Origin of the sequence: Serratia sp. Ag1 (genome assembly GCF_000743355.1) — a bacterium.
Taxonomy (GTDB): domain Bacteria; phylum Pseudomonadota; class Gammaproteobacteria; order Enterobacterales; family Enterobacteriaceae; genus Chania.
In genome coordinates, this window is record NZ_JQEI01000011.1 from 1 (window position 1) to 57,671 (window position 57,671).

Consider the following 57,671-nt stretch of genomic DNA (forward strand, 5'->3'; position numbering starts at 1 on the left):
GGGGGTTTTCTGAATACAAACAGAAGAGGCGCCGAACGGCGCCTCTGTGCAGTGCAAAAACGGCTTTAGAAACGGTAACCAGCACCGAACATAAAGACGACCGGATTCAAACGCGTATTGATACTCTGGTGTTGATCGCCAGCATCAAAGCGCACGTCGGTTTCGATATTCATCCACCATACCGACATATTCAACATCCAGTTGTTATCCAAGTTGTAGTCCAGACCTGCCGCCCCAGCCACACCCCAAGAGTTTTTCAGGTCCAGATTGCTCAATCCTGCACTCTTGCCATAATCGTTGAATTTTTCATCAAAGAACATGGTGTAGTTAAGACCCAGGCCCAGGTAAGGACGCAGTTTGTCCTGCTTGTCACCAAAGTAGTATTGTGCCATCAGCGTAGGTGGCAAATGTTTCACGCTGGCGATATCACCACTTACGGCGCTGCCCTGCAATGATACCTTGTGTTTGAAAGGCGTTGCCGCCAGCAGTTCAACACCAATGTTGTCGGTGACCATATAGCCAACGGTCAGCCCCAACTGGGTATTATTGTTAACGCCAAACGATCCCTGACCAAGAACATTATCCGAGCCCGCATTTGGGCGCACGGTTGCGGTGCCGGCACGGAACAGGAAATCACCCTCCTGATGTGCACTTGCAAACAGTGGGGCCATCATAGCCGCCAATACCACCAGAGTTGTCTTTTTCATTATCCATTCCATTTGTGTGGTTTACAGTCTCGACGAATATACCTATTAACGGGTATTTATGATCCAATCGAGATCACATCTTATGTGTAAAAATTTAAATTCATACCAAAAACAAGGAAGTCTAAGCCATTAATAAATCGAGAATTGATCTACATCAAGAAAGCGCTTTTGTTGCAAAAATGCTGCGGATTCAAATTTCAGTTGCCAAATAAATAGCGGCTGCGTAATTTCGTCGTTCATGTTGGTTTTGGTTCCTGCCCGTAACAAGTCAGTGAGCAATCAAGATGAGCGAAATTCAAAATCCCTGTATCAGTTGCGGCGCATGCTGCGGTTATTTTCGAGTGTCATTCTATTGGGCCGAAGCGGAAGATGGCGGCGGCACCGTTCCTTTATCGCTTACCGAGCCATTGAGCCCTTTTCTGCGCTGTATGCAGGGCACCAACTGCCGTTCCCCACACTGTGCAGCGCTGGAAGGTGAGATCGGCAAGACTGTCTCCTGTGCTATTTATACCAATCGCCCAACCCCGTGCCGTGAGTTTGCACAATCCGGCGAGAATGGCGTTCATAACGAGGCCTGCGATCGTGCCCGCGCACGTTATAACCTGCCGCCGCTGCCTGTCCCGTTATCGGTGATCGCTGAAGAAATAGGCGCAGCGTAACGCACGGGGTGCCACCGCAGCCCGGAACAGGGTACAATTACCGACTGATTTGTCTTTGTTCTCGACGCCAAGGAGTCTCCATGCCTATCACGGCCAACACGTTGTACCGTGACAGTTTTAACTTTTTCCGTAATCAACTGGTCAGTATTCTGTTACTGGCGCTGCTGACCGGGCTCATTTCAGTGTTGCTCAATCAGGCTTTCAGCCCTGACCTTGAACAACTGAAACTTTTGAGCACCACGGAAAGTGATTTCACCTCAACCGCCGGTATGGGAATTCAGGAAATCATTCAGCAAATGACGCCAGAGCAACAAATGGTGTTGTTAAAAGTCTCTGCTGCCGCAACGTTTTCCGCTTTAGTCGGTAACGTGCTGCTGGTGGGGGGAATGTTGACGCTGATTCGCCTGATCTCGCAAGGCGAGCGTACTAGTGCTTTGCGCGCTATCGGTACTTCTGCACCGTTGCTGCCACGCTTGCTGTTGCTGTTGTTTGTCTGCACCTTGCTGATCCAGCTTGGCTTGACGCTGTTTATCGTGCCCGGTGTACTCTTGGCAATCTCATTCTCGCTGGCGCCGGTCATTGCGATTGCTGACAAGAAAGGCGTGCTTGCCTCAATGAAACTGAGTTGCAAGCTGGCTTTCGCTAACGCCCGCGTGATTGTGCCTGCCATGATGCTGTGGTTGGCTGCCAAACTGTTGGTGCTGCTTATGGTTAGCCATCTGTCTGTGCTGACACCAAACGTCGCCAGCGTGGTCTTGACCGCACTGAGTAACCTGGTTTCTGCGCTGCTACTGATTTATCTGTCCCGGCTGTATATGTTGCTGCGCGACTGATTGTTCGCTTGATAGGTAAAAAGGGCACGCTTCGGCATGCCCTTTTTTGTCACTGCGTCGTCTGCTCAGCCTGTTCCTTACTTTGGATCAGCTTCAGAGCCAAGTAGAGATCCGGCACCAGAATCAGATCCTGATCGCGGCCCACCTTATTGATGCGGAACCAACGCGTCAGCTCAGTACGTCGCCCCGCCAGCACCAATTTCACGTTACGCTGTAACAAGTCGCGTTTTAATTCATCAATGGCCGCCAACACGCTGATATCTGCGTGCGTAAAACTGGCGACCGCATCGATCACAACCCAACGTGGTTGAAACGGCGTACCGTCAACCAGATTGAGGATCCGGCGTTTAAAATAAGCCACGTTAAAATAGGTCAAAGGTGAATTGAAGCGATACATCATCACCCCGGCAACCGCCTTTACCCCATTGTTATTGCCCATCGAGTGAATCATGCCTTCATCGTTCACCCCCAGCAATTGCTCGGTTGGGCGGAAGACGGTGCGTAAAAATTGCATCAACCCAAGCAACACGGCCAGACCGATGCCACTGATTACCCCCACCAGCAGCACGCTGAGGAAAGTAAATGCTGCCAGACGAAACGCCTGCGCATTGCGGCGACGCAAAACCCAGATCCCACGAATATCAAGCAGCGACCAGGCGGCATACATCAACACCACACCCAACCCCGCCACCGGGATAAACTGCAGCGGTTCGGTCAGAAACAGCAACACAATCGCGATCATCACCGCCGCAATGATCGAAACCAACTGGCTCTTGCCGCCGTTAGCATCATTTACCGCCGTGCGCGAATCAGCACCGCTGATAGCAAAACCTTGCGACAATGCCGAAACAATGTTCACCAGACCGAGCGCGCGGAATTCAGCATCAGCATTCACCTCGTAACCATTTTTGGCTGCAAAACTCCGAGCGGTCAGCATCATGCTGACAAAGCTCACCACCGCCAAGTTCAGCGCCGGGATCACCATATCGCGCAGTAATCCTGGTTGAAAATCTGGCCACTGTACGATCGGCAGCGTGCCGCTGAAACCGCCGACGGTAATAATCCCATGCTGTTGCAGATTCCCGGCCCAGGTGATAAAGGTCGCCAGCATAATGGCGAACAACGGAGCTGGCCAGTTTGGCCGCAGCTTTTTAACGCTAAACAACATGAGCAGCGTCAGCAAAGAAACCCCGATCGTCAACCAATCACTGCGCAAAAGGTTACCGGGTAACGCATACATTCTCTCAATCAACTGCGCTGGCGGTGTGCTAAATCCCATCACTTTGCCGATTTGATCGACAATTATGGTCACTGCCACACCGTTCAACAGCCCACTGAGAATCGGCCTGGATAACAAATCCGCCAGTGCCCCTAGCCGGAAACGGCTGGCAAGCAAACACCACGCCCCCATCATGGCGGTCATCATGATAGTCAACTGCCAATGCAACTCCAGGCTCCCTGCGGCAAGCGGCGTCACCACCGCTGCGATCACCGCACAGGTGGCCGCATCCGGGCCGATAATCAATTGACGCGATGAGCCGAAAATCGCATAGGCAATCATCGGCAAAATACAGGAATACAGCCCCACTATCGCACTGACACCGGCCAACTCGGCATAAGCAATCGCCACCGGTAACGCCACTGCCGCCACCGACAGCCCTGCACGAATATCCGCTTTCAACCAACTGCGTTCATACCCTAACAAATGAGTCAAACCAGGCGTTAACGCCTGGAGAGATTTCCACCGCATAGCTATTTTCCAAGGTAAATTATCTGTTTATATATAACGTTTACTATGCGAAGTACCGCACACGCAAGGCAGTAACCATGACAAGAATCGTAAGGTTATGCAAATTCCCGCCTAACCAGCGGAAATAAGATGACCAAACACCGATAATCAGCCCTTTCCTGCAGTACACAGATCCTGCCGAATCCGGTATAGTCGGCTCATGAACTTTTGATGGATTGATTTATGAAGCAGTTTCTTGATTTCCTGCCACTTATTGTCTTTTTCACGTTTTATAAGCTTTATGATATTTACGTTGCCTCTGGTGCCTTGATCGCGGCTACCGCTTTGGCTTTGGTCTTTACCTGGATCAAATATCGCAAGGTCGAGAAGATGACGCTGATCACCTTCGTGATGGTGGCCGTCTTTGGTACCTTGACGCTGGTATTCCATAACGATTTGTTTATCAAATGGAAAGTCACTGTTATCTACACCCTGTTCGCACTGGCATTACTGATCAGCCAACTGATTCTGAAAAAGCCACTCATCCAGCGCATGTTGGGTAACGAACTGACCCTGCCGGATAAAGTGTGGAGCAACCTCAACCTTGCTTGGGCGGTGTTCTTCCTCGCCTGCGGTCTGGCCAATATCTATGTGGCCTTCTGGTTACCGCAAGACATCTGGGTTAACTTCAAAGTCTTCGGCCTGACCGCGTTGACGCTGATCTTTACTCTGTTGAGCGGTATTTATATTTATCGCCATATGCCAGCAGAACAGAAAAAATAGCCAAAATGCCCACGCTATTTGCCGTGGGCCGGGTTTAATTCCTTTTTGATAAAGCAGACTGTGATGACACAACAACCTTTATCTAGCGGAGAGCTAGTGCTGCGTACGCTGGCGATGCCTGCGGATACCAACGCCAACGGTGATATTTTCGGCGGCTGGCTGATGTCACAGATGGATATTGGTGGAGCGATCCAGGCAAAAGAAATTGCTGAAGGCCGCGTGGTGACCGTGCGCGTTGACGGAATAACCTTCCTGAAACCGGTCGCGGTTGGTGATGTAGTCTGCTGCTATGCCCGTTGCATCCGCACTGGTCACAGCTCGATTACTGTTAATATAGAAGTGTGGGTGAAGAAGGTTTCTTCAGCCCCGATTGGCCAGCGTTATCGCGCCACCGAAGCGGTATTTACCTATGTAGCGGTGGATGCTGCTGGCAGCCCCCGTGCCCTGCCAGAGGGTAAAACGAACTTCCGCGTTGACGCCGAAGAGTAAGCACCGAAAAGGGCTGCCAGGCAACAAGGCAGCCTTTTTTGTATTCAGAAAACCCCCAGCTAGGCTGGGGGTTCCGTAAAGCTTCCAGCTTTGAGTCGGCTCTTTTAATGGCCAGTAACGCTTGTGGTCAGGTAGCAACAAAGCACCTCTGGAGATAGATAAGCCGCTAATAGTTGATGAGAAAGGCTTAGCGCATACCCGATGAATGAGAGAAGTCCCCACACGTTACTTATTCAGTGTCTTGGGGGGTAAGTACAAAGGAAACTGTCATATGCGCTAAGGAAGATATGTGTATAGAAAGATGTGATGGTAACTACAGTCGCCCTTACATTGATGTAGCCCGTTTACGGGCAGTAAGTAACAGAAGTAATGCAAATGTGAGGTAGTCATGCGCCTGTTAGGGCGCGGCAGGTAAGAGAGCCTTACAGGCGCATATGAAAAACCTCCGGCTATGCCGGAGGATATTTATTAACGGTATCAGTTCAGATCGGTTGAACCATCAATTTTGAAGATAAAGCTTTTCGTCAGATTCTGCGCGGCTTTAGGCTCATAACGCCATTTACGCATTGCCTGTTTCGCTTCGCGTTCAAACATGTTGCGTGGCTCGGCAGACAGAATACGGATATTGGTCACGCGCCCATCACTATCAATGTCATACTGCACTTTTACCCTACCTTCAATTTGCAATGCCAAGGCCCGCGCTGGATATATAGGTTTAGTCAGGCTCAAGGCTTTTGGCCCCAACTCGCGTGAATTGCCTGGCGCGGGTGCGCTAGGAGCCTGTTTAACCGGGGCTTTATCGATGGGTTTAGCCTGTGAATCATTCTCAAAAGGCGAAGGCTCACGCGGTTCGGCTTTCTTCACTTCACGTTTCAGCGGTTTTTCAACCTTCGGTTTGGGCTTCGGTTTCGGGATCGCGACCGGCACCGGTATGGGCTCTGGAAGCGGTTCAGGCTCCACCTGGGGCTCCTGTTCTACCTGCGGTTCGGGTTCTGATGCAGGCGGTGGCTCAGCCAACGACGCCATATTGACCACCATGACACTCATGGGCGCATCTTCCTGCTTTGGTATTTTCATCACTTCTTTTACCGAAGCGTAGAGCAAGGCGGCCACCAAGGCGCTGTGCAAACCAACGGAAAGGGCAATAGGTACAGAAAAACGGCGTATAAGGAACATCTTTTTTAGCGGCATAATGATTCTTTTCCTCTTATCCGCTAAGTTTAAATGCAAATGGTTATCATATTCAATAAGAGACGACAAACTATCGCTTTAATCGTGATAAAACCAACAGCTTCTTGAGATATTAACCTTTACGCAGACCTTTCCTGGCATTTTTTGCGTCTATTTTTAATCTTTCCGGCATGTCCGTATGAAATTTTGCGGATTAGCGTTTCCTTGCCACCGGTTTTACGCTAATTTGATGTTGCCGTTCTATAACAATGATTTTAAAGGTGAAATATGCTTTATCTGATCTACTCACAAGACGTGCCCGGCTCACTGGAAAATCGCTTGGCAGCTCGCCCAGCACACTTGGCGCGCCTGCAGGCGCTGCGTGATGAAGGCAGGCTCGTCGTTGCTGGCCCTAACCCGGCGATCGACAGCAACGATCCCGGTAGCGCCGGTTTTACGGGATCTACCGTGATCGCAGAATTCGCGTCTCTGGAAGCCGCAAAAGTCTGGGCTCAACAAGACCCTTACGTCGCCGCTGGCGTGTATGCAGATGTCACAATAAAACCTTTCAAGCAGGTGTTTTAAGCAAAAAAAAGCCAGCACGGAGATGGCTGGCCAATTGGGTTCTTCGAGGGGATACTTGTTAGTAAATAGTTATGTGCTAACCATACTCCCTGAATGATGTGGTCGCCACCTATCGCTACGATAGGTTAATCATGGCGAACAACATCATTGAGAACCCATTTTTGCATATCGGCAAACATGTCTTCCCACTCCTGCTGGCCGATATCCATAAATCCAAAGTAACGCAGCATAAAAGCCCCTTCGGTCGCTAAAAACGCCAGCCGTGCCTTTTTCCCTTGTTCGGTGCTCAAATCCAAATCCTGGATACGGCCACGATACCACTCGCGGGTGCTGCTCAGATGTTCCGGCGTTTGGATTAACGTGGCCATCAACCCAGCCGCCTTGGCACTGGATGCCTGATCGGAACTGCGTGTCGCCTGCATATGCGCCTGCACGATGGTGAGCGGTGCCGGATCGCTGCCCGCAATGCTGTCAAAAACTGTGTCGTAGGCTTTGCCCCAACGTTCGAACATCGCATCAATCAAAGCATCTTTATTGCCAAAGCAGTATTGCACACCCCCTTTGGAAATCCCCATGGCTTTAGCGACTGAATCAATGGTTAACCCAGCGGCTCCCTGAGTCGCCACGATCTCCTCTGCTACATCCAGCACTTTGTCACGATCGATGCTTCGTTGACGGCCCATTAAGAAATTTCCTTTTCAATACGAACGTATGGATTTATATTATAAGCAGTATACCACTGCAGAAACGGGGTGGTTACCACAAGATGGCGCAGCCGCGCTGTCGATTCTTTAGGATACGATTATGCACGCCCAAAACCGTTGGTTGATCCTGGTCATGATCTCCAGCGCATTATTTTTAATCATTACCGATATGACGGTACTTTATACTGCCCTGCCACGGCTGACCGAGGCACTGAACGCTACCGCATCACAAAAACTCTGGATCGTGAATGCCTATCCACTAGTAGTCGCCGGATTGCTGCCAGGCGCTGGCATGCTAAGCGATCGCGTCGGCCACAAAAAAATGTTTATCGCTGGGCTACCCGTTTTTGCTCTGGCTTCGTTATGTGCCGCCTTTTCCCCTAGCGCTCAATGGCTGATTGCGGCACGAGCGTTTCTGGCCATCGGTGCCGCCATGATGATGCCTGCCACACTGTCTATCGTGCGTCATGTGTTTACCGATGAACGCGAGCGGGCACTGGCGATCGGCATCTGGGCAGCGGTTGCCTCTGGTGCTGCAGCACTTGGGCCAGTCGTCGGCGGAGCTTTGCTGGCCTATTTCTGGTGGGGAGCGGTGTTTTTGATTAACGTGCCGGTCGTAATGCTGGTATTACCTTTGGCAGGCTACTTTATCCCACAATGTGGCGGCGACAAAAAACGCCCCTGCGATGTGATGGGCTCGATACAAATCATGCTCGGCCTGGTTGCAGCCATCTATGCGTTGAAAGAATTAAGCAAACCCACCCTTTCATTACGCGATTTTGCGATTGCAGTCACCTTCGGCATCCTGTTTCTGACGCTATTTGTTCGCCGTCAGCGGCAAGCTCTGCACCCCATGATCGACTTCTCTCTGTTTCGCAACCGCATGTTTGCCAGCGGTGTCGGTGTGGCGATCATGTCGATGATCGCGCTGGTCGGGGTCGAACTGGTTCTGAGTCAACGTCTGCAACTGGTACTGGGGATGTCCCCCTTAGTGGCTGCGCTGTTTATTCTCCCGATTCCAGTAGCTTCCGCGCTGGCTGGGCCATTGGCCGGGATGTTGATGCCACGCTATGGTGAACGCAGTATGCTAATTGGTGGTTTTGCTCTCACCGCGCTGGGTATTCTTGGCGTTGTCCTCTGGTATCAAGGCAACGTAGTGATGCAGCTTATTTGTCTGTTTATTATCGGTTTTGGTCTTGGTGGCGCGATTACTGCCGCCTCTACCGCCATCATGCTGAATGCCCCCGAAGAGAAAGCCGGTATGGTGGCTTCTATTGAGGATGTTTCCTGGGAACTGGGCGGCGTATTAGGCATCACGCTGTTGGGTGGTTTAATGACGGCAGTTTATAGCCACAGCCTGGCATTGCCCGACAGCCTGCCGGTTGACGATCTGGCCTATGACAGTATTGATGAGGCACTGCGATTAGCAGCAAATATGGGGGCTGACAGTGCCGCCAGACTGGCCCACCTGGCTCGCGCAGCCTTCGATCAGGCATTTATCGCCGTCCTGGTTGCCGCAGCCATACTGGTTAGCCTGAGTGCTGGCGTATTAAAGTTCGCCCTGCGTCAGTAAAGGCTCTACTCTTTTAGTACTATCGGTTTAAACGATTATATTGATACCTGCTACCGTCTTTAACCTTGGGATTAATCCAGTTACCGTATTGATATTGAACGTTGGAACAGTCAATCAGGAGAAGATTATTATGGCAACGGCAAAGAAAACAGCAAAAACCCATATCGGCCTAGATATTAAACAATCCGTAAAACTCGCTGAAGCATTGAATGCCCTGTTGGCGAACTATCAGGTGCTGTATATGAACGTGCGCGGCTATCATTGGAATATTTCTGGTCCGCACTTCTTTGAACTGCACGTTAAATTTGAAGAAACCTATAACGATCTGCTGCTCAAAGTTGACGAACTGGCTGAACGTATCCTGACCTTGGGTTCCCAACCACGTCACGCTTTTAGTGACTATCTGAAAACGGCAGACATCAAAGAAGATACCAACGTGACTGACGATAAAGGCACGCTGCGCGGTCTGCTGAGCGGTTATGCCATTTTGCTGCAACAGCAGCGCGAATTGCTGGCACTGGCCGCAGACGCTGGCGATGAAGGTACCTCTTCGCTGATGAGTGATTACATTAAAGAGCAGGAAAAACAGGTGTGGATGTTGAACGCCTATCTGGGTAAATAATCCTTAGTACCAAACAAAACAGTCCCATCGGGGACTGTTTTGTTTTACCACTCGTAAGCCACTACGAACAACAATGCACGGCGGTGCTGATCGTCTAACCGGCTGCGCACACGAATAATATGCCGGTTGTTGCATGACTGACGTTCCAGCCAATGGTGCCTGCGCCGCTGGCGTAACCTGAGCATTCTCCAGCGTCCCACTTCGTTTCTACTGCGTCTCATCGTTGTATCACCCATCCAATGCCAGTCGCGCGCATTATAGTCTTTTCGGCCAGCGATCCAAGTTGCTCCTCACTTGTGCTGGCAATCGAACTGACTCATAAATGGTAAATCTGGGCATTTTCGCTCACGGCTTTGCGTCAACCTTTTTTATGTAACTTAAGTACAGGGAAAGGGTTTCACCTTTACCATTCTGTGCGTACACTCACTATTGACAGTTTGTGGATGGGATTTTTCGCCTTTATGACAACATTTTATACTGTAATCAGTTGGCTTCTCTTGTTCGGTTACTGGCTAATTATTGCCGGGGTAACATTGCGGATTCTGATGCGGCGGCGCACTGTTCCTTCCGCCATGGCCTGGCTGCTGGTGATCTATATTCTGCCGTTAGTGGGAATCGTCGCCTATCTCTCTTTTGGTGAATTGCACTTAGGTAAACGCCGTGCCGAACGCGCCAAAGCCATGTGGCCTTCAACCGCCCGTTGGCTGAATGAGCTGAAAGAAAGCCGCCGGATTTTCGCCACAGAATACAGTGAGGTTGCTCGCCCGCTGTTCCAGCTTTGCCATCACCGGCAAGGTATTGATGGTGTCAAAGGTAACCAGTTGCAGTTGCTCACCACCACCGACAATACGCTGAAAGCGTTGACTCGTGATATTGAACTGGCACAGCACAATATTGAGATGGTCTTTTACATCTGGCAACCAGGGGGATTGGTCGATCAGGTGGCTGAAGCGCTGATGGCCGCCGCACGTCGTGGGGTGCATTGCCGTTTGATGCTCGATTCCGCTGGCAGCGTGCAATTCTTCCGCAGCCCCTACCCTGGTATGATGCGCAACGCCGGGATTGAAGTGGTCGAAGCACTCAAAGTAAATCTGTTCCGCGTATTCCTGCGGCGCATGGATTTACGCCAGCACCGTAAGATCGTGCTGATCGATAATTACATCGCTTACACGGGCAGCATGAACATGGTTGACCCACGCTTCTTCAAGCAAGATGCGGGAGTCGGCCAGTGGGTCGATCTGATGGCCCGAACAGAAGGTCCGGTCGCCACCACCATGGGGATTGTTTATGCCTGTGACTGGGAGATCGAGACCGGCAAACGTATTCTGCCACCACCACCTGACGTCAATATCATGCCATTCGAGCAGGAAAGCGGCCACACTATTCAAGTTATTGCATCCGGCCCGGGTTTCCCTGAAGAGATGATCCACCAGGCGTTACTCACTGCGGTTTATTCCGCTCGTGAGCAACTGATTATGACCACGCCTTACTTCGTCCCCAGTGACGATCTGTTGCATGCCATTTGCACGGCAGCACTGCGCGGCGTTGAGGTCAGCATCATCGTTCCGCACGACAATGATTCGATGATGGTCCGTTGGGCCAGCCGCGCTTTCTTCTCCGAACTGTTGGAAGCCGGGGTGAAAATTTACCAGTTTAAAGGCGGGTTGCTGCACACCAAGAGCGTGCTGGTTGACGGCCAGCTCAGCCTGGTGGGCACAGTCAATCTGGACATGCGCAGCCTGTGGCTGAACTTTGAAGTCACCTTGGTGATTGACGATGCCGGTTTCGGCAGCGATTTGGCCTGTGTGCAAGATGATTACATCGCTCGCTCGCAATTACTGGATGGGCAAGAGTGGCTGAAACGCCCATTCTGGCACCGCATCGTTGAGCGTTTGTTCTACTTTTTCAGTCCGTTGCTGTAAAAGCCACGGCGGGCATGGTTTAATAATGCCAACTCATTTGTTATCGGGATTTTTTATGGATTTGAATAATCGCCTTACCGAAGATGAAACGCTGGAGCAGGCTTACGATATCTTCCTGGAATTGGCTGGCGACAACCTGGATCCGGCAGACATCATACTGTTTAACCTGCAATTTGAAGAGCGTGGTGGCGCAGAGCTGTACGATCCGGCTGAAGACTGGCAGGAGCACGTGGATTACGATCTTAACCCGGATTTTTTTGCTGAAGTGGTCATTGGTTTAGCTGACAACGAGGGCGAACCGATTAACGATGTATTTGCCCGCATCCTGATTTGCCGCGAGAAAGACCACAAGCTGTGCCATATCTTGTGGAAAGAGTAAGAGCCTCATTGAGATAAAAAACCTGCCATCGGCAGGTTTTTTATTGCTCACTCGTCAATCACAACGGATCGACTTTCAGGCAAGAGACCGCATGGCGGAAACTGCCTTCCAGCAACGGGCGGGTTTTGCCGCACTCCGGCCCAGCGATCGGGCAGCGCGTGCGGAACACACAGCCAGAAGGTGGGTTGATCGGTGATGGTAATTCCCCTTCCAGCAGTTGGATCTGCTTATCACGCTCTTTATCGGGATCAGGAATCGGTACTGCTGACATCAGCGCCTTGGTATAAGGGTGCTGCGGATTATGGTACACCTCATCATAGGTTCCCAACTCAACCGCATGGCCCAAATACATCACCAGCACACGATCGGAAATATGCTTCACCACCGCCAAATCGTGAGCGATAAAGATCAGCGAAAGCCCCATCTCACGCTGTAATTGCTGTAACAGATTCACGACCTGTGCCTGAATCGAAACATCCAGCGCCGAGACCGGTTCATCACAGATCACCAGTTTTGGCTCCAGGATCAAGGCACGGGCAATGCCGATACGTTGGCATTGCCCGCCAGAAAACTCGTGCGGATAGCGGTTGATCAGGTTTGGTAGCAGGCCAACCTTCATCATCATCGCTTTCACCTTGTCCTTCACTTCCTGGCGCGGCATTTTCGGGTGATAGGTTCGCAGCGGCTCAGCAATAATTTCACCAATGGTCATACGCGGATTAAGCGAAGCCAGTGGATCCTGGAAAATCATTTGAATGTCGCTACGCGTATTGCGCCAATCCGCATCACTCATTCCCAGCAGATCTTTACCCAACCAGGCAACTCGGCCACTGGTGGCTTTCACCAAGCCGATAATCGCGCGGGCGAAAGTGGATTTACCACAGCCAGACTCTCCCACCACACCCAAGGTTTCGCCTTCGAACAGCCGTAAGGTGACCCCATCTACCGCTTTCAGGGTTTTCGGTGCCTGCCAGAACCACTGTTTATCATCGTGAATGTCAAAATGAACTTTTAAATCGGCCACTTCGAGCAACACTTTTTTATCAGTTGCGGTCATACCAAGGCCTCCACAGGGTTGAAACAGGCACGCAGACGCCCTTCAGCAAACGGCTCCAACGGCGGAGCGTTCACGCACTGCTCCATGGCATACGGGCAACGCGGCTGGAACGGGCAACCTTTCGGCAAGCGCAACAGGTTTGGTGGATTCCCTGGAATGGTCAGCAACGCGCCATTCTCTGCATCTAAACGTGGTACCGCATTCAGTAACCCAATGGAGTAAGGGTGGCTTGGACGATAGAACACATCGCGCGCGCTGCCATATTCCATCGTTCGCCCAGCATACATCACCAATACTTTGTTACAGATCCCCGCCACCACGCCCAAATCGTGGGTAATCATAATGATTGCGGTATTAAATTCGCGCTTCAACTCGTTCAGCAGCGTCATGATTTGTGCCTGCACCGTCACATCCAGCGCAGTTGTCGGCTCATCGGCGATCAGCAATTTAGGCCGACATAGCAATGCCATAGCAATCATCACCCGTTGGCGCATACCGCCGGAAAACTCATGTGGATACATGCGCATGCGTTTACGCGCCTCTGGCATTTTGACCGCATCCAACAGTTGTACCGACTCTTCAAACGCTTCACTTTTACTCATCCCCTTATGCAACATCAGCACTTCCATCAGTTGCTCACCCACACGCATATAAGGGTTAAGTGAAGTCATCGGGTCTTGAAAGATCATTGAGATCTCTTCTGCCCGCAGCTTGTTAAGCTCATTTTCCGGCAGATTGAGGATTTCACGGCCATTAAACTTCGCCGATCCACCGATGCGACCATTGCTGGCCAGCAAGCCCATCAGCGCAAAAGCCGTCTGCGATTTGCCGGAACCAGACTCCCCGACGATCCCCAGCGTTTCGCCCGCGCGCAGATCGAAGTTCAGATCGTTAACCGCCGTGACCTCACCGTCCGGCGTAGCAAAGGTGACACGCAGATCGTTGACGTCCAGCAACAACGGATTTTCAATAATGTTCATGATGGCACTCCTTAACGATCTTTCGGATCGAGGGCATCACGCAGGCCATCGCCGATAAAGTTGAAACAAAACAGAGTGACAACCAGGAAACCGGCTGGGAACAGCAGCAACCACGGTGAAACTTCCATCGAGTTGGCACCATCGCTGAGCAATGCGCCCCAACTGCTTAACGGCTCCTGCGTGCCTAACCCCAGGAAACTGAGGAAGGATTCAAACAGGATCATGCTCGGCACCAGCAACGATGCATAAACCACCACCACTCCCAGTACGTTTGGCACAATGTGGCGCAACACGATATTGCGGGTCGAAACACCACACACCAGCGCCGCTTCGATGAACTCTTTACGCTTCAGGCTCAGGGTCTGGCCGCGCACAATACGTGCCATATCCAGCCACGACACCATACCGATCGCCACAAAAATCAATAGGATATTCTGGCCAAAGAACGTGACCAGCAGGATCACGAAGAACATAAACGGGAAAGAATTTAGGATCTCCAGTAGACGCATCATCACCGAGTCAATCTTGCCCCCCAGATAACCGGACGTCGCGCCATACAACGTGCCTACCACCACCGCCACCAGTGCGGCGGCGACACCGACCATCAGCGAAATACGCCCGCCAATCGCCACACGCACCAGCAGATCGCGACCGGAAGAATCCGTGCCAAAATAGTGAGCAGACTCAATGCTTGGTGCCGCCGACATCATTGCCCAGTCGGTATCGTCATAAGCAAATTGCGACAACATCGGGGCAAAGAATACAAATAGGGTGATCAACGCCAAGACAAACAGGCTGGTCACCGCCGCGCGGTTATGCACAAAGCGCCGACGCGCATCCTGCCATAGGCTACGCCCTTCAACCTCGAGCTTTTCGCTGAAGTTTTCCAGAGCTTCGCTGTTCTTTTTCGTCAACATAATGCGTGCTCCAGATTAATAGCGGATTTTCGGATCGATCACGGCGTACAGCACGTCAACGATCGCGTTGAACAGAATCGTCAAAGCACCCACCAGAATGGTCAGGCTCAGAACCAGCGAGTAATCACGGTTCAGCGCGCCGTTGACAAATAGCTGACCAATCCCCGGCAGACCATAGATAGTTTCAATCACCATGGAACCGGTGATAATGCCGACAAACGCAGGCCCCATATAAGACAACACGGGTAACAATGCAGGCTTCAACGCATGGCGGAAGATAATCCGACGCATCGGCAGGCCTTTGGCGCGTGCAGTGCGGATAAAGTTGGAGTGCAGCACTTCAATCATTGAACCACGCGTAATACGGGCGATGCTGGCGATGTAGGCCAGCGACAATGCCACCATCGGCAGGAGCATGAACTTCAGCGCCCCACCGTTCCAGCCGCCACCGGGCAACCATTTCAAGGTGATGGCAAAAATCAGTACCAGCAAGGGGGCGACCACAAAACTGGGGATCACCACCCCGGTCATGGCAAACCCCATTACCGTGTAGTCCCATTTGGTGTTCTGCTTCAGCGCAGCGATCACCCCGGCACTGACACCCAGCACCACCGCCAGCATAAAGGCAGCAAAACCGAGCTTGGCCGAAACCGGAAAGGAAGCCGCCACTAAATCGTTAACCGAATAGTCTTTATATTTAAACGACGGGCCGAAATCGCCTTTCGACAGTTGCACTAAATAATGCCCGTACTGTTTCCAGATCGGATCGTTCAGATGGTATTTGGCTTCAATATTGGCCATGACTTCTGGCGGTAACGCGCGCTCGCCGGTAAATGGGCTACCGGGTGCCAAACGCATCATAAAGAAAGAGATGGTGATAAGAATAAATAGTGTCGGGATCGCCTCTAACAGGCGACGAAAGATAAATTTAAGCATAGCCCTGCTCCAGCCTGATAACGGCTTATCGTCTGAAAATGGGCCTGCGGCTTGTGCCACCGGCCCTTACCGTATCAATGCTTGATAATGTACAGATTTTTGTCGTACACGTTATCAAGCGGGTCGGTCTCGGTGTAGCCACCAACATAAGGCTTCACCAAACGGGCATTCACGTAGTAGTAAACTGGCGCGATAACCGAGTCTTTATCCAACTGGGCCTCGGCTTTCTGATAGAGCGCAGCGCGTTCTTCTTTAGTTTTGGCTTGCAGTGTGTCAGCCACTAACTTATCGAACACCGGGTTTTTATAATGTGAGGTGTTGTTGCTGCTGTCAGACAGCATGGTATTCACAAAAGCACTAGGTTCATTGTAGTCAGCACACCAGGCAGCACGTGCCACGTCATAATTGCCCTGATGGCGGCTATCCAGGAAAGTTTTCCACTCCTGATTCACCAGCTTCACATCCACCCCCAGGTTTTTCTTCCAGATCGAGGCGGCAGCGATCGCCAGTTTTTTATGTAAATCGGAGGTGTTGTACAACAGCGAGAAGGCCAACGGTTTATCGGGGCCATACCCTGCCTCGGTCAACAGCTTTTTAGCTTCTTCGTTACGTTTGTCCTGCGTCCAGCCGAACCACTCTGGCGCGGTCATTTTTGCGCCATCAACGTAAGGAGGGGTATAACTGTAAGCTGGCAAATCACCCTGATTTTTGACTTTATTGACGATGATATCGCGGTCCAGCCCCAGTTTGAGCGCCTCACGCACACGGGCATCGTTAAACGGCGCTTTCTGGTTGTTCATTTCGTAATAGTAGGTACAGACATACGGCGCGATGCGAACTTCGTTCGGGATCTCTTTTTTCAGCTTCTGGAACAGTTCGATCGGCAAGTTATTATAGGTCATGTCGATCTCACCGGTACGATAGCGGTTTACATCGGTCACTTCCGATGAGATCGGCAGGAAGGTCACTTTATTGATCACAGTTTTAGCGTTATCCCAATATTCCGGGTTACGCTCCAGCACGATACGTTCGTTGACTACCCAGTCTTTCAGCTTATAAGCGCCATTACTAACGTAGTTTTGTGGCAGAGTCCATTTCTCGCCAAACTTCTCCACCGCCTCTTTATTGACCGGCTTCATGGCGTAGTGCTGGGTCATTTCCACCAGATAAGGCACCGGCTCGGTCAGCGTGACCTGGAAGGTGTGATCGTCAATCGCTTTCACGCCCAGGGTGGATTTGTCTTTTTTACCGGCAATGATGTCATCGACGTTCTCTACGTGGGCATATTGCAGGTAGCTGGCATAAGGGGATGCGGTTTTCGGATCGACGATACGCTGCCAGCTATAGACGAAATCCTGTGCCGTTACCGGTTGGCCATTCGACCACTTGGCATCTTTGCGCAGATGGAAGGTCCACACTTTAAAGTCTTTATTATCCCAGCTCTCTGCCACGCCCGGCACGATGGCACCTTTCGGGTCCGTGTTGGCTAGCCCTTCAAGCAGATCGCGGGTCACGTTGTTTTCTGGGACCCCTTCAATTTTGTGTGGATCGAGAGACTGCACTTCTGAACCATTGTTTTTAACGATTTCCTGCTTGTCTGCCAGTTGCACACCTGCTGGCACTTCTGCAGCGATAACGTTTCCCACTGCAGCAATACCTAACGCTGCGATAATGCCTGCCGCCAATAGCGATTTACTTGTGATGTTGTTCATTTCATTCACTCCCGTTTTTATTATCGCAGAGCCATCATAGACCCTGCGTTACCCGCTAATCGGGTATGGTTTTAGCCAACTACCGCAGAACGATACGGCACGGCCCTGCTCCCGTATTACCTGTTGCTACCAGTAATACCCCTCATTACTGCTTGATGATGTAAAAGCTTCAGAAGCCACTCGAATTATTTGGGATATATTTCGAAACATTGAGTAAAAATCCAAATAAAACGACAGTCACAAAATTCGCTCCTGACTTACAGGAAAACCTAAGAATTATCGGCAATAAAGTTGCTCGGAAATTAGCAGAAGCCAAAATCCTTAGCCAATAATTTTTGCAAATTTGTTAAGCATTTCGCTTTTATCCCTCAGAGGCTTGCCGAGTGCTGTCTCGATAAAAATCACTCCACCATTTTAATTACATGATTTTATTGAGCAAATGAAAGAGTACTCAGAAAACACTCCAGTTACTCAGAAATACGCCACTCTAAGAAACATTTAGTTAACAAACAAGCAGTTCAAAGAATAAACACCTACTTAGATGCGGTTAGTCACTAATAACATCTGGATGAAACGGAGACAAGCCCTACAGAATGATGTGACTAAATTAACAGCAAACGTGCTCTGGTATGGGGAAACAAGTTTATGAAAAGTCTCGGGAATAAAGTGTATACCCAAAATAATTCGAGTTGCTTGTAGGCGGCAACGGAGCGAAGCCCCAGGAGCTTACTCAGGTAAGTGACTGGGGTGAGTGAAGGCAGCCAACACCCAAGCAACTTGAAGTATGACGGGTATAGTCGCTTTATTAGGCAATAAAACAAAACGTGGCCTGCACTGTAACGAAATAGAATAGAAAGCAAACAGATACTGCCGTTTATTAAAGCAGAATAAGATCTAAGTTGAATGATTAAAAAATAATTTAAGTCAGTAATTAATCTATACCCAAAATAACTCGAGTTGCTTGTAGGCGGCAACTGAGCGAAGCCCCAGGAGCTTACTCAAGATCGTTCCTGGGGTAAGTGACAAATCTGCGAAAGCAGATTTGAACGCTGCTTGCAGCGGCCCCGAAGGGGCGAGGCCCAGTATGGGCCGAGTAACGCAGCCAACACCCAAGCAACTTGAAGTATGACGGGTATATACCCAAGCAACTGGGCATAGATAGCAACCTAATTTCTGAGGCTGCTGTGTAAATGTTGTGAGGGATATTCGCTGGCAGGCTCTAACTACAGCAACCCAGGGAATATCGCTTTGATCCCAGTGACGATAAATTCGATACCCAATGCCATTAGCAGCAGACCCATGATACGCGTTACGACGTTGATCCCGGTTTGCCCCAGCAAACGCACCAACAGTGGTGCGGCTCGGAACAGCAGCCAACAGCAGAAAGCAAACACCGCAACGGCCAGGCTAAAACCCAGCAGATTTTGCCAGCTGTGATAGCGCGAACTCCAGACAATCGTTGAACTGATCGCTCCAGGCCCCGCCATCAGCGGCAATGCCAACGGGACTACGCCAATACTTTCACGGATTGCGCTCTCTGACTTTTCTTGTTTGTTCTGTTTGTCTTCACCTAATTTGCCACTGATCATCGACATCGCAATACTGACTACCAGGATCCCGCCCGCAATGCGGAACGAGTCGATGGAAATGCCAAATATCCGCAGTATAGCCTCGCCTAAAAACAGCGACGTCCACAAAATAATGGCGACCGACAGGTTGGCAGTCAGGTTGGTTTTATTACGCCCGGCCTCCGCCTGATAGCTGGTCATACTGATGAAGACCGGTAAGATACCTACCGGGTTTACCAGTGCAAACAAGCCAACAAAAAACTTGATGTAGACGGAAAAATCCAACAGAGATTGGCCCACGAAAAACTCCGCATTGATAGCTGTAGAAAGAGACACTGCCGATGCGCGCTAATGTAATAGAATTGTGTCCGGTAATCCATCCACCAGGCGCAGCATTTTTCTCTATGGCTCCATCATGTTACAAACCAATTCCCTATTGTTAACCAAGTGTATAGCTATTGATCTTTGCAGTGTGAAAACAGCTCAGACATGCCTATTAATGAGAATAACTATCAACAAAACCATGCTGAAAGGTGTCAGCTTGCGATTTTTATGATGTAAATCACAAAACAACTACTCAAGAATAGTTAAGCTCTTAGCCATAGTCAGAAGGTAGAACAGGTTTCAAGAGTAAAATCGTTGTCTGTACCACCGCCTGAACTGCAAGCTCTTTAAGTTAATCAGCCATACGCAGCGCATAAAGATAGGAAAGCCGTAGTACCTTAACAGACGCCTTCCTTTCACAAGTCTATACTAGTTGCTCGAACGGCTTATTTACTGAAAGAGTTTAACATTATCAGGAGAGCATTATGGCTGTAACGAATGTCGCTGAACTGAACGAGCTTGTAGCACGTGTCAAAAAAGCCCAGCGCGAGTATGCCAACTTCACACAAGAACAAGTTGATAAGATTTTCCGCGCTGCTGCCCTCGCCGCTGCCGATGCCCGAATTCCTTTGGCTAAAATGGCCGTTGAAGAATCAGGCATGGGGATCATTGAAGACAAAGTTATCAAGAACCACTTTGCTTCCGAATATATCTACAACGCTTATAAAGATGAAAAAACCTGCGGTATCCTCTCTGAAGATGATACTTTCGGTACTATCACTATCGCTGAACCCATTGGCCTGATTTGCGGTATCGTACCGACCACCAACCCAACGTCTACTGCCATCTTCAAAGCGCTGATCAGCCTGAAGACCCGTAACGGTATTATTTTCTCTCCGCACCCACGTGCGAAAAATGCCACTAACAAAGCGGCTGATATTGTGTTGCAGGCCGCTATCGCTGCGGGTGCGCCAAAAGATATCGTCGGCTGGATCGATCAACCTACCGTTGACCTCTCTAACCAACTGATGCATCACCCGGACATCAACCTGATTCTGGCTACCGGTGGCCCTGGCATGGTGAAAGCAGCCTACAGCTCCGGCAAACCGGCTATCGGCGTAGGTGCTGGTAACACCCCGGTCGTGGTTGATGAAACCGCCGATATCAAACGCGTTGTTGCTTCTATCCTGATGTCGAAAACTTTCGACAGCGGCGTAATCTGTGCGTCTGAACAGTCGGTTATCGTGGTGGATTCTGTGTACGATGCCGTTCGCGAGCGTTTCGCCTCCCACGGTGGCTACCTACTGCAGGGTAAAGAGCTGAAAGCCGTTCAGGATATCATCCTGAAGAATGGTGGCCTGAATGCCGCCATCGTGGGGCAATCTGCACCGAAGATCGCTGAAATGGCCGGTCTTAAAGTCCCTGCCAATACCAAGATCCTGATCGGTGAAGTGAAACTGGTTGACGAATCCGAGCCGTTTGCCCACGAAAAACTGTCGCCGACTCTGGCGATGTACCGTGCCAAAGACTTCGAAGACGCAGTCAGCAAAGCCGAGAAACTGGTCGCCATGGGCGGTATCGGCCACACCTCTTGCCTGTACACCGATCAAGACAACCAGACTGCGCGCGTTGAATATTTTGGCGACAAGATGAAAACCGCACGTATTCTGATCAATACCCCGGCATCTCAGGGCGGTATCGGTGATCTGTACAACTTTAAACTCGCACCATCGCTGACGCTGGGCTGCGGTTCCTGGGGTGGTAACTCCATCTCTGAAAACGTCGGTCCAAAACACCTGATCAACAAGAAAACTGTAGCGAAGCGAGCAGAAAACATGTTGTGGCACAAACTTCCTAAATCAATCTACTTCCGCCGTGGCTCATTGCCTATCGCGCTGGAAGAAGTGGCTACCGATGGGGCAAAACGCGCCTTTATCGTAACCGACCGCTACCTGTTCAATAACGGCTATGCCGATCAGATCACCAAAGTTCTGAAATCGCACGGTATTGAAACCGAAGTGTTCTTTGAAGTTGAAGCTGACCCAACGTTGAGCATCGTGCGCAAAGGTGCCGAGCAGATGAACTCCTTCAAGCCAGACGTGATCATCGCGCTGGGTGGTGGTTCACCAATGGACGCAGCGAAAATCATGTGGGTGCTGTACGAACATCCTGAAACCCACTTCGAAGACCTGGCCCTACGCTTTATGGATATCCGTAAGCGTATCTATAAGTTCCCGAAAATGGGCGTGAAAGCGAAGATGATCGCTGTCACTACCACTTCAGGTACCGGTTCAGAAGTCACGCCGTTTGCGGTTGTAACCGACGACGCTACCGGCCAGAAATACCCGCTGGCAGACTATGCGCTGACCCCGGATATGGCGATTGTCGATGCCAACCTGGTGATGAACATGCCAAAATCCCTGTGCGCCTTCGGCGGCCTGGATGCGGTCACTCACGCCCTGGAAGCCTATGTTTCTGTACTGGCCAACGAATATTCAGACGGCCAGGCACTGCAAGCGCTGAAGCTGCTGAAGGAATATCTGCCAGTCAGCTATAAAGAAGGTGCGAAAAACCCGGTAGCACGTGAGCGTGTTCACAACGCTGCGACCATCGCCGGTATTGCATTTGCTAACGCCTTCCTGGGAGTATGCCACTCAATGGCCCACAAACTGGGTTCTGAGTTCCATATTCCACATGGTTTGGCCAACGCCATGTTGATCTCGAACGTTATCCGTTATAACGCTAACGATAACCCAACCAAGCAGACTGCATTCAGCCAGTACGACCGCCCACAGGCGCGTCGCCGTTACGCTGAGATCGCCGATCACCTCGGCCTGAGCGCTGCGGGCGACCGCACGGCTCAGAAGATCGAGAAACTGCTGAAATGGCTGGACGAGATCAAAGCGGAACTGGGCATCCCTGCTTCTATCCGGGAAGCTGGTGTGCAGGAAGCGGACTTCCTGGCGAAAGTTGACAAACTGTCTGAAGATGCGTTTGATGACCAATGTACTGGGGCTAACCCACGCTATCCGCTGATTGCCGAACTGAAGCAAATCATGCTGGATACCTTCTATGGCCGTGAATTCAGCGAAGCCACAGAAGAAGTTGCAGCTGCGGCGCCTGTTGCTGCCAAAGCCGAGAGAAAGTCCAAGAAATAAGCCATGTGCTTAACTGACAAAAAACCCGCCTTTTTGGCGGGTTTTTTATATCCATAGAGACAGCATCAAGTGCATTCTGCACGTTTAAATGGCAATCCGGACGTTTCTACCGATATCCTGTTAAAACCGCACAGAGGCCACCATAAGCCACTGTGATATCATTCCCGTGCCTTTATCGCTTCTTTGTAATGCTTGCGACATACGGATACATAGCTTTCATTACCACCGATAACCACCTGCTCGCCCGCATGCAGCGCCTGCCCGTTTTCGTCCAAACGCAACACCATATTGGCTTTGCGACCACAGTGGCAAATGGTTTTCAGCTCTACCAGTTTATCGGCCCAAGCCAATAAATAATGGCTGCCAATAAACAGTTCACCAAGAAAATCCGTTCGCAAACCGTAACACAATACCGGAATATCTAATTGATCAACCACCTCACACAGCTCCTCGACCTGCATTCTGGTCAGGAACTGGCTCTCATCCACCAGAACGCAATGTACGGGTTGTTGCTGATGTTCCTGGTTAATCATGGCATACAGTTGAGTACCGTTATTATAGAGTTGCGCTTGTGACGACAACCCAATTCGGGAACTGACTTTACCCACGCCAAAACGGTGATCTATTTCAGCCGTAAACACCAACGTCCGCATACCACGTTCTTGATAATTATATGAAGATTGTAATAACGCGGTAGATTTTCCCGCATTCATAGCAGAGTAATAGAAATAAAGCTGAGCCATGGCCCGCGACTCCAGTGGTATAAGAAATATTCAGTTAAAATGCACTTTCCAGTGTAGCATATCCGCTCGTCAGACTCAGCCTGACAAAGGGCCATTATCGGGACAAGTAATAGGCCCGTTTGTCAATGAAGCTTTTTGCCGCAAACCTTGCCCGTTTTTACATCTATTTACAGAATGAGCCCCCTAATCCATCACAATTTAATTATTACTAATCATTAACCAAACTCATTAATGATGACTCAATGGCCATGAGAAAGCTTACAAACTCCCTGCCAACAAGTCTGGTCCGATGCTATTAAAAGCCTTGCTACCTATTACTAGGGGGGATAATTACAATCCAGCAGGATATGATGTTGCTGACGTTATCTTTACCTACTACCCACTTTGTTCACGCCGCCTGCATCTTTTGTCAGTGATTAAGCCCACGGGGCTTACGCTCATATTGTCATTAGGTACAATTATAACTGCCCGACGAAATGCTTTTCCGCTTGATGAACATACCTTTCAGGCTAAGAATTTAGCTTAAAATCACGTAGCGTAATAGTTAGATTCTCAGGTGCTATTAGCAAGACAGTTCTCAATATTGGGTTTTTAAAAGATAAATTTAAGATCTCTTTCAATTTGGCTATTGCAGAAAGGAAAAGAGCACTCTATTATTATCCAAAGCCCCCCACCACTAATTTAATTTGAGACTAGAACAATGAGCGAAGCATTAAAGATTTTGAACAACATCCGTACTCTACGTGCACAGGCTAGAGAATGCAGCTTGGAAACACTGGAAGAGATGCTTGAGAAATTGGAAGTTGTTGTTAACGAGCGTCGTGATGAAGACAGCCAAGCTCAAGCAGAAATTGAAGAGCGTACTCGCAAACTGCAACAATATCGTGAAATGCTGATTGCTGATGGTATTGATCCAAACGAATTGCTGCAAACAATGGCTGCTACTAAAGCCGCTGGCAAAGCAAAACGTGCTGCGCGCCCAGCTAAATACCAATATAAAGATGAAAACGGCGAAATGAAAACCTGGACTGGCCAGGGCCGTACCCCAGCTGTGATTAAAAAAGCTCTCGAAGAGCAGGGAAAATCCTTAGACGATTTCCTGCTGTAATAGCTTTTCCAGCTAACTCAAAAAGCTCCCGATGGGGGCTTTTTGCTTTTCACCCCCACCTGTCTTTTTACTTAATGACTTAACATCCATATGAAAAAAGAGGCCATAGCCTCTTTTTTATCCTGTTCACTTACTGAACTTTATAAAACGTTTTATACCACTCAACAAAACGCTTAACGCCTTCTTCAACGCTGATTTCAGGTTTAAATCCAATAGCCTGGTAAAGTTCTTCAGTATCTGCGCTGGTATCCATAACGTCACCAGGCTGCATCGGCAGCATATTTTTGCGTGCAGTGATGCCTAATGCATTCTCCAACGCATGAATATACTCCATCAGCTTCACAGGGCTGCTATTGCCGATATTATAAACATGATATGGCGCAGAGCTGATTGCTGGAGAACCTTGCTCAACCGTCCAATTAGCATTAGGTTGCGGAACAATGGCCTGTAAACGCACCACGGCTTCGGTAATATCATCGATGTACGTGAAGTCACGATGCATCTCACCGTGGTTATATACATCAATGCTTTCACCTGCCAATATCGCTTTGGTGAATTTAAACAATGCCATATCCGGACGCCCCCAAGGGCCATACACGGTGAAAAAACGTAACCCAGTAGTCGGCAACCCATATAAGTGAGAATAACTATGGGACATCAATTCATTAGCTTTCTTGGTCGCTGCATACAGAGAGATTGGGTGATCAACCGAATCCTCAGTCGAAAATGGCAGCTTACGATTAAGGCCATATACCGAGCTGGATGAGGCGTACACTAAATGCCCTACTTTATTATGCCGACACCCCTCAAGAATGTTCAGATGACCAATCAAGTTTGAATCAGCATATGCCAGCGGATTCTCTAACGAATAACGCACCCCAGCCTGAGCACCCAGATGAATCACCCGTTCAAACTGATGCTCAACGAAAAGCCCGGCAATACCGCTGCGATCGGCCAAATCCAGCTTGATAAATTGGAATGCCGGCTTATCAGCCAGCATTCCAAGCCGCGCCAACTTCAGGCCGACATCATAATAATCATTCAGGTTGTCGATACCGACAACCTGATGCCCAGCGGCTAACAAACGCTCTATTACATGATACCCAATAAAACCTGCAGCGCCTGTAACCAGGAATTTCATACTCACCTCTTAAATAACGGGCTTAATCGACGCGCCGCGTCCAATACCATAATAAGTAAAACCGCGTGCCTGCAAACGGTCTGGATCAAACAAGTTACGTCCATCAAAAATCACTGGCTGCTTCAACGCCTTTTTCATAACGTCAAAATCTGGTGCCCGGAAATTCTGCCATTCAGTACAGATAATCAGCGCATCAGCATCCTGTAATGCCGCTTCCTTGGTGCCCATTAGCTTCAGATCGGCACGTTGGCCATAAATACGCTGCGCTTCGCTCATGGCTTCTGGATCATAGGCCTGCACAGACGCCCCTAATTCCCAGAGCGTTTCCATCAGCACGCGGCTGGATGCTTCGCGCATATCATCAGTATTAGGTTTAAAAGCCAAGCCCCACAGCGCAAAAGTTTTTCCTTTGACTTCATGACCGAAGTGACGCTTGATAAATTCCGTCAGTTTATATTTCTGCTGGGAGTTTACCTGCTCTACCGCTTGCAATATCTTTGGCTGATATCCGATCTGCTCTGCCGTGCGAATCAGCGCTTGAACATCTTTCGGGAAACAGGAACCGCCGTAACCACAGCCTGGATAAATGAAGTGATAACCGATACGAGAATCAGAGCCAATACCTTGGCGCACTTTCTCAATATCAGCACCCAACATTTCTGCCAGATTGGAAATTTCGTTCATAAAGCTGATTTTAGTCGCCAGCATACAGTTGGCCGCATACTTGGTCAGTTCCGCACTGCGGATATCCATCAGGATCATACGATCGTGATTGCGGTTGAACGGTTCATACAGTTCACGCAGAGGTTCGATAACCTCTTTGTTGTCAGTACCAAGAACAATACGTTCAGGACGCATGCAGTCAGCAACTGCAGCGCCTTCTTTAAGAAACTCAGGGTTGGAAACAACGTCGAACGTAATCGAGCTGCCGCGCTTGCGTAGCGTTTCGGTCATCACTTCACGCACTTTATCTGCGGTGCCGACCGGCACGGTAGATTTATCAATCACAACCTTAGGTTCAGTCATGTACTCAGCAATAGTGCGTGCTACTGCAGTGACATATTTGAGATCGGCAGAACCGTCTTCATCTGGCGGGGTGCCAACCGCGATAAACTGAATGGTGCCATGGGCCACACCCGCTTTAGCATCAGTGGTAAAATGCAGACGCCCGGCTTCATAATTCTGTTGTACCAATGGTGTCAGGCCCGGCTCAAAAATAGGAATATTCCCTTTCTTGAGGTTCTCGACCTTTTTTTCGTCCACATCAATACACATGACATCATGACCGACTTCAGCCAGTACAGCGGCCTGTACCAAGCCAACATAACCAATACCAAAAACCGTTACTTTCATTGGAAAATCCTAGTTTTTAAAAAATTAAGACAATAAGTTATGAAATTATTGCTGTGCGCCGTTTACTAAATGTTTCAGCCACAGTGAGAATTCTTGTCCTAGCTTGGCATCACGCAGACCATATTCAACGAAAGCCTGCATATAACCCAATTTGTTGCCACAATCGTGGCTCACGCCTTTCAAATGATAGGCTTCAACGCATTCCGTCTGCATCAGCATATCAATCGCGTCAGTGAGCTGAACTTCATCACCAGCACCCAGAGGCGTTTTTGCCAACAGTGGCCAGATCTCAGCCGAAAGCACATAACGCCCCACAATCGCCAGATTTGACGGAGCCTTATCGGGGGCTGGCTTCTCAACTACGCTAACCATCGGGGTACTTTCACCGGGTTGTAGCGTTGATCCTTGGCAATCGACAATGCCATAGTTTCCGACATCTTTATGTTGCACCGGTTCAACCATAATTTGGCTAATACCCGTTTGCTCAAAGCGCTGCAACATTTCATGCAGGTTGTCTTTATTCAGGTTGGCACTGTATTCATCAATGATAACGTCAGGTAACACTACGGCAACGGGCTCATCCCCCACCACCGGATAGGCGCACATGATCGCATGACCCAACCCTTTGGCAATCCCCTGGCGCACTTGCATGATCGTGACGCCTTTTGGGCAAATAGATTGAATCTCATCCAGCAGTTGGCGCTTGACTCGCTTTTCCAACATGGCTTCCAGCTCAAAACTGGTATCAAAGTGGTTTTCAATAGAATTCTTAGAGGAATGTGTCACCAAAACGATTTCATTGATCCCAGCAGCAATGCACTCATTCACCACATACTGAATCAATGGTTTATCAACCAGCGGCAGCATTTCTTTCGGAATAGCTTTAGTCGCTGGTAACATCCGCGTCCCTAAACCTGCTACCGGTATAACCGCTTTTCTAACTTTACGATCTAAAGCAGGCATTATTTCCTCTCCATAATACGAGCTCAAATTATGAACTGATGCAACTGAACAAAAAAACCTTCGAAGTATACCAGTTTAAACCCGCTAAGTATGGCACCAAAAACAAATAGCAAACATTTAAGACTATTACTTAGCAGTAAAACTCTGCGGCTACTAATATATAGGCATTTTGAATGGCAGAATGTAACAGAATGGCTGCTTTGTTGGTGTTTTATTCAGCACTCAACATCAAACGTAATCGGCCTCCGTTGCCCCATATCTGGCACTCCCAGGCCTCACAACGCTGGCTGACCTGATTCATATAGGGCGTGCCCAACGTACCAAGAGGAATACCAGTGCTTAACTGGATTTGATTATCGCCAGTATTCACCATGGCATGCAAACCTGCTGAAACAAGAATCAGATTTTTATATTCGGCGTGATAATAACCAACCAACAGTGGGAATTGCCCTTCAAGATTTCCTCGACGCAATAATTGATTAACTTGTTTTAACAGTGCTGACATTTGCGGCAAACGATGTTGTTGATTCGCTAAATGATCTTGTAGCAATTCATTGAATAATGCACGTAATAACAAAGCAGCCAATACGCCATTATCTCCAGCGCGAGTCACATCCAGACAATAAAAAGCTAAATCCTTCTCTGACAGTGCGGCAATATCCAACACCAATCCAGGGCTTTCAGCCGCCGTCAATTGGCGATAATTAATACGGCAACCCGCGATAGTCTGCTGGACAGGGGGCTGTAACTGCTTAAGCAACCTCACCGCTTCTGAGGGATTTTTGCTCAACGCATCCCAATCTTTGAATAATTCAACCTCCTCAATCGCGGGTGAGGTGAACATATTCGGATACAAACAAGCCAGGATGACCTCACGCAAGCGGTTGAGATCGGTCAGCGGCTTTAACAGCACATCCTGCACCCCCAACCGCAATACTTTGGCGATGTCCGTCATTTTATCGGTAGCCGATATCACCAGCACCGGAATTTGTATCCCCTGCAGGCGCAGGTGCTCAACAAACTCAATGCCATTCATCTCCGGCATCGCCAGATCGCACAGGATCAGATCGGGTTTCACTTCTTCAACCGCACTCAGCGCCAACAAGCCGTTGATAGCCTCACTGGTTTGCGCGCCCAACGATTTCAGATAGCTAACAAGCACCGAACGAAACACCTGTTCGTCCTCAACGATTAAGATGCGCTTATTTGTCAGTGGTAATACCATCGGCAGAGCCTCTTCCCTTTTCATGATGTAATAGTGGCTCAAAATGGTCACTTGTGCCTGCCGAAAGTCTCCCTGACAGCATCATTCCACCCTAAGAACCGGTAATTATTTATTTTTTATCAATGGAGCCAAGATATCCATTTGTTTTTCGACGGCCAACCTGCCAGCTTCAATCGCTTCACCAGCACGATGGAAATCCAGTGTAGATATCTGAGGGCAATACGGTTGTATCAGAACATCTGGGGGATCGCTGGCCATACGAGTCCGTTTCACGCGATTTTCCAACATTTGAATCGATGTACTCATGATCTCCATAGCAGTTGGCGTAAAGTTGGGTTTCTTCAGCATGACTTTATTGATGCGCTCACGTAAACGCCCGCGCCAATTGTCTATCACCCCATTATTCACGTCATCACTATTTGTGTCTTCGTTCGTTTTATGTACGGAGAACAAATCTTGCTGCATCAGATGGGCATCATGTTGTAAATCCACCGCAATAACAATATCGGCCCCCATCGCACGGGTCAGCGAAATCGGCACGGGGTTAACTAACCCCCCATCGACCAGCCAATACCCCTCAAACCATACAGGAGCCAGCAAGCCCGGTATACTGCAGGAAGCACGAATTGCCTGCTGGATGTCCCCTTTGGTCATCCAGAGTTCCCGTCCGGTGCTGAGATTGGTCGTGACTGCACCAAATTTGAGCGCACAATCGGCAAAATCTTCTATCTTCAACAACTGGCATGCGGTATTAAAAACGCGTTCACCGCGCAATAAACCACCACGTTGCCAAGTAAGATCCATCAACTTGATCACATCCCAGTAACTGAAGGAACGGACCCAATGTTCCATAGAAGGCAAACGATGGCAGGCAAACGCCGCACCGACTAACGCCCCAACCGAACAGCCAGCAACGATATCAATTTCAATCCCCTGTTTCCGTAATGCGTTGATCACGCCAATATGTGCCCACCCTTTCGCAGCCCCTGAGCCCAATGCCAGACCAATTTTGATTTTTCTCATTATTTGCCGTCCTGTGCTCGATGAATAAATTCAACCCTAAGCCTAGGGTACATTGTCACTGATGAATAATGTTAGGTAACATAGGCCTTAACTTTATTTTAGCTATGGCTCCCATTCACGCGAGCCAATCAGATTGAGACGTTATGGCGATTGAACTATGCCCCTGCGGCAGCGGGCTCGAGTACAGCCTTTGTTGTGAACCATATCTCAGTGGCAACCAGCACGCTTCGACACCAGGCGAACTGATGCGTTCGCGTTACAGTGCCTATGTAAAACATTGTGCAGATTATCTGGTGGCAACCTGGCACCCGGACTGCCAAGCAGAAGCGTCGCGAAACGCTATAATCAACAGCTTCAACGAGACGACATGGCTTGGGCTGACGGTAGTTGAAGAAAAGACCGGCAGCAACGCCGACGAAGGTTATGTCGAATTTGTTGCCCGTTTCAGCGACGGCACTGCTCAGCCCAGTGCAATACATGAGCGTTCACGCTTTCTTCGTCTTGGGCAACGCTGGTACTATATCGACGGAATCAAACCCCAACCGGGTCGAAATGCCACTTGCCCCTGCGGTTCAGGCAAAAAATATAAAAAGTGCTGCGGGCAATGAGCCTGCAAGTTGAAAGCCTATCTGATACAGATAGGCTCCGGTATCAGACAGGATCTACATACTTATGCCACACCACAATGTACAAAGAAAAATTCTGCGCACTATCTGCCCTGATGCAAAAGGGTTAATCGCCAAAATCACCAACATTTGCTACAAACATGAGCTGAATATCGTTCAGAATAATGAATTTGTCGATCATCTGACTGGCCGCTTCTTTATGCGTACGGAATTGGAAGGGATCTTCAACGATGCCACATTACTGGCAGATCTGGACAGTGCATTGCCGCAGGGTTCCGTGCGCGAACTGCATAACTCAGGCCGTCGCCGCATCGTGGTATTGGTGACCAAAGAAGCTCACTGCCTGGGCGATCTGCTGATGAAAAGTGCTTACGGTGGATTAGACGTTGAAATCGCTGCCGTTATTGGTAACCACGCTACATTGCAAACGCTGGTAGAACGTTTTGACATTCCTTTCCATCTGGTAAGCCACGAAGGCCTGACCCGTGAGCAGCACGATCAGAAAATGACGGCTCAGATCGATGAGTACCAACCAGACTATGTCGTGCTGGCCAAATACATGCGTGTACTGACACCAGAGTTTGTGCAGCACTACCCTAACCAAGTGATCAACATTCACCATTCGTTCCTGCCTGCATTTATCGGCGCACGCCCTTATCACCAGGCGTACGAGCGCGGGGTGAAGATTATCGGCGCCACTGCGCATTACGTGAACGACAATCTGGATGAAGGCCCAATCATCATGCAGGATGTCATTCATGTCGATCACACCTACTCAGCCGAGGATATGATGCGTGCTGGTCGTGATGTAGAGAAAAACGTTCTCAGCCGTGCGTTGTATCGAGTGCTGGCACAGCGGGTATTTGTGTATGGCAACCGCACAGTGATCCTGTAGTTGTACAAGAAAGCGGTGCCTTTCGTTCATCGAAACACCGCCAAGAATAAAAAAACGGCAAACGATTCATTTTCTGCATTTCAATGCTTTACACGAGCGCTTCATTTGATATGATGCGCCCCGCTTGCTAAGACAGATGTTTTACAAGCCAGGCCAGTGGTGGGGTTCCCGAGCGGCCAAAGGGAGCAGACTGTAAATCTGCCGTCACAGACTTCGAAGGTTCGAATCCTTCCCCCACCACCATCTTTCCTCTCTCAATAAGAGTGCCGCGAAAATCGGAATTTTATTGAATGCTGAGAGGGAAGTTAACGCGATTCAGCGTGATAGCTTTACATAGAAATTCAGCAGGCTTTTAATCAATACCCCTGGTGGGGTTCCCGAGCGGCCAAAGGGAGCAGACTGTAAATCTGCCGTCACAGACTTCGAAGGTTCGAATCCTTCCCCCACCACCATCCTGATGTCAATCTCCGAGTCCTACTCAAACATCTTTCTCCCTTATACCTGTTTGCTTCTTGCCATTAAGCACCTCAGTCATTCCCCCAACTAATCCATCACTTGAACTCACGCTCACAATTCGTTATACCACTGGCTTCTTTAATGCGGTCAGGAATGATGTATGCGTAATAATATCTGCGTTTTTTGTGGGGCCAGTGAGGGCATTAATCCGGCGTATGCTGAAAATGCACGCAATCTGGGGCGTGTGATTGCCGCTAAAGGCCGACGCTTGGTTTATGGCGGTGGTAAAAAAGGGTTGATGGGCATTGTCGCCGATGCCGTTCTCCAAGCCGGTGGAGAAGTCATCGGCGTGATACCTGAACGTTTAGTGGAAGCAGAAACTGCACATCGCGGTTTGACCAAGTTGGAAGTGGTTCCCGATATGCATACCCGCAAAGCGCGTATGGCGGAACTGGCAGACGGGTTTATTGCCCTGCCCGGCGGTATTGGCACCCTGGAAGAACTATTCGAAATCTGGACCTGGGGGCAGATCGGTTATCATAACAAGCCGGTCGGGTTGCTGAACGTGAACGATTTTTACCGCCCACTGAGCGGTTTTTTACAACAGGTCGCCGATCAGGGCTTTATGCGCCAAGATTATCTCGATACCCTGCACATCAGTGATTCCGCGCAGACACTGTTACAACAACTCGACGATTACCAAGCTAAAAATTACGATCGTTGGGCAAAATAGCCTTTCTCTACCAGCGGCCTGCCGCCGCTGGTCCGCGTTACTTTTCCTGCCAAACTCTGCTACTATCTGAACACATTTTTCTGATAAAAACGGCATCGCTCATGAAGTTTGTCTCTTTTAATATCAATGGACTGCGTGCACGTCCGCATCAATTGGCCGCCATTATTGAACAGCATCAACCTGATGTGATTGGTCTGCAGGAAACAAAAGTTCACGACGAGATGTTTCCGCTGGAAGAAGTGAGCCAGCACGGTTATCACGTTTTCTATCATGGGCAAAAAGGCCACTATGGTGTCGCTCTGCTGACCAAAGACAAACCGCTTGAGGTACGCCGGGGATTTCCTACTGACGAAGAGGATGCCCAACGCCGCATCATTATGGCCGACCTGGCGACGCCGCAGGGAACGTTAACCGTGATTAATGGCTATTTTCCGCAGGGAGAAAGCCGTGACCATCCGATCAAATTCCCGGCCAAAAACCGTTTCTATCAGGATCTGCAAAGTTATTTGGAACAACAGCTTTCGGCTGAATCGCCGGTCTTGATCATGGGTGATATGAATATCAGCCCAAGCGACCTTGATATTGGTATCGGTGAAGAGAGCCGCAAGCGCTGGCTACGCACTGGCAAGTGTTCCTTCCTGCCAGAAGAACGTGAATGGATGGGCCGCCTGTTAGACTGGGGCCTAGTGGACACCTATCGTCACGCCAATCCAGAGCGCAGCGATGAGTTCTCATGGTTTGATTACCGTTCGCGCGGCTTTGATGAAAACCGTGGGTTGCGTATCGATCTGTTACTGGCCAGCACTAAGCTCGCGGCACACTGCAAGGCGACGGGGATTGATTATCAGATCCGCGGCATGGAAAAGCCTTCCGACCATGCGCCGGTTTGGGCTGAATTTGCGCTGTAATTAACTTTTTCGCCCCGTTGTAACAACGGGGCTGGCTTGATAATCCGCATGAAAATCATTGATGTTGTTGCCGCTATTATTGAAAAAGACGGCAGGATTCTACTCGCTCAACGCGATAGCAGCAGCGATCAAGCCGGCCTGTGGGAGTTTCCCGGTGGTAAGGTTGAACTTAATGAAGATCAGCCACAAGCGCTTGCCCGCGAACTGCAGGAAGAGTTAGGTATCATCGCTAACGTGGGTCAGTACGTTGCCAGCACTCAGTGGCAGCAAAACGATAGAATGATTCGTTTACATGCCTGGCATGTCGCGACCTACCGTGGTGAATTGCAACAGCACTGTCATTCAGCTTTTGCCTGGGTCACGCCGCTGCAGGCGCGTAACTACCGTTTAGCCCCCGCAGATGTACCGCTGCTGGAAAGCTATATCGCCACCTTCCGACCTAATAAATAAAGGGGCGACCAAGCCCCTAGACAGAAGCGTCAATCACCTTTCACATGCGCTTTAGGCGCGCTCTTTTTGCGCTTCTTCGCCCCTGCTGCAGATGAAGGTGGTAAACCACGGAATGCCAAGCTGGATCGGTTTTGCTTGGCCTGATAAATCAGTTCTTGCAGAGTACCCTCCAACGGTTGCATAAAGTCCTGATAGCGGCAGGACTTCTCACTGATCTGCGTAAGACGTGCCTCCCATTGCGCCGTCATATCAGGCCGTGCCGCCAGATCCGGCAGAGAGTGAATCAACGCGCGACCTGTCTCGCTGGAGTGGATATAGCGCCCTTTCTTATAGAGAAATGCCCGCTTGAACAGTAACTCGATTATGCCTGCACGCGTCGCTTCCGTGCCTAAGCCATCGGTCGCACGCAAGATTTTCTTTAATTCTTTGTCCTGTACAAAACGCGCAATTCCGGTCATGGCAGAGAGCAAACTGGCATCGGTAAATGGCCGTGGCGGCTGAGTCTGGCGCTCAACCACTTCGCCACGTTCGCACAGCAACTCATCATCTTTAGCCACGACGGGCAATGGCGCACCTTCGTTTTCTTCATCACGCTCCTTACTCCCCAGCAGAGTGCGCCACCCGGCTTCCGCCAGGAAACGTGCCTTGGCGACAAACTTTCCACCTGCGATATCCAGCTCGATCACGCACTTACGGAACATCGCATCCGGGCAGAACTGCATCAGGTACTGGCGGGCAACCAGCCCATAAACTTTCTGTTCGTCATGGCTCAGGTTAACTTTGCTGGCTCGGGCGGTTGGAATAATCGCGTGGTGCGCATCCACTTTTTTATCGTCCCAACAACGATTGCGGCGCTCGCTGTCGATAACCGGTTGTGGATAGAGATCGGGCTGATGCACGCTAATCGCGTTCAACACCGCATGTCGCCCGGCGAAATGCTCCTCTGGCAGGTAACGGCAGTCGGAACGCGGGTAGGTAATCAGCTTATGGGTTTCGTACAAACGCTGGCAGATATCCAACACCTGCTGGGCACTGAGGTTAAAACGCTTGGCAGCTTCAATTTGCAGCGTAGAAAGGGAAAACGGCAACGGAGCCGTATCTGATTCCCGTTTATCATTATAGGAAGTGACCCGCGCGGGTTGGCCTTCAATACGCTTAACCACGTGCTCAGCCAGCGGACGATGCAGCAAGCGCCCTTCTTCATCCTGGTAAGGCTCACAGGAATCACTCGGCTGCCACAAAGCGACAAAACGCTCCTCTTTTGGCGTAACGATATGCGCTTTCACTTCAAAGAAATCTTTCGGCACGAAGTTTTCAATCTCTTCGTCACGCCGCACCACCAACCCTAAGACCGGTGTTTGTACTCGCCCGACCGAGAGCACCCCGTCATAACCCGCATTACGCCCTAAAAGCGTATAAGCGCGGGTCATATTGATGCCATACAGCCAGTCGGCGCGGGCACGTGCCAATGCAGAAACGCACAGCGGAATGAATTCGCGGTTATCACGTAACCGCTCAATAGCCCGTTCCACCGCCTGTGGGTTAAGATCGTTGATCAGACAACGGCGCACGCTGTGGCGTTTTTCTGGCGTCAACGCCAGATAATCCAGCACTTCATCGACCAGCAACTGCCCTTCGCGATCCGGGTCACCTGCGTGAACCACTTCATCCGCTTCCGTCAGCAGCCTTTTTATCGCATTTAACTGTTTACTGACCGATGGGCGCGGTTGCAACAACCATTTCTGGGGAATAATCGGCAGATCCGCCAGCGACCAGCGCGCATAGCGGCTGTCGTAAGCATCCGGCTGCGCCTGTTCCAATAGGTGGCCGACGCACCAGGTCACCACATCGTTACTGCCACAGGCAATAAACCCCTCTCCCCGACGGTGCGGTTTCGGCAAAACATCAGCAATGGCGCGCGCCAAACTCGGTTTTTCGGCAATAAACAGTCGCATTATTCACCGTTATTCTGGCTGTACGTCATCAGGAATTCTCTAACTTCGGCATAGTTACCACGGAAAATCACCCGCTGTGCTTTCTTCTCTAGCTGATAGCGATACATAGGATCGTAATAGTGCTGCAACAACGGCACCAGCCATAGCTGGTGCGCATCGCTGTTGCCGCTGGTTTGCTGCACCTGTAGTGCTGACTCAAGCCATTGTGTCAGTTGCTGAAAACGTTCTGATCCCAAGCGGCGGCGAATGCCAAACAGCCCCTGATGCAAATACTCCACGTATTTCGGCCAACCTTCCTGCGCGCCATAAGCCTGTTCAAAAGCAATACGCATCTGATCGATATATTCCGCCTGCAGACGAGCCAGACGCACCTCAAACGGATCGTCGATCACCACTAAAGGCGCTTGCTGCATCCCGTTGAACAGCGCCAATGGCAGGTTGTTGGAACCAATGATCCGGCTTTCATCCTCCAACACCCAATGATGGCAACCCGCATGCCGCTTTTTCAACATCCTCACGGCCAGGCTGTTTTCAAAATCAATCTGCGACTGCTGCTCCACCAACGTTCGGCCAAAGGAGGAGCCGCGATGATGAGCAATACCTTCGAGATCAATACCTGCTGCCAGTTCATTGATCAGCAATGTTTTGCCGCAACCGGTATTGCCCCCGACCACCACCATTGGCAGCGCGGAGCAAGCCTCAAGCGTCTCCAGCAAGAAGGTGCGCAGCGCTTTATAACCGCCAATGACGCGTGGATAATCCACGCCAGCGTCGCGTAACCATTGCTGCACCAACTGTGAACGCAGCCCACCACGGAAGCAGTAAATATACCCTTGAGGTTGTTGCGCACATTGCGCGATCCAGGCCTGGGTGCGTTGTTCACGCAGTTGACCACTGACCAAACGATGCCCAAGAGCAACCGCCGCTTGCTGGCCCTGCTGCTTGTAACAGGTGCCCACCGCCTGACGTTCACTGTCATTCATCAATGGCAGATTGATCGCACCGGGGAATGCCCCTTGCTGAAATTCTACGGGAGCACGCACATCAATCAGTGGCACATCGTGCAGAAAAATATGCCGATAATCATCCGTATCCTGCCGAGTCTGCATAGTTAACACTAGACAACCTCAATCAGCGGTTTACCCGGCTGTGCGGCCTGCAATTCACCAATCGCATCCAGCGTGATGCCATGGCGCGCAGCAATCGCCTGCACCTCAGCTTCGGCCTCCGGCAACACGGCCAGCAGTAAGCCACCAGAAGTCTGCGGATCGCACAGTAGCTGGCGTTGCAGGTCACTCATGGCACCAACCAGGTGACCATAGCTGTCGAAGTTACGGCCTGTTCCACCCGGCACACAGCCCTCGCTGATATAGCGTTCGATATCAGGGAGTTTCGGCACCCGATCAAACCACACCGTTGCCTGTAGCCCAGACCCCTGGCACATTTCGCTAAGGTGCCCCAATAGCCCAAAACCGGTTACGTCGGTCATCGCAGTGACACCCGCCACATCGGCAAAATCCGCGCCGGGCTTATTCAACTGACACATCACCTGCGTGGCCAGCCCTTGATGTTCCGGCAACAGTTTGCTTTTCTTCTCAGCCGTTGTCAGCACCCCAATACCCAATGGCTTGGTGAGGAATAATTTCGTTCCCGCCTGCGCTGCGCTGTTCTTCTTCACCCGCTCGGTACTGACAATGCCGGTCACAGCCAAACCGAAGATCGGCTCAGGCGCGTCGATCGAATGACCACCCGCCAAAGCGATACCCGCCTGCTGGCAAGCATAGCGCCCACCATCAATCACCTGCTGCGCCACTTCTGCAGGCAGCGTAGCGATCGGCCAGCCCAGAATGGCAATCGCCATAATCGGCTTACCGCCCATCGCATAGACATCGCTGATAGCATTGGTGGCGGCAATACGGCCAAAATCAAACGGGTTATCCACAATCGGCATGAAGAAATCCGTGGTGCTGATAATGCCAACGCCATTGCCAATGTCGTACACCGCCGCATCATCACGCGTTTCGTTGCCCACCAATAAACGCGGATCAACAAACTTTTCCTGCTCGCTGTGCAGTATCGTTTCGAGAACTTTCGGTGAGATCTTGCAGCCACAGCCAGCGCCATGGCTGTACTGGGTTAAACGGATAGCCGACGATGTCATAGCCCACTCCCTTTGAGTAATAAGCTTCAGAATATCACAATGAGGGATATACCCTTATTGCTCGAAGCTGCTGGGGTGGTGACGAGGTTAATTCACCGGCAAGCTCCAAGTAATGTGGCTATAGGGTAACGCTTGCCGAGGGGATTGATAAGAGCAGGCTGGCATTATGCGTAGAGCCTGCTCATAAACAGTACAAAACTGCGGGATATTGCGCATTTTCTGCCAACATCCGGCGGGTTGGATCAAAAATAGCTGACGAAAGAACTACTGTCTGGGGGCACAACTTTAGCGGCTGCTTTCAACTGCGGGGTACCAAGATAGAGGAAGCCCACAATCTCGTCCTGCTCGCGGCAAGCGAAAGCCTCACGCACCAGTGGGTGTTCCGTCCAGGCACCTGTACGCCAGATACCATTGAACCCTTGTGCCAATGCCGCCATCTGCATCGCCTGCACGGCACAGCCCGCAGAGATCACCTGCTCCCAGCGCGGAACCTTAGGATTGTCGCTGCAATGCGCCACCACGGTGATAATCAGCGGTGCGCGGAACGGTGCCTGTTTGGCTTTCTCAACGGCGGCATCATCAAGCTCATCATGTCTTGCAGCGGCCTGGAGCAACGTACTGAAACGCTCTAGCCCCTGATTCTCAATCAGCACAAAACGCCATGGCTGCAATGCGCCATGATCGGGAGCTCGTAACCCGGCGTTGATAATATTCTGGCGCACTTCACCCGTTGGCGCGGGAGCCACCAACCGTGACGCCGAGCGGCGATTCAGTAAAAGATCCAGCGCATCCATTATAAACTCCTGATAACAATTTTCATTTGGAGCACGTTAACATAGCTCTACGGGGAGTGACAGCTCTGCAATACTGTAGATGACTCACGATTTAAAGCTGACATTTCGTTGGCCGCTCATTAGGATAGCGGGACATTCTCGACTTTCGTTGGAGAGCACATGCGCACATTGTGGCGATTCGTTACCGGCTTGTTCAGGTGGACATGGCGTCTGCTAAATTTCATCAGGGAATTTATCCTGAATTTGTTCTTGATTATGCTGATCCTGATTGGGGCCGGTATCTATCTTTCTCTCCAGGGCAGCCCACCGGCAACAACGCCACGTGGGGCGTTACTGGTGAATCTCAGCGGTGTCGTGGTTGATCAACCCTCAGTGAACAGCCGCTTTCGTCAGTGGGGCCGCGAACTGCTGGGTGCTTCCAGCAATCGTCTGCAGGAAAATTCGCTCTTTGATCTGGTCGACTCCATCCGCAAGGCCAAAGACGATCAGAACATTACGGGTATGGTGTTGCAGTTGAATGACTTCGCTGGCGCCGATCAACCTTCATTGCAATATATTGGCAAGGCGCTACGCGAATTCCGTGACAGCGGTAAACCGATCTTTGCCGTTGGCGATAGCTACAACCAGACGCAGTATTATCTGGCTAGCTACGCGAATAAAATCTATCTGTCACCACAAGGCGTGGTCGATCTTCACGGCTTTGCGACCAACAATCTGTACTACAAATCCTTGTTGGACATGTTGAAGGTGACGACAAACATTTTCCGGGTTGGGACGTATAAATCCGCCGTGGAACCCCTGATCCGCGACGATATGTCCCCAGAAGCCCGCGATGCCGACAAACTCTGGGTAGGTGGATTGTGGCAAAACTACCTGAATACCGTGGCAGCCAACCGCCAACTGACACCAGAGCAACTGTTCCCAGGAGCAGCGGCGATCCTCAGTGGCCTGCAAGCTACAGGGGGCGATACGGCCAGGTTCGCACTGGACAGCAAGCAAGTTGATGAGTTGGCCTCTCGCACCGTGATTGAGGAACAATTAGTCAAGACCTTCGGCTGGGACAAGCAGACCAATAATTTCAATGCGATCAGCATCTACGATTATCAACCCAAACCAACGCTGGAACAGGGCGGTGAGATCGCCGTCATCTTCGCCAACGGCGCGATCATGGATGGCCAACAAACCCCAGGCAGCGTGGGTGGCGATAGCGTTGCCGAACAACTGCGGCAGGCGCGTCTGGATCCTAAAGTCAAAGCGCTGGTCTTTCGTGTGAACAGCCCAGGTGGCAGCGTAAGCGCATCTGAAGTGATCCGCTCCGAGCTGGCCGCAGTAAGAGCAGCCGGGAAACCGGTGGTCGTCTCCATGGGGGGGATGGCCGCTTCAGGTGGCTACTGGGTTTCGACACCAGCCGATTACATTATTGCCAGCCCGAGCACCCTCACTGGTTCCATCGGCATCTTTGGTATCATCAACACTTTTGAGAACACGCTTGAGAGCATTGGTGTGCATACTGACGGGGTCGCCACTTCTCCACTGGCCGATCTCACCGTCACCAAAGCTTTGCCTGCAGAATTCTCGCAAATGATGCAATTGAACGTCGAGAACGGCTACAAGAACTTTATCAATCTGGTGGCGAAAGCACGCAAAATGACGCCAGAACAGGTTGATCAGATTGCTCAAGGCCGCGTCTGGATTGGCAATGACGCCAAGAAAAATGGTTTGGTTGATCAACTGGGTGATTTTGATGATGCGGTGAAGAAAGCAGCCGAACTCGCCAAATTGTCTCAGTGGCAACTTAACTGGTTCGTGGATAGCCCAAGCCTGACGGATCTGCTGCTCAGCCAGTTTGGCGTCTCCATCCATGCGATGTTGCCCGCTGCTATCCAATCAATGCTGCCAGCGCCGCTCACCTCCTTCGCTTTAGCGGTGAAAGAGCAACCTGGGATGTTCAGTAATCTGAACGATCCGCAGCACCGCTATGCTATCTGCCTGAGCTGCGGCGAAGTGCGTTAACTTATTAATTTCCAGCCCGGTATCAGCCGGGCTTTTTCCCCCTATAATTCAGCTCATCTGAAATCGATTAAGATTCACGCTATGCACAAGAAATCCATTTATGTCGCCTATACCGGTGGGACTATCGGGATGCAGCGCTCCGAGCACGGTTATATCCCGGTTTCTGGCCATCTGCAGCGCCAACTGTCACAAATGCCCGAATTTCATCGCCCGGAAATGCCGGACTTCACCATTCATGAATATGTCCCGCTGATCGACTCTTCTGATATGACGCCAGAAGACTGGCAACATATTGCCGATGATATTAAACAGAATTACGACCGGTACGACGGCTTTGTCATCCTGCATGGCACTGATACCATGGCTTTCACTGCCTCTGCGCTGTCGTTCATGCTGGAGAATCTGGATAAACCGGTTATTGTGACAGGGTCACAGATTCCTTTGGCAGAATTACGCTCTGACGGCCAAACCAACCTGCTGAATGCGCTGTATCTGGCGGCTCATCACCCAGTCAATGAAGTCAGTCTGTTTTTCAACAACAAACTGTTTCGTGGTAATCGCACAACCAAGGCCCACGCCGACGGTTTTGACGCTTTTGCCTCACCAAATCTGCCCCCGCTGTTGGAGGCCGGGATCCATATCCGCCGCCAAACCGGTATTGCTTCACCGGTCTGTAATGGCGATCTGTTAGTACATAACATCACGCCGCAACCGATCGGCGTGGTGACCATCTACCCTGGGATTTCCGGTGCAGTGGTGCGTAACTTCTTGCTACAACCGGTAAAAGCGCTGATTTTGCGATCTTATGGGGTTGGCAACGCGCCGCAAAAAGCGGAGTTGGTGGATGAATTGCGCGATGCTTCGGCTCGTGGCATCGTAGTGGTCAACCTGACCCAGTGTATCTCAGGCCGTGTCAACATGGGGGGATATGCCACCGGCAATGCTCTGGCCCATGCTGGCGTTATCAGTGGCTTTGATATGACGGTAGAGGCAGCTTTAACCAAACTGCATTACCTGTTGAGCCAACCCTTAACACCAGAAGAAATCCGCGACCAGATGCAGCAGGATCTGCGCGGCGAATTGAGCCCTGCGGGCTAGCCCAACTCGGAGCTGAAATGAAAACTGCCCTGCTCTTGATTGATTTGCAAAACGACTTTTGCCCCGGCGGCGCGCTGCCGGTTACCGAAGGCGATCAGACGATTGCTATTGCCAATCAGGCGATCGACGCCTGCCTGGCCCGGCATGAAATGGTGATTGCCAGCCAGGATTGGCACCCAGCCGATCATCGCAGCTTTGCGGTGAATTCTCACGCGCAGCCCGGCACAATCGGGGAACTAGAAGGATTAACGCAGGTCTGGTGGCCGGTACACTGCGTTCAAGGCACCTCTGGAGCCGCATTTCATCCACAGCTGAACCAACAAGCTCTCACGGCGGTGTTCCGTAAAGGTGAAAACCCCAGCATCGACAGTTACAGCGCGTTCTTTGATAATGGCCGCCGCACACAGACCGCTCTCGATAATTGGCTAAAATCCCAGGGGATTACGCATCTCGCGCTGATGGGGCTGGCAACGGATTATTGCGTGAAATTCAGCGTGCTGGACGCCCTGCATCTCGGTTATCAGACGATGGTGATCACGGAAGGATGCAGAGGCGTTAACCTGCAGCCAGAAGATAGTCAGCAGGCATTACTAGAAATGCAACAGGCAGGCGCACAGTTGGTTACACTGTCACAGTTCATTAACCGCTGAGTTACTGCGGTTTCAGCCTCGCCAAAGGCTCGGCAACAAATTGCTGTTTTAATTCCTGCTTGCTTTTCATCACAATCTGCCCATCCGTACCAATACTCATATGTTGCGGATCGGCATTGTGCATTGACTGCCATAACATGACGGCCTGCAAGCTATGCTCTTTCTGTTGCGGCGTCAGCGCAACGCCATCTGGCCATTTACCCAACTCCACCGCCTGCACCAGCCGCTGATAAATTTCTGGCGTCATGGCAGCAATCAAATCTTTTACTTCCATCAATGCGTTTCCTCACTCAAAGATGAATAATTAGCTGAATCGATTTTGTTGATCAACTTACAACTTAACCCGCCGTTTTCTCGCCACTCTCACCGTCAGTGAAACTCAATGAGGCCGAGTTAACGCAGTAGCGTTCTCCCGTTGGCTGCGGGCCGTCTGGAAACACATGCCCCAGATGCGCATCGCAGTGGCCGCAGCGAATCTCGACTCGCTGCATATTATGAGAGTTATCATCAAGATAAAGAATGGCATCATCAGTAACCGGCTGGTAAAAACTGGGCCATCCGCAACCAGAATCATACTTGCTGTCGGAGTAAAACAGCGGTGCATTGCAGCACAAACAGTGGTATACCCCTTCACGTTTATTGTGCAGCAACTTGCCTGAATACGGCGCTTCTGTGCCACGCTCCTGCGTCACATAGCGTTGGATTTCATTCAGTTCCGTGGCTGGTTGATTTGAGGTTGTCTCTTTAGCCATTTGTGCGATTCCCGGAATGTCGATAATGTCAACGAAAACAATGGCTAATAATAACAAAAAATTAACAACACTGCAGGGGTTTTTGACCTAAACTTTACGCCACAGAGGTTAAACCGCCGCCATGTGTGATCAATGTCGCATATATCGCACGTGCAGACTTTATACTAAACCGTTTGCCCCCATATATCATAAGGGCAAATGTACATGGAATGTGCAATAAGCGTGCAAAACCGGGCCTCGGGTTTGACTTGCCGCAAGAATTGACACGATTCCGCTTGACGCTCGGTAAGGTTTTTGTAATTTTACAATCAACCTTTTATTCACTAACAAATAGCTGGTGGAATATATGACTATCAAAGTAGGTATCAACGGTTTTGGCCGTATCGGTCGCATTGTTTTCCGTGCTGCTCAAGAGCGTTCTGACATTGAAATCGTTGCAATCAACGATCTGTTAGACGCAGAGTACATGGCTTACATGCTCAAGTACGACTCAACCCATGGCCGTTTCAACGGTACTGTGGAAGTTAAAGACGGCCATCTGGTTGTTAACGGCAAAACCATCCGTTGTACCTCAGAAAGAGATCCGGCTAACCTGAAGTGGAACGAAGTCAACGTTGACGTTGTTGCCGAAGCAACGGGTCTGTTCCTGACCGACGAAACTGCGCGTAAACACATCACTGCAGGTGCCAAGAAAGTTGTTCTGACTGGCCCATCCAAAGATGACACCCCGATGTTCGTTATGGGTGTAAACCACAAGTCTTACGCTGGCCAAGAGATCGTTTCTAACGCTTCTTGCACCACCAACTGCCTGGCACCACTGGCAAAAGTGATCAACGACAAGTTCGGTATCGTTGAAGCGCTGATGACCACGGTTCACGCAACAACTGCAACTCAGAAAACCGTTGATGGCCCGTCTCACAAAGATTGGCGCGGCGGCCGTGGCGCAGCACAGAACATCATCCCTTCTTCTACCGGTGCAGCTAAAGCTGTAGGTAAAGTTATCCCAGAACTGAACGGCAAACTGACTGGTATGGCGTTCCGCGTTCCTACTCCGAACGTTTCTGTGGTTGACCTGACCGCCCGTCTGGCAAAACCAGCTTCTTACAAAGAAATCTGTGCTGCCATTAAAGCCGCTTCTGAAGGCGAGCTGAAAGGAGTACTGGGCTACACCGAAGACGAAGTGGTTTCTACCGATTTCAACGGCGAAAAACTGACTTCTGTATTCGATGCTAAAGCCGGTATCGCTCTGAGCGACACTTTTGTGAAACTGGTTTCTTGGTACGATAACGAAACAGGTTACTCTAACAAAGTACTGGACCTGATCTCTCACATCTCCAAATAATTTGGTGTAATGTGTAGTTGATTACGAGGGCGACATTATTGTCGCCCTTTTTACTGGTTTCTTGCGGCGAAAAAAGGCAATTTACGTGTACGATAAAATCTTTACCCTACCCGTTACCGAGCAAATCACCTCCGTTATCAGCCAAAGGCAGTTAGATGAATTGCCAGTCGTGGTAGTTAGCCACCCTAAAGTACGTGCAGCCATTACCTTGCAGGGAGCACATTTGCTGGCCTGGCAACCCACTGGCGATGAACCCGTGCTCTGGTTGAGCGATAATACCCCCTTCAAAGAAGGCGTCGCGATCCGTGGTGGCATTCCAATTTGTTGGCCCTGGTTTGGCACCGCTGGCACGCCATCCCATGGTTTCGCCCGCAATCAGCCTTGGGCTCTGACCGCTCATGATGAAGATGAAAATGGAGTGATCCTGACTTTCACGCTGCAGGATAGCGAAAAAACGCATGCCCTCTGGCCGCATGCCTTTACGCTAATCGCCCGTTTCAAGCTGGGTGAAAAATGTGAAATCGAGCTGGAGTCACATGGCGATTATCAAGCCACCGCCGCATTGCACACTTATTTCAATATTGGCGACATCACTCGCATCAGCGTGGCTGGCCTGGGTGAGCACTATATTGATAAGGTGGCACATATCGCTGACGCTCGTCAGGTGGGAGACTTGGTCTTTGTCGGCCAGACCGATCGGGTCTATACCCAACCAGCCACCCGCAGCGTGATTAACGATCCGGCCTTACAGCGTACAATCGAAGTTAATCACCAGCATATGAGCGATGTGATCGCCTGGAACCCAGGAGCAGAACTCTCTGCCAAAATGGTAGATATGCCAGACGAGGGTTACAAAACCATGGTCTGCGTAGAGACAGGGCGTGTAACCACGCCATTGGTTGCGGCAGCTGAGCAACCTGCCCGCTTGGCAGTGACGCTGCGTACCCGCAAAAACGGTTAAAACTCCTTGCGGCATCTAATGCACCACAGAAGAGCAAAAGGGGCGATAACGCCCCTTTTTAGTGCACATCATGCACAACTATCGTGCACACAGGCTTAAAACTTGTAACTGACCCCGGTAAGCAAAATAGCCGTATACGAGTTATCAACCATCGGACTATCTTTAACTTCGTTAGACAGGCTGATATAACGCCCCGTCATAAATGCGCTCCAACTTGGAGTGAACCGGTAATTCGCAGTCAATTCCACATAAGGCGCAAAACTGTTACCTGCCGTATAGCTGTCCAGCCCACTGCGGCGAGATTCATTATCACTAACGCCATAGTAATAATCTGTTTGATTCTTGCTGCTCCAGGTTATACCGATACCTGGCACCAGCGTCCAGCTATCCAGCATGAAACGATGGAGGTATGTCACATCAGCCAGTACGCCATTACTATTATTCAGCGTATCTGCGGATAATACCGTACGGATAGTCCCCCACTCGGCATTATGTGAATACGTCAGCCCAGCCATCAGCGTGCTACGGCGTTTGTCCAAGAGTTTCATGCGCTCGTCGTCGCTGTCGCCAGGTTTGAAATGCTGAGGCAGGTAGTACGCCATAATACTCAATTGGTTCTGCCGATCATTCCACAGGTAATAACCCGCAGTCAGGCTGCGAAAATAGAAATTATCATCCTCATAATTAATGATAGGCACCGGATAAACGCGTGTCTGATAGCCACGATAAGGCTCTGGCGTAATCAACGCGCCTGCGCCAAGAGACCAGTTTCCGGCTTGAGCATTTTGCGCACAAACCATTGCAGCAGCAATAATGGAGAGCGTTTTGAAATGAGATATCTTCACTGGTTCTTTTCCATAAATGACAAAGTAGATGATTGAATCTAGTTTATGTGAAAATGTAACCATCTGTCGAATTTTTACAATATAAAATGACCAAAATCGAATAACTTAGAACAAAAATAAGAATTTTTAACCGTATAGCCGTAGGTGATTTTGCTACAACCCGCGCCAGATAAGGCATTTGGGCTGATGGCAATAACTGAGTCATTGAAATGACTTAAAAAAGCTTTTTTCAGGCAGGAAATTTTTCAGTATGCAACTACGCTTAAATCAGAAGGTGAATTTATACTGAGCTCAGTGGCATACAAGCGCAACTCGCGATAATAAGCGCACCAAGTTGGCATACGAGTTGCTGTACTCAGATATAACTTCTCTCTTTCGGGAGCCAGAATATAAACACCAGCGCTCCCTTTAACCTGTGCTAATAACGAAAGGACGGGCATCGCCATGAACATATTTGACCACTATCGCCAGCGCTACGAAGCTGCCAAGGACGAAGAGTTCACACTGCAGGAATTTCTTACCATCTGCCGGCAAGATCGCAGTGCATATGCCAATGCAGCGGAACGTCTGCTCATGGCTATCGGTGAACCAGTCATGGTGGACACCGCGCTTGAATCTCGCATGTCACGCCTGTTCTCTAACAGAGTGATCGCTCGCTATCCGGCATTTGAGGAATTCTACGGTATGGAAGAAGCTATCGAACAGATAGTTTCCTACCTGAAACACGCCGCTCAAGGCCTCGAAGAGAAAAAACAGATCCTTTACCTGTTGGGCCCAGTGGGTGGTGGTAAATCGTCATTGGCAGAGCGTTTGAAAGCGCTGATGCAACGTGTGCCTATTTACACCCTGAGCGCCAACGGTGAACGCAGCCCGGTCAACGATCATCCGTTGTGCCTGTTTAACCCGCAGGAGGATGCCAATATTCTGGAGAAAGAATACAACATCCCAACGCGTTATCTCGGCACCATCATGTCGCCGTGGGCGGCGAAACGTCTGCATGAGTTCGGTGGTGACATCACCAAGTTCAAAGTTGTGAAGGTGCGCCCTTCCATACTGGAACAGATCGCCATCGCCAAAACCGAGCCGGGCGATGAAAACAACCAGGATATTTCTGCACTGGTAGGTAAAGTGGATATCCGCAAACTGGAAAACCACGCGCAGAACGACCCCGATGCCTATGGTTACTCCGGTGCTCTGTGCCGAGCCAACCAGGGGATCATGGAGTTCGTCGAGATGTTTAAAGCACCGATTAAAGTGCTGCATCCTCTGCTGACTGCCACCCAGGAAGGTAACTACAACGGTACCGAGGGGATCTCTGCCCTGCCGTTCAGCGGCATTATCCTCGCGCACTCGAATGAATCGGAATGGGTAACCTTCCGTAACAACAAAAACAACGAGGCTTTCCTCGACCGTGTTTACATCGTCAAGGTGCCTTACTGCCTGCGAGTTTCGGAAGAGATCAAAATCTACGACAAACTGCTGGATCACAGTGAGCTGACCCACGCTCCGTGCGCCCCTGGCACACTGGAAACGCTGGCTCGCTTTACCGTGCTCTCACGGCTGAAAGAACCAGAAAACTCGAGTATTTACTCGAAGATGCGGGTCTATGACGGCGAAAGCCTGAAAGATACCGATCCGAAGGCCAAGTCGTATCAGGAGTATCGCGACTATGCCGGGGTGGATGAAGGGATGAACGGTCTTTCAACCCGTTTCGCCTTCAAAATTCTGTCTCGGGTGTTCAACTTCGATCATGCTGAAGTGGCCGCGAACCCGGTTCATCTGTTCTACGTGTTGGAGCAGCAGATCGAGCGCGAGCAGTTCCCGCAAGATCAGGCTGAAAAATACCTGGAGCACCTGAAAGGTTACCTGATTCCAAAATACGCCGAATTTATCGGCAAGGAGATCCAGACCGCTTACCTGGAGTCTTACTCCGAATACGGCCAGAATATTTTTGATCGCTACGTGACCTATGCAGACTTCTGGATCCAGGATCAGGAGTACCGTGACCCAGATACCGGTCAGTTGTTCGACCGTGAATCATTGAACGCAGAACTGGAGAAAATCGAAAAACCGGCGGGCATCAGCAACCCGAAAGATTTCCGTAACGAGATCGTTAACTTTGTTCTGCGTGCCCGTGCCAATAACAGTGGCCGGAACCCGAACTGGACCAGTTACGAGAAGCTGCGGACGGTTATCGAGAAGAAAATGTTCTCGAATACCGAAGAGTTGCTGCCCGTTATTTCCTTCAATGCTAAAACCTCAACGGATGAGCAAAAGAAACACGACGACTTCGTCGACCGTATGATGGAGAAAGGCTATACCCGCAAACAGGTTCGCCTGCTGTGCGAATGGTACCTGCGGGTAAGAAAATCCTCATAACGTCTAATACAGATTTAGCGTTATCGGCCCGAGGCAGTTCGAGCTGCAGGAAAGCAGCAAGCCAGTGCCCCCAGTCATCTATGGATGAATGACTGGGGTTAATGCACAGGCTCGCGGTACTGCGACGAGAAAAGGCAGGGTACGAAAGTTGGCAACGTCGTTTGGGGGAACTATGGCCTATTTCATTGACCGACGGCTGAATGGCAAAAACAAGAGCATGGTGAATCGCCAGCGTTTCTTGCGCCGTTATAAGTCGCAAATCAAACAGTCGATCGCCGAAGCCATCAATAAACGTTCGGTCACCGACGTAGACAGCGGAGAATCCGTTTCGATTCCCTCTGGTGATATCAACGAACCGATGTTTCATCAGGGGCGCGGCGGAACACATCATCGTGTTCATCCAGGCAACGATCACTTTGTGCAAAATGACCGCATTGAGCGCCCTCAAGGTGGCGGTGGCGGCGGTGGTAGCGGCCAAGGTAACGCCAGCCAGGATGGTGACGGTGAAGACGAATTTGTTTTCCAGATTTCTAAAGACGAGTATCTCGATCTGTTATTTGAAGATTTGGCCCTGCCAAACCTGAAAAAGAATCAATATAAGCAGTTAACCGAATACAAAACTCATCGCGCCGGTTACACCGCAAACGGTGTGCCTGCCAATATCAGCGTTGTGCGTTCGCTGCAGAACTCACTGGCGCGGCGAACCGCCATGACCGCCGGTAAACGTCGGGCATTGCATGAGCTTGAGGATACCCTCGCCCAGTTGGAAAACACTGAGCCGGTACAACTGCTGGAAGAGGAACGCCTGCGTAAAGAAATTGCCGAATTGCGCAAAAAGATCTCCAGCGTACCTTTTATCGACACTTTCGATCTGCGTTACAAAAATTATGAGCGACGCCCAGAACCTTCCAGCCAGGCGGTGATGTTCTGCCTGATGGACGTTTCTGGTTCCATGGATCAGGCCACAAAAGATATGGCCAAACGCTTCTATATTCTGCTCTATCTGTTCCTGAGCCGGACTTATAAAAACGTCGAGGTGGTTTACATCCGCCACCATACGCAGGCCAAAGAAGTGGATGAGCAGGAATTTTTCTACTCGCAGGAAACCGGCGGCACCATTGTTTCCAGCGCGTTGAAACTGATGGCGGAAGTGGTTGAGGAGCGCTACGATCCCGCCCAGTGGAATATCTATGCGGCGCAGGCTTCGGATGGGGACAACTGGGCGGACGATTCCCCTCTGTGCCACGAACTGTTGGCAAACAAAATCCTGCCCATGGTACGTTATTACAGCTACATTGAAATCACCCGCCGCGCCCATCAAACGCTGTGGCGCGAATATGAAAACCTGCAGGCAACGTTTGAAAACTTCGCCATGCAGCACATCCGCGAGCAAGAGGATATTTATCCGGTATTCCGGGAGCTATTCCGTAAGCAGACAGCGTAAAACCAATCTTGATCTTAATCAGCCAGATAACTTCGGTTTCTGGCTGATTTCATTTTTGCGAGGGTTGCTTGAGTAAAATCGCCTTCACAGGATCTGCACGACAAACCGTTGCTTGTCGCGGTCTACGCCCCTAGAATACGCGGCTGAAAAAACAACTGGGATCGGTTTCATGTCATCGCTGTGGGTAGCAACGCAATACTTTTATTTGATTGGCCTGTTAATTTCTATGGTTTTTACCTATCTGGTCAGCAAGGATAGCATTAAAATTCGGTGCATAAGCGCTGTAACCATCGGCCTGACGTGGCCATTGAGCCTGCCTGTCGTACTGCTATTTGCTCTATTTTAACAATATCAAACCCGCCTTCCGCGTTATTTTTACTTTTGAATATGAGGTTCCGAGATGTCTACCATGCGGCAGATCTTGCTGAAGTTGCTGGATTTCTCGCAGACTTTGTCGAAGACAAAAACGCCAAGGTAACCGAGTACCAGCAAATAACCGACCATGCATAGAATAAAGATAAATGTTCTCAATGCTAGCTACCAACACAACGTAAGGACAATAAATATCATACTCTGCCTCAGTGGTTTTCGCCTATTTCAAAGTAAACACCACACCGGCCAATTTACACTCCCTGACCAGGTTTGGTGTACCATTAGGGTACCTATACCACGGCGGGAGCCCCCCAATGCATCACCTGATGTTAGACATTGAAACGCTTGACGTAACACCCAGTGCAGTGATTTTGGTCGTTGCGGCAGTCTTTTTTGATCCTAAAACCGGTAAGTTGGGCGCTGAATTTGAAGCCACGGTCAACAGCCAGCAAGAACAACCGGGGCGCACGTTCAACCTTGCTACCATTGCCTGGTGGGCAAAACAGTCTGACGAGGCACGCAAATTGGCCTTCGGTGGAACAGACAGCCTCAAGCGCGTCTTGACCAACCTAAAGCACTTTATTCATATGCACAGCACCGATAAGGTGAAGGTATGGGGCAACGGTAAAGAGTTCGACTGTACGATCCTGGAGCACGCCTTCAACCAGTTCGACATACCCTGCCCCTGGAATTTCTGGGATACGCAGGATGTACGAACTATCGTTACGTTGGCAGAATTACACGGCTTCAATCCGAAGAAAGCGCGCCCCTTCGAAGGCACGCCCCATCGCGCATTAGATGATGCAAAACATCAGGCTCGTTACGTTGCTGACGCGATCTCCGCACTCTATTACCGCAAAACACCGTCGGCTTGAGGCTGCCAAATGTCTTTCAAACCGCGTTAATAGTGACCCGCGCCGCCAACCCGGTCAGTAACTCATAACCCAACGTGCCAGCGACGCTTGCAACATCGTCCACCGGCAGATTCCGCCCCCACAATTCCACTGGCGTACCGATTGTCGCCAGCGGGCAAGGTGTCAGATCCACCATCATCATATCCATCGAAACGCTACCCAATGTGCCCGTCAGTACCCCATCGACCCACACTGGCGTAGCGTTGGGTGCATGGCGTGGATAACCATCGGCATAACCACAGGCCACAATACCAATGCGCTGCGGCCCAGTCGCAGTATAACGGCCACTATAACCCACCCGGTCACCCTGCTTTAAGTTTTGAATACCGATGATTTCACTGCTGAGCGTCATCGCCGGTTGCAGGCCGATATCAGCAACGTCGTGCCATTGCCCTGTTGGCGAGGCACCATAAAGAATAATGCCTGGTCTGACCCAAGAGCCATGAGTCGTTGGGTGCCACAAAGTGGCTGCCGAGTTCGCCAGGCACCGTGGTAACGAGATAGCCGCAGTCGCACGCTCGATTGTGGCCATCTGTTGCACAACCCCCTCGTCGCTGTCGGCAGTGGCAAAGTGGCTCATCAGCGTCAGCGAAGCAATATTGCGCAGTTCCTGCGCTTTCAGCCAAACGCTGTGAAAACGTTCTGGAGCAAACCCCAAACGATTCATACCACTATTCAGTTTTAGGTAAACATCTAAAGGCGCTTGCAGACGAGCTTCAACAATTGCCTGAAGTTGCCAGTCGCTGTTCACGGCAGTCACCAAGCGATAGCGATCAATCAACTGTAAATCTTCTGGCTGGAAAAAACCTTCCAACAGCAGAATCGGGCCATTCCAGCCTGATTCACGTAACAGCACAGCTTCAGCCAGATCAAGCAAGGCAAAGCCATCCGTTTGTGCCATGCTGCGCCAGACATTTTTCAGGCCATGCCCATAGGCATTAGCTTTAACAACCGACCAGACTTTTGCTCCGGGGGCATAACGGCGGGCCACCTGTAAATTGTTTGTAAAAGCGTCTAAATGCAGCGTAGCGATAATCGGGCGGGGCATGGGGTTTTCCTTTTGGCCTCATGGCGGCGGCCACAGGTAGTCACCTGCGGCACTCATCACATATTATTAGCGTGCCGGGTGCACGTCTTTCAGAGGAATAGCTGTCCTCTGGCGAAAATCGGCGCTATAACGCGCAACCCCCAAATCGTCTGATGGTATTGCTGGCGTTGTGCCAGAAATCAGATTGGCAATCAACTGCCCGGAACCACAGGCCATTGTCCAGCCGAGCGTGCCATGCCCCGTGTTCAGATAGAGATTTTTCAGCGCAGTACGGCCAACAATCGGTGTGCCATCCGGCGTCATCGGGCGCAGGCCGGTCCAGAAGGAGGCATCCTCAATCCTGCCACCATTGGGATAGAGATCGCGAACCACCATCTCCAGGGTTTCGCGGCGTTTCTGTTCAAGTTCGGTATTGAAGCCAACAATCTCAGCCATACCGCCAACACGGATCCGCTGGTCAAAACGAGTAATAGCGATTTTATAGGTTTCATCCAACACGGTAGAGAAAGGAGCGGCAGCCTCATCAGCGATCGGGATCGTCAACGAATAACCTTTTAACGGATAAACCGGAATGGAAACCAGATCGCCTAACAATGCCGTAGAGTAAGCCCCAAACGCGACCACATAGCTGTCCGCCTGAATCACTTCACCGTCGCATTGCACTCCGCTGATTTTATCGCCCTCAACCAACAGGCGTTCGACGCTGCGATTAAACAGGAAGTTGACACCCACCTGTTGCGCCAGTTGCGCCAACTGTTGGGTAAAAAGTTGGCAATCCCCGGTTTCATCATTAGGAAGTTGCAAACCACCGGTCAGTTTGTGCGCGACCTGTACCAGAGCGGGTTCAACCGTGGCTAGCTGGCTGGCCGCCAACAGTTGATAAGGCACCCCAGCATCTTCCAGCACCGCGATGTCCTTAGCCGCGTTCTCAAACTGCTGTGGCGTTCGGAACAGTTGCAACGTCCCCCCCTGACGGCCTTCATATTGAATACCCGTTTCCTGACGCAACGCTTTTATACAGTCACGGCTGTACTCAGCCAAACGCACCATACGACCTTTATTCGTCATATAATGGGCAGTATCGCAGTTTCTCAACATCTGCCACATCCAGCGTAACTGGAAGCTGCTACCGTCAAGGCGTATCGCCAATGGTGCATGGCGTTGGAACATCCATTTAATCGCCTTCAGCGGCACGCCCGGAGCAGCCCAAGGTGCGGCATAACCCGGTGAAATCTGCCCCGCATTGGCCGCACTGGTCTCCATCGCTGGGCCCGGTTGACGGTCGATAACTGTGACCTCATGACCGGCTTTTGCCAAGTACCAAGCACTGGCAACGCCTACCACTCCACTCCCCAAAATCACCACACGCATCACTGACTCCAGCTCGAATTCGTGAAAAGCACAATCATCTGATTACATGAAATTAACTTAGTGAAAAAAACCAAACAACATATTGCTCATTAATCGTGACAATATTCACATTTAATTTATCGTTCAAATGGAGATCTTTTTCAATAGACGCCTGTAAATAGCGATAAGATGTTGTAAAAGTGGCCATAAAGAAATAAATAGCTCCTCAAGTGCTGTCATTGATTGCACTGAAGGCAGTGCAGGAGCCTTCAATGACAATACTCCATTAATGGTATATAAATGGAATGCACAGCATTTAAACAGAGTATTATATTTATAATAACGCATTATTTTAGAATATTATGTCTTAACAGTCCCGCACTTGCGCAGCAGAAAAAACTCACACAGACAGTAACGTGAGCCACCAGCAAACTTTCTTAAACATAAAAAAACCCACCAAAAGAGGTGGGTGAGTTGCCGATCATTACTGCTTGGCCGATTAGAAACGGTAACCCGCTCCCAGAGTCCAGGTGCCTATTTTAAAGTCACCCAGCTTGGAGTATTCGTAATGCGCATCAATGGCGATATTTGGTGTGACATTCAACTGCAAACCCGCACCATATGCGACGCTGGTTTTACTGTCATCGACGCTGATTGAAGAGCCACCATATGACGCACTGCCACTGTCTGTTCCGTGAGCCAGACCCAGTACCCCATATGCGCTGATGTATTCGTTAAAGCGATAAGCAGGGCCAGCAACAAGAGAATAATATTTCAAATCCTCACTGCCTATTTTCGTCGAGCCATAATAGTAGTCATAGGATTGCTGAGTATAGGTAAATGAAGCAATAACGCCTAAATTATCATCAAGTTCATAACGATACTTTAAGTTAAAGCCCTTAGGATTTTCATCCAGAGTATTGCCATCCACTTTTACATGACTTTGCGCATAGCCTAGAGAAACCGTGCTTTCACCCGCCGCCTGAGCGCCAAAAGCCAGAGCCATAGTACCTGCCAGAAGTAATGATAAATGCGTTTTTTTCATTTTAGTCCCTTGTTAGAAGTCAAAACCCATCAGCGACAGATATCTGCCATTTCGCTGGTAGGACGAGCCAATAATTTAATCATTATGTTTTATAAAAGTCACCTCAAAATTGATTTAATCATATATTTTTCATGAAGATACAAAATATTTATGGTTCAGGATGAACAAATAAATATAAAGCAGAGCGATCGGTGATAACCCGTTTGAGCCATAAGTTGCACCCCCTTTCGAGCGGACTATACTCGAAGAGAGAAAAGGTGATTAGCCCATGCCTTCTCGACCAGAAATCAGCATATACCCAAGCAACTTGAAGTATGACGGGTATAAACAGCCGCAAGAGATCAGGACGATCGCGGTAATCAGTAAGTTGAAAGCGAGCCAATGATGAATGAAGAGTAAGAGGTTAATTTTACTTTACTGATATATAACGGTTTATTTCAACCTGGACTATGATTGATACAGGGCCTGTCAAAATGAGCAGAGTCCGTTAATAACGAGGGTGCGCTGATGACTACTTCGACACATAAAAAGGTTAAGGAAGATAAACGTCTGAGCGATGGACCAGACTGGACGTTCGACCTGCTGCAAGTCTATCTGGAGCAGGTTGACCGGGTGGCCAAGCATTACCGGCTCGACACCTATCCACATCAAATCGAGGTTATTACCTCTGAACAGATGATGGATGCCTACTCCAGCGTCGGGATGCCGATTAACTATACCCACTGGTCGTTCGGCAAAAAATTCATTGAGACCGAACAGCGCTATAAACAAGGCCAGCAAGGCTTGGCCTATGAAATCGTGATCAACTCCAACCCGTGCATCGCCTATCTGATGGAAGAAAACACCATCACCATGCAGGCGTTGGTCATGGCGCATGCCTGCTATGGGCACAACTCGTTTTTCAAAAACAATTATCTGTTCCGCAGTTGGACCGATGCCAGCTCCATTGTGGATTATCTGCTGTTTGCCCGTCACTACATCAGCCAATGTGAAGAACGCTATGGCGTCGAGGAAGTGGAAAAGCTGCTCGACTCTTGCCATGCGTTGATGAATTACGGCGTTGATCGCTACAAAAGGCCGCAAAAAATTTCGCTGCTGGAAGAGAAAGCACGGCAGAAAAGCCGTGAGGAATATCTGCAAAGCCAGGTTAACTCGCTGTGGAAAACCTTGCCACGCGTAGACCGTGAAGCGCTGCCAGAGCAGGCGTTACGCTACCCGCGCGAACCACAGGAGAATATTCTCTATTTTATGGAGAAAAACGCCCCGCTGTTGGAATCATGGCAGCGAGAAGTGTTACGCATCGTGCGTAAGGTGAGTCAGTATTTCTATCCGCAAAAACAGACCCAGGTGATGAACGAAGGCTGGGCTACGTTCTGGCATTACACCATCCTGAATCATCTTTATGATGAAGGGCGTGTGACGGATCGCTTTATGATGGAGTTCTTGCACAGCCATACCAATGTGGTATTCCAACCGCCCTACAACAGCCCGTATTACAACGGCATTAACCCGTATGCGCTCGGTTTTGCCATGTTCCAGGACATTAAACGCATCTGCCAATCCCCCACTGACGAGGATCGTTACTGGTTCCCGGACATTGCCGGTAAAGACTGGCTGGATACGCTGCATTTTGCCATGCGGGATTTCAAAGACGAGAGCTTTATCAGCCAGTTCCTGTCGCCGAAAGTCATGCGTGACTTCCGCCTGTTCACCGTGCTGGATGACGATCGCAACAATTACCTGGAGATCTCGGCAATCCACAATGAAGAGGGGTATCGCGCAATACGCCAGGAGTTATCAGCCCAATACAACCTGAGTAATAATGAACCCAACATTCAGATCTGGAATGTCGATCTGCGTGGCGATCGCTCGCTGACACTGCGCTACGTTCCGCAAGATCGCGCTCCGCTGGATAAAAGCCGCAGAGAGGTCATGAAACACCTGCACCGCCTATGGGGCTTCGACATCATTCTGGAGCAGAAAAACGAAGATGGCAGTATCGAACTGCTCGATCGTTGCCCACCAAGGCCGACAACGCTGTAAACCATCAATGACAAAGGGCGCAATCTGCGCCCTTTGACTGGCTAAGAAACCGACTAGCGACGAGCTTCGGTCAG

At 50.2% G+C, this 57,671-nt stretch carries 54 protein-coding genes and 2 tRNA genes (1 of these 56 running past the window's edge); 28 read left to right on the forward strand and 28 right to left on the reverse strand.

Going from position 1 to position 57,671, the window contains the following annotated elements; genetic code table 11:
- Positions 1 to 65 precede the first annotated feature (65 nt).
- Positions 66 to 707 carry an outer membrane protein OmpW gene (gene ompW / locus IV04_RS06310; RefSeq protein WP_152562822.1) on the reverse strand — a complete coding sequence of 214 codons (642 nt, stop codon included), beginning with the start codon at positions 705 to 707 and terminating at the stop codon, positions 66 to 68.
- A gap of 284 nt (positions 708 to 991) precedes the next feature.
- On the opposite strand from ompW, the gene IV04_RS06315 reads away from it, so the two are divergent.
- Both IV04_RS06315 and IV04_RS06320 read left to right on the forward strand, forming a co-directional pair.
- On the forward strand, positions 992 to 1,366 hold the full coding sequence (locus IV04_RS06315) for a YkgJ family cysteine cluster protein (protein ID WP_037399101.1): 375 nt from the start codon (positions 992 to 994) through the stop codon (positions 1,364 to 1,366).
- Positions 1,367 to 1,446: 80 nt separating this feature from the next.
- Positions 1,447 to 2,199 carry a YciC family protein gene (locus tag IV04_RS06320; RefSeq protein ID WP_037399098.1) on the forward strand — a complete coding sequence of 251 codons (753 nt, stop codon included), beginning with the start codon at positions 1,447 to 1,449 and terminating at the stop codon, positions 2,197 to 2,199.
- 49 nt (positions 2,200 to 2,248) lie between these two features.
- On the opposite strand, the gene IV04_RS06325 is transcribed toward IV04_RS06320, so the two are convergent.
- Complete coding sequence (locus tag IV04_RS06325; protein WP_037399096.1) at positions 2,249 to 3,949, reverse strand: SulP family inorganic anion transporter; 1,701 nt, start codon at positions 3,947 to 3,949, stop codon at positions 2,249 to 2,251.
- Positions 3,950 to 4,171: 222 nt separating this feature from the next.
- On the opposite strand from IV04_RS06325, the gene IV04_RS06330 reads away from it, so the two are divergent.
- Positions 4,172 to 4,711, forward strand: a complete 540-nt coding sequence (locus IV04_RS06330) for a septation protein A (RefSeq protein WP_037399093.1) — start codon at positions 4,172 to 4,174, stop codon at positions 4,709 to 4,711.
- 63 nt (positions 4,712 to 4,774) lie between these two features.
- Positions 4,775 to 5,200, forward strand: a complete 426-nt coding sequence (gene yciA / locus IV04_RS06335; protein ID WP_037399089.1) for an acyl-CoA thioester hydrolase YciA — start codon at positions 4,775 to 4,777, stop codon at positions 5,198 to 5,200.
- Positions 5,201 to 5,677: 477 nt separating this feature from the next.
- On the opposite strand, the gene tonB is transcribed toward yciA, so the two are convergent.
- Positions 5,678 to 6,391: a TonB system transport protein TonB gene (gene tonB, locus IV04_RS06340; RefSeq protein ID WP_037399086.1), complete on the reverse strand. Its 714-nt coding sequence runs from the start codon at positions 6,389 to 6,391 to the stop codon at positions 5,678 to 5,680.
- A 267-nt stretch (positions 6,392 to 6,658) separates the two neighbouring features.
- Between tonB and IV04_RS06345 the strand changes: the two genes are divergently transcribed.
- Positions 6,659 to 6,955, forward strand: coding sequence for a YciI family protein (locus tag IV04_RS06345; protein ID WP_037399083.1), 297 nt, complete (start codon positions 6,659 to 6,661; stop codon positions 6,953 to 6,955).
- 125 nt (positions 6,956 to 7,080) lie between these two features.
- Here IV04_RS06345 and IV04_RS06350 read toward each other — a convergent pair whose 3' ends face one another.
- Entirely contained in the window at positions 7,081 to 7,638 is a 558-nt protein-coding gene (locus IV04_RS06350) for a TetR/AcrR family transcriptional regulator (RefSeq protein WP_037399080.1), read from the reverse strand.
- A 121-nt stretch (positions 7,639 to 7,759) separates the two neighbouring features.
- Here IV04_RS06350 and IV04_RS06355 point away from each other — a divergent pair, with 121 nt between their 5' ends.
- Both IV04_RS06355 and IV04_RS06360 read left to right on the forward strand, forming a co-directional pair.
- The gene (locus IV04_RS06355; protein ID WP_037399077.1) at positions 7,760 to 9,232 is read left to right on the forward strand and encodes an MFS transporter; all 1,473 of its coding nucleotides are present in this window, start codon (positions 7,760 to 7,762) and stop codon (positions 9,230 to 9,232) included.
- A gap of 130 nt (positions 9,233 to 9,362) precedes the next feature.
- On the forward strand, positions 9,363 to 9,854 hold the full coding sequence (locus IV04_RS06360) for a Dps family protein (RefSeq protein ID WP_037399075.1): 492 nt from the start codon (positions 9,363 to 9,365) through the stop codon (positions 9,852 to 9,854).
- A 44-nt stretch (positions 9,855 to 9,898) separates the two neighbouring features.
- Here IV04_RS06360 and IV04_RS25075 read toward each other — a convergent pair whose 3' ends face one another.
- On the reverse strand, positions 9,899 to 10,075 hold the full coding sequence (locus IV04_RS25075) for a YciY family protein (RefSeq protein ID WP_072010845.1): 177 nt from the start codon (positions 10,073 to 10,075) through the stop codon (positions 9,899 to 9,901).
- A gap of 240 nt (positions 10,076 to 10,315) precedes the next feature.
- Between IV04_RS25075 and cls the strand changes: the two genes are divergently transcribed.
- Both cls and IV04_RS06370 read left to right on the forward strand, forming a co-directional pair.
- Complete coding sequence (cls, locus tag IV04_RS06365) at positions 10,316 to 11,776, forward strand: cardiolipin synthase (RefSeq protein ID WP_037399072.1); 1,461 nt, start codon at positions 10,316 to 10,318, stop codon at positions 11,774 to 11,776.
- 55 nt (positions 11,777 to 11,831) lie between these two features.
- Positions 11,832 to 12,155 (forward strand): HI1450 family dsDNA-mimic protein, encoded by a 324-nt coding sequence (locus tag IV04_RS06370; RefSeq protein ID WP_037399069.1) that lies wholly within the window; start codon positions 11,832 to 11,834, stop codon positions 12,153 to 12,155.
- Between the two features lie 58 nt (positions 12,156 to 12,213).
- On the opposite strand, the gene oppF is transcribed toward IV04_RS06370, so the two are convergent.
- The 6 genes from oppF to IV04_RS06400 all read right to left on the reverse strand — a co-directional run bounded on the left by oppF (position 12,214) and on the right by IV04_RS06400 (position 19,625).
- Positions 12,214 to 13,212, reverse strand: a complete 999-nt coding sequence (gene oppF / locus IV04_RS06375; protein ID WP_037399067.1) for a murein tripeptide/oligopeptide ABC transporter ATP binding protein OppF — start codon at positions 13,210 to 13,212, stop codon at positions 12,214 to 12,216.
- Complete coding sequence (locus IV04_RS06380; RefSeq protein ID WP_037399064.1) at positions 13,209 to 14,192, reverse strand: ABC transporter ATP-binding protein; 984 nt, start codon at positions 14,190 to 14,192, stop codon at positions 13,209 to 13,211. Before IV04_RS06380 ends, oppF begins: the two co-directional genes overlap by 4 nt.
- A gap of 11 nt (positions 14,193 to 14,203) precedes the next feature.
- Entirely contained in the window at positions 14,204 to 15,112 is a 909-nt protein-coding gene (oppC, locus tag IV04_RS06385; protein ID WP_037399061.1) for an oligopeptide ABC transporter permease OppC, read from the reverse strand.
- Between the two features lie 12 nt (positions 15,113 to 15,124).
- Positions 15,125 to 16,045, reverse strand: a complete 921-nt coding sequence (gene oppB, locus IV04_RS06390; protein WP_037399059.1) for an oligopeptide ABC transporter permease OppB — start codon at positions 16,043 to 16,045, stop codon at positions 15,125 to 15,127.
- A 74-nt stretch (positions 16,046 to 16,119) separates the two neighbouring features.
- On the reverse strand, positions 16,120 to 17,757 hold the full coding sequence (gene oppA / locus IV04_RS06395; protein WP_037399056.1) for an oligopeptide ABC transporter substrate-binding protein OppA: 1,638 nt from the start codon (positions 17,755 to 17,757) through the stop codon (positions 16,120 to 16,122).
- A gap of 1,223 nt (positions 17,758 to 18,980) precedes the next feature.
- Positions 18,981 to 19,625: a YchE family NAAT transporter gene (locus IV04_RS06400; RefSeq protein WP_037399053.1), complete on the reverse strand. Its 645-nt coding sequence runs from the start codon at positions 19,623 to 19,625 to the stop codon at positions 18,981 to 18,983.
- Between the two features lie 509 nt (positions 19,626 to 20,134).
- On the opposite strand from IV04_RS06400, the gene adhE reads away from it, so the two are divergent.
- A complete protein-coding gene (gene adhE / locus IV04_RS06405; RefSeq protein ID WP_037399051.1) occupies positions 20,135 to 22,807 on the forward strand; it encodes a bifunctional acetaldehyde-CoA/alcohol dehydrogenase in 2,673 nt (890 codons plus the stop codon).
- A 158-nt stretch (positions 22,808 to 22,965) separates the two neighbouring features.
- Here the strand turns inward: adhE and IV04_RS06410 are convergent, their stop codons facing one another.
- The gene (locus IV04_RS06410; RefSeq protein WP_037399048.1) at positions 22,966 to 23,550 is read right to left on the reverse strand and encodes a thymidine kinase; all 585 of its coding nucleotides are present in this window, start codon (positions 23,548 to 23,550) and stop codon (positions 22,966 to 22,968) included.
- A gap of 700 nt (positions 23,551 to 24,250) precedes the next feature.
- Between IV04_RS06410 and hns the strand changes: the two genes are divergently transcribed.
- The gene (hns, locus tag IV04_RS06415; protein ID WP_037399045.1) at positions 24,251 to 24,658 is read left to right on the forward strand and encodes a histone-like nucleoid-structuring protein H-NS; all 408 of its coding nucleotides are present in this window, start codon (positions 24,251 to 24,253) and stop codon (positions 24,656 to 24,658) included.
- Between the two features lie 130 nt (positions 24,659 to 24,788).
- Here hns and IV04_RS06420 read toward each other — a convergent pair whose 3' ends face one another.
- The 5 genes from IV04_RS06420 to rssA all read right to left on the reverse strand — a co-directional run bounded on the left by IV04_RS06420 (position 24,789) and on the right by rssA (position 30,363).
- The gene (locus tag IV04_RS06420) at positions 24,789 to 25,799 is read right to left on the reverse strand and encodes an NAD-dependent epimerase (RefSeq protein WP_037399040.1); all 1,011 of its coding nucleotides are present in this window, start codon (positions 25,797 to 25,799) and stop codon (positions 24,789 to 24,791) included.
- Positions 25,800 to 25,808: 9 nt separating this feature from the next.
- The gene (locus tag IV04_RS06425) at positions 25,809 to 27,152 is read right to left on the reverse strand and encodes a UDP-glucose/GDP-mannose dehydrogenase family protein (protein WP_037399038.1); all 1,344 of its coding nucleotides are present in this window, start codon (positions 27,150 to 27,152) and stop codon (positions 25,809 to 25,811) included.
- A gap of 45 nt (positions 27,153 to 27,197) precedes the next feature.
- Complete coding sequence (gene galU / locus IV04_RS06430) at positions 27,198 to 28,115, reverse strand: UTP--glucose-1-phosphate uridylyltransferase GalU (RefSeq protein ID WP_037399037.1); 918 nt, start codon at positions 28,113 to 28,115, stop codon at positions 27,198 to 27,200.
- 211 nt (positions 28,116 to 28,326) lie between these two features.
- A complete protein-coding gene (rssB, locus tag IV04_RS06435) occupies positions 28,327 to 29,340 on the reverse strand; it encodes a two-component system response regulator RssB (RefSeq protein ID WP_037400002.1) in 1,014 nt (337 codons plus the stop codon).
- A gap of 105 nt (positions 29,341 to 29,445) precedes the next feature.
- Positions 29,446 to 30,363: a patatin-like phospholipase RssA gene (rssA, locus tag IV04_RS06440; protein ID WP_037399034.1), complete on the reverse strand. Its 918-nt coding sequence runs from the start codon at positions 30,361 to 30,363 to the stop codon at positions 29,446 to 29,448.
- Positions 30,364 to 30,506: 143 nt separating this feature from the next.
- Here rssA and IV04_RS06445 point away from each other — a divergent pair, with 143 nt between their 5' ends.
- From IV04_RS06445 to IV04_RS06475, 7 genes are all read left to right on the forward strand, one after another.
- Positions 30,507 to 30,971 carry a YchJ family protein gene (locus IV04_RS06445; protein ID WP_037399032.1) on the forward strand — a complete coding sequence of 155 codons (465 nt, stop codon included), beginning with the start codon at positions 30,507 to 30,509 and terminating at the stop codon, positions 30,969 to 30,971.
- A gap of 64 nt (positions 30,972 to 31,035) precedes the next feature.
- Positions 31,036 to 31,884 (forward strand): formyltetrahydrofolate deformylase, encoded by an 849-nt coding sequence (purU, locus tag IV04_RS06450; protein WP_037399028.1) that lies wholly within the window; start codon positions 31,036 to 31,038, stop codon positions 31,882 to 31,884.
- Positions 31,885 to 32,042: 158 nt separating this feature from the next.
- Positions 32,043 to 32,127: transfer RNA gene (locus tag IV04_RS06455), tRNA-Tyr, on the forward strand.
- Between the two features lie 124 nt (positions 32,128 to 32,251).
- A tRNA-Tyr gene (locus tag IV04_RS06460) sits at positions 32,252 to 32,336 on the forward strand.
- A gap of 164 nt (positions 32,337 to 32,500) precedes the next feature.
- On the forward strand, positions 32,501 to 33,073 hold the full coding sequence (locus IV04_RS06465; protein WP_037399025.1) for a TIGR00730 family Rossman fold protein: 573 nt from the start codon (positions 32,501 to 32,503) through the stop codon (positions 33,071 to 33,073).
- Between the two features lie 101 nt (positions 33,074 to 33,174).
- The gene (xthA, locus tag IV04_RS06470; RefSeq protein ID WP_037399022.1) at positions 33,175 to 33,981 is read left to right on the forward strand and encodes an exodeoxyribonuclease III; all 807 of its coding nucleotides are present in this window, start codon (positions 33,175 to 33,177) and stop codon (positions 33,979 to 33,981) included.
- 48 nt (positions 33,982 to 34,029) lie between these two features.
- Positions 34,030 to 34,431: a pyrimidine (deoxy)nucleoside triphosphate diphosphatase gene (locus IV04_RS06475; RefSeq protein ID WP_037399020.1), complete on the forward strand. Its 402-nt coding sequence runs from the start codon at positions 34,030 to 34,032 to the stop codon at positions 34,429 to 34,431.
- A gap of 29 nt (positions 34,432 to 34,460) precedes the next feature.
- On the opposite strand, the gene IV04_RS06480 is transcribed toward IV04_RS06475, so the two are convergent.
- The 4 genes from IV04_RS06480 to IV04_RS06495 form a co-directional block, all read right to left on the reverse strand.
- Positions 34,461 to 36,386, reverse strand: coding sequence for a DNA topoisomerase III (locus tag IV04_RS06480; RefSeq protein ID WP_037399017.1), 1,926 nt, complete (start codon positions 36,384 to 36,386; stop codon positions 34,461 to 34,463).
- A complete protein-coding gene (mnmH, locus tag IV04_RS06485; protein ID WP_037399999.1) occupies positions 36,386 to 37,495 on the reverse strand; it encodes a tRNA 2-selenouridine(34) synthase MnmH in 1,110 nt (369 codons plus the stop codon). Before mnmH ends, IV04_RS06480 begins: the two co-directional genes overlap by 1 nt.
- Before the next feature lie 8 nt (positions 37,496 to 37,503).
- On the reverse strand, positions 37,504 to 38,547 hold the full coding sequence (selD, locus tag IV04_RS06490; protein ID WP_037399014.1) for a selenide, water dikinase SelD: 1,044 nt from the start codon (positions 38,545 to 38,547) through the stop codon (positions 37,504 to 37,506).
- Positions 38,548 to 38,789: 242 nt separating this feature from the next.
- Positions 38,790 to 39,341 (reverse strand): NAD(P)H nitroreductase, encoded by a 552-nt coding sequence (locus IV04_RS06495; protein WP_037399011.1) that lies wholly within the window; start codon positions 39,339 to 39,341, stop codon positions 38,790 to 38,792.
- Between the two features lie 159 nt (positions 39,342 to 39,500).
- Between IV04_RS06495 and sppA the strand changes: the two genes are divergently transcribed.
- From sppA to pncA, 3 genes are all read left to right on the forward strand, one after another.
- A complete protein-coding gene (gene sppA / locus IV04_RS06500) occupies positions 39,501 to 41,354 on the forward strand; it encodes a signal peptide peptidase SppA (protein WP_037399009.1) in 1,854 nt (617 codons plus the stop codon).
- A gap of 81 nt (positions 41,355 to 41,435) precedes the next feature.
- Positions 41,436 to 42,452 (forward strand): asparaginase, encoded by a 1,017-nt coding sequence (gene ansA / locus IV04_RS06505; RefSeq protein WP_037399007.1) that lies wholly within the window; start codon positions 41,436 to 41,438, stop codon positions 42,450 to 42,452.
- Positions 42,453 to 42,469: 17 nt separating this feature from the next.
- Positions 42,470 to 43,102 (forward strand): bifunctional nicotinamidase/pyrazinamidase, encoded by a 633-nt coding sequence (pncA, locus tag IV04_RS06510; protein WP_037399005.1) that lies wholly within the window; start codon positions 42,470 to 42,472, stop codon positions 43,100 to 43,102.
- A 1-nt stretch (position 43,103) separates the two neighbouring features.
- Here the strand turns inward: pncA and IV04_RS06515 are convergent, their stop codons facing one another.
- Positions 43,104 to 43,376 (reverse strand): YeaC family protein, encoded by a 273-nt coding sequence (locus IV04_RS06515; RefSeq protein ID WP_037399002.1) that lies wholly within the window; start codon positions 43,374 to 43,376, stop codon positions 43,104 to 43,106.
- 64 nt (positions 43,377 to 43,440) lie between these two features.
- Positions 43,441 to 43,854: a peptide-methionine (R)-S-oxide reductase MsrB gene (gene msrB / locus IV04_RS06520; RefSeq protein ID WP_037399001.1), complete on the reverse strand. Its 414-nt coding sequence runs from the start codon at positions 43,852 to 43,854 to the stop codon at positions 43,441 to 43,443.
- A 346-nt stretch (positions 43,855 to 44,200) separates the two neighbouring features.
- On the opposite strand from msrB, the gene gapA reads away from it, so the two are divergent.
- Both gapA and IV04_RS06530 read left to right on the forward strand, forming a co-directional pair.
- Positions 44,201 to 45,196 (forward strand): glyceraldehyde-3-phosphate dehydrogenase, encoded by a 996-nt coding sequence (gapA, locus tag IV04_RS06525; protein ID WP_037398998.1) that lies wholly within the window; start codon positions 44,201 to 44,203, stop codon positions 45,194 to 45,196.
- Between the two features lie 85 nt (positions 45,197 to 45,281).
- Positions 45,282 to 46,157 (forward strand): D-hexose-6-phosphate mutarotase, encoded by an 876-nt coding sequence (locus IV04_RS06530; protein WP_037398997.1) that lies wholly within the window; start codon positions 45,282 to 45,284, stop codon positions 46,155 to 46,157.
- Between the two features lie 95 nt (positions 46,158 to 46,252).
- On the opposite strand, the gene IV04_RS06535 is transcribed toward IV04_RS06530, so the two are convergent.
- Positions 46,253 to 46,957 (reverse strand): MipA/OmpV family protein, encoded by a 705-nt coding sequence (locus tag IV04_RS06535; RefSeq protein ID WP_037399996.1) that lies wholly within the window; start codon positions 46,955 to 46,957, stop codon positions 46,253 to 46,255.
- 489 nt (positions 46,958 to 47,446) lie between these two features.
- Here IV04_RS06535 and yeaG point away from each other — a divergent pair, with 489 nt between their 5' ends.
- From yeaG to IV04_RS06555, 4 genes are all read left to right on the forward strand, one after another.
- Positions 47,447 to 49,381 (forward strand): protein kinase YeaG, encoded by a 1,935-nt coding sequence (yeaG, locus tag IV04_RS06540; protein ID WP_037398995.1) that lies wholly within the window; start codon positions 47,447 to 47,449, stop codon positions 49,379 to 49,381.
- Positions 49,382 to 49,553: 172 nt separating this feature from the next.
- On the forward strand, positions 49,554 to 50,825 hold the full coding sequence (locus IV04_RS06545; protein WP_037398993.1) for a YeaH/YhbH family protein: 1,272 nt from the start codon (positions 49,554 to 49,556) through the stop codon (positions 50,823 to 50,825).
- Positions 50,826 to 50,994: 169 nt separating this feature from the next.
- The gene (locus tag IV04_RS25090; RefSeq protein ID WP_037398990.1) at positions 50,995 to 51,171 is read left to right on the forward strand and encodes a GhoT/OrtT family toxin; all 177 of its coding nucleotides are present in this window, start codon (positions 50,995 to 50,997) and stop codon (positions 51,169 to 51,171) included.
- A 340-nt stretch (positions 51,172 to 51,511) separates the two neighbouring features.
- Complete coding sequence (locus IV04_RS06555; protein ID WP_037398988.1) at positions 51,512 to 52,072, forward strand: 3'-5' exonuclease; 561 nt, start codon at positions 51,512 to 51,514, stop codon at positions 52,070 to 52,072.
- 16 nt (positions 52,073 to 52,088) lie between these two features.
- Here IV04_RS06555 and dadX read toward each other — a convergent pair whose 3' ends face one another.
- From dadX to IV04_RS06570, 3 genes are all read right to left on the reverse strand, one after another.
- Positions 52,089 to 53,159, reverse strand: coding sequence for a catabolic alanine racemase DadX (gene dadX, locus IV04_RS06560; protein WP_037398985.1), 1,071 nt, complete (start codon positions 53,157 to 53,159; stop codon positions 52,089 to 52,091).
- Between the two features lie 66 nt (positions 53,160 to 53,225).
- Positions 53,226 to 54,530, reverse strand: coding sequence for a D-amino acid dehydrogenase (locus tag IV04_RS06565; protein ID WP_037398983.1), 1,305 nt, complete (start codon positions 54,528 to 54,530; stop codon positions 53,226 to 53,228).
- Positions 54,531 to 55,008: 478 nt separating this feature from the next.
- Positions 55,009 to 55,554 (reverse strand): Ail/Lom family outer membrane beta-barrel protein, encoded by a 546-nt coding sequence (locus IV04_RS06570; RefSeq protein WP_037398981.1) that lies wholly within the window; start codon positions 55,552 to 55,554, stop codon positions 55,009 to 55,011.
- A gap of 507 nt (positions 55,555 to 56,061) precedes the next feature.
- On the opposite strand from IV04_RS06570, the gene IV04_RS06575 reads away from it, so the two are divergent.
- Positions 56,062 to 57,597, forward strand: a complete 1,536-nt coding sequence (locus tag IV04_RS06575; protein ID WP_037398979.1) for a SpoVR family protein — start codon at positions 56,062 to 56,064, stop codon at positions 57,595 to 57,597.
- Between the two features lie 53 nt (positions 57,598 to 57,650).
- Here the strand turns inward: IV04_RS06575 and fadR are convergent, their stop codons facing one another.
- Positions 57,651 to 57,671: the end of a fatty acid metabolism transcriptional regulator FadR gene (gene fadR / locus IV04_RS06580; protein WP_037398977.1), read on the reverse strand. Its footprint extends 699 nt past the window's final position; the window shows 21 of its 720 coding nt (coding positions 700-720); the start codon falls outside the window, past its right edge; the stop codon is at positions 57,651 to 57,653.

Bases quoted from the DNA above. Each gene is read 5' to 3' on its own strand.
- IV04_RS06320 (WP_037399098.1), top strand. From the start codon at position 1,447: ATGCCTATCACGGCCAACACGTTGTACCGTGACAGTTTTAACTTTTTC.
- IV04_RS06535 (WP_037399996.1), bottom strand. From the start codon at position 46,957: ATGGTTTGTGCGCAAAATGCTCAAGCCGGAAACTGGTCTCTTGGCGCA.
- IV04_RS06465 (WP_037399025.1), top strand. From the start codon at position 32,501: ATGCGTAATAATATCTGCGTTTTTTGTGGGGCCAGTGAGGGCATTAAT.
- hns (WP_037399045.1), top strand. From the start codon at position 24,251: ATGAGCGAAGCATTAAAGATTTTGAACAACATCCGTACTCTACGTGCA.
- IV04_RS25075 (WP_072010845.1), bottom strand. From the start codon at position 10,075: ATGAGACGCAGTAGAAACGAAGTGGGACGCTGGAGAATGCTCAGGTTA.
- galU (WP_037399037.1), bottom strand. From the start codon at position 28,115: ATGCCTGCTTTAGATCGTAAAGTTAGAAAAGCGGTTATACCGGTAGCA.
- IV04_RS06380 (WP_037399064.1), bottom strand. From the start codon at position 14,192: ATGAACATTATTGAAAATCCGTTGTTGCTGGACGTCAACGATCTGCGT.
- IV04_RS06565 (WP_037398983.1), bottom strand. From the start codon at position 54,530: ATGCGTGTGGTGATTTTGGGGAGTGGAGTGGTAGGCGTTGCCAGTGCT.
- mnmH (WP_037399999.1), bottom strand. From the start codon at position 37,495: ATGCAGACTCGGCAGGATACGGATGATTATCGGCATATTTTTCTGCAC.
- purU (WP_037399028.1), top strand. From the start codon at position 31,036: ATGCCACACCACAATGTACAAAGAAAAATTCTGCGCACTATCTGCCCT.
- yciA (WP_037399089.1), top strand. From the start codon at position 4,775: ATGACACAACAACCTTTATCTAGCGGAGAGCTAGTGCTGCGTACGCTG.
- adhE (WP_037399051.1), top strand. From the start codon at position 20,135: ATGGCTGTAACGAATGTCGCTGAACTGAACGAGCTTGTAGCACGTGTC.
- rssB (WP_037400002.1), bottom strand. From the start codon at position 29,340: ATGGTATTACCACTGACAAATAAGCGCATCTTAATCGTTGAGGACGAA.
- gapA (WP_037398998.1), top strand. From the start codon at position 44,201: ATGACTATCAAAGTAGGTATCAACGGTTTTGGCCGTATCGGTCGCATT.
- IV04_RS06345 (WP_037399083.1), top strand. From the start codon at position 6,659: ATGCTTTATCTGATCTACTCACAAGACGTGCCCGGCTCACTGGAAAAT.
- IV04_RS06350 (WP_037399080.1), bottom strand. From the start codon at position 7,638: ATGGGCCGTCAACGAAGCATCGATCGTGACAAAGTGCTGGATGTAGCA.
- xthA (WP_037399022.1), top strand. From the start codon at position 33,175: ATGAAGTTTGTCTCTTTTAATATCAATGGACTGCGTGCACGTCCGCAT.
- IV04_RS06420 (WP_037399040.1), bottom strand. From the start codon at position 25,799: ATGAAATTCCTGGTTACAGGCGCTGCAGGTTTTATTGGGTATCATGTA.
- ansA (WP_037399007.1), top strand. From the start codon at position 41,436: ATGCACAAGAAATCCATTTATGTCGCCTATACCGGTGGGACTATCGGG.
- IV04_RS06325 (WP_037399096.1), bottom strand. From the start codon at position 3,949: ATGCGGTGGAAATCTCTCCAGGCGTTAACGCCTGGTTTGACTCATTTG.
- ompW (WP_152562822.1), bottom strand. From the start codon at position 707: ATGAAAAAGACAACTCTGGTGGTATTGGCGGCTATGATGGCCCCACTG.
- sppA (WP_037399009.1), top strand. From the start codon at position 39,501: ATGCGCACATTGTGGCGATTCGTTACCGGCTTGTTCAGGTGGACATGG.
- pncA (WP_037399005.1), top strand. From the start codon at position 42,470: ATGAAAACTGCCCTGCTCTTGATTGATTTGCAAAACGACTTTTGCCCC.
- yeaG (WP_037398995.1), top strand. From the start codon at position 47,447: ATGAACATATTTGACCACTATCGCCAGCGCTACGAAGCTGCCAAGGAC.
- IV04_RS06315 (WP_037399101.1), top strand. From the start codon at position 992: ATGAGCGAAATTCAAAATCCCTGTATCAGTTGCGGCGCATGCTGCGGT.
- IV04_RS06330 (WP_037399093.1), top strand. From the start codon at position 4,172: ATGAAGCAGTTTCTTGATTTCCTGCCACTTATTGTCTTTTTCACGTTT.
- IV04_RS06425 (WP_037399038.1), bottom strand. From the start codon at position 27,152: ATGAAAGTAACGGTTTTTGGTATTGGTTATGTTGGCTTGGTACAGGCC.
- IV04_RS06370 (WP_037399069.1), top strand. From the start codon at position 11,832: ATGGATTTGAATAATCGCCTTACCGAAGATGAAACGCTGGAGCAGGCT.
- IV04_RS06555 (WP_037398988.1), top strand. From the start codon at position 51,512: ATGCATCACCTGATGTTAGACATTGAAACGCTTGACGTAACACCCAGT.
- IV04_RS06480 (WP_037399017.1), bottom strand. From the start codon at position 36,386: ATGCGACTGTTTATTGCCGAAAAACCGAGTTTGGCGCGCGCCATTGCT.
- IV04_RS06545 (WP_037398993.1), top strand. From the start codon at position 49,554: ATGGCCTATTTCATTGACCGACGGCTGAATGGCAAAAACAAGAGCATG.
- IV04_RS06495 (WP_037399011.1), bottom strand. From the start codon at position 39,341: ATGGATGCGCTGGATCTTTTACTGAATCGCCGCTCGGCGTCACGGTTG.
- selD (WP_037399014.1), bottom strand. From the start codon at position 38,547: ATGACATCGTCGGCTATCCGTTTAACCCAGTACAGCCATGGCGCTGGC.
- tonB (WP_037399086.1), bottom strand. From the start codon at position 6,391: ATGCCGCTAAAAAAGATGTTCCTTATACGCCGTTTTTCTGTACCTATT.
- IV04_RS06445 (WP_037399032.1), top strand. From the start codon at position 30,507: ATGGCGATTGAACTATGCCCCTGCGGCAGCGGGCTCGAGTACAGCCTT.
- IV04_RS25090 (WP_037398990.1), top strand. From the start codon at position 50,995: ATGTCATCGCTGTGGGTAGCAACGCAATACTTTTATTTGATTGGCCTG.
- rssA (WP_037399034.1), bottom strand. From the start codon at position 30,363: ATGAGAAAAATCAAAATTGGTCTGGCATTGGGCTCAGGGGCTGCGAAA.
- IV04_RS06475 (WP_037399020.1), top strand. From the start codon at position 34,030: ATGAAAATCATTGATGTTGTTGCCGCTATTATTGAAAAAGACGGCAGG.
- oppB (WP_037399059.1), bottom strand. From the start codon at position 16,045: ATGCTTAAATTTATCTTTCGTCGCCTGTTAGAGGCGATCCCGACACTA.
- IV04_RS06355 (WP_037399077.1), top strand. From the start codon at position 7,760: ATGCACGCCCAAAACCGTTGGTTGATCCTGGTCATGATCTCCAGCGCA.
- oppA (WP_037399056.1), bottom strand. From the start codon at position 17,757: ATGAACAACATCACAAGTAAATCGCTATTGGCGGCAGGCATTATCGCA.
- IV04_RS06570 (WP_037398981.1), bottom strand. From the start codon at position 55,554: ATGAAAAAAACGCATTTATCATTACTTCTGGCAGGTACTATGGCTCTG.
- cls (WP_037399072.1), top strand. From the start codon at position 10,316: ATGACAACATTTTATACTGTAATCAGTTGGCTTCTCTTGTTCGGTTAC.
- IV04_RS06515 (WP_037399002.1), bottom strand. From the start codon at position 43,376: ATGGAAGTAAAAGATTTGATTGCTGCCATGACGCCAGAAATTTATCAG.
- msrB (WP_037399001.1), bottom strand. From the start codon at position 43,854: ATGGCTAAAGAGACAACCTCAAATCAACCAGCCACGGAACTGAATGAA.
- dadX (WP_037398985.1), bottom strand. From the start codon at position 53,159: ATGCCCCGCCCGATTATCGCTACGCTGCATTTAGACGCTTTTACAAAC.
- IV04_RS06360 (WP_037399075.1), top strand. From the start codon at position 9,363: ATGGCAACGGCAAAGAAAACAGCAAAAACCCATATCGGCCTAGATATT.
- IV04_RS06575 (WP_037398979.1), top strand. From the start codon at position 56,062: ATGACTACTTCGACACATAAAAAGGTTAAGGAAGATAAACGTCTGAGC.
- oppF (WP_037399067.1), bottom strand. From the start codon at position 13,212: ATGACCGCAACTGATAAAAAAGTGTTGCTCGAAGTGGCCGATTTAAAA.
- IV04_RS06410 (WP_037399048.1), bottom strand. From the start codon at position 23,550: ATGGCTCAGCTTTATTTCTATTACTCTGCTATGAATGCGGGAAAATCT.